The 56,092-nt window shown below is 60.0% G+C and carries 51 protein-coding genes, 4 tRNA genes and 4 pseudogenes; 23 read left to right on the top strand and 36 right to left on the bottom strand.

What is annotated here, in order from left to right:
• Positions 1-284: 284 nt before the first annotated feature.
• Genes F0169_RS11475 through F0169_RS11455 form a run of 5 tightly spaced genes read right to left on the bottom strand, consistent with a single transcriptional unit; the run spans position 285 to position 5,679 of the window.
• On the bottom strand, positions 285-1,502 hold the full coding sequence (locus F0169_RS11475) for a phospholipase D-like domain-containing protein (protein ID WP_152746590.1): 1,218 nt from the start codon (positions 1,500-1,502) through the stop codon (positions 285-287).
• A gap of 52 nt (positions 1,503-1,554) precedes the next feature.
• Positions 1,555-2,202 carry a MotA/TolQ/ExbB proton channel family protein gene (locus F0169_RS11470; RefSeq protein WP_122249574.1) on the bottom strand — a complete coding sequence of 216 codons (648 nt, stop codon included), beginning with the start codon at positions 2,200-2,202 and terminating at the stop codon, positions 1,555-1,557.
• 17 nt (positions 2,203-2,219) lie between these two features.
• On the bottom strand, positions 2,220-4,499 hold the full coding sequence (locus F0169_RS11465; RefSeq protein ID WP_152746589.1) for a TonB-dependent receptor: 2,280 nt from the start codon (positions 4,497-4,499) through the stop codon (positions 2,220-2,222).
• A 23-nt stretch (positions 4,500-4,522) separates the two neighbouring features.
• A complete protein-coding gene (locus F0169_RS11460; protein WP_152746588.1) occupies positions 4,523-5,269 on the bottom strand; it encodes an energy transducer TonB family protein in 747 nt (248 codons plus the stop codon).
• 2 nt (positions 5,270-5,271) lie between these two features.
• On the bottom strand, positions 5,272-5,679 hold the full coding sequence (locus F0169_RS11455) for an ExbD/TolR family protein (RefSeq protein ID WP_005786670.1): 408 nt from the start codon (positions 5,677-5,679) through the stop codon (positions 5,272-5,274).
• A gap of 190 nt (positions 5,680-5,869) precedes the next feature.
• On the opposite strand from F0169_RS11455, the gene F0169_RS11450 reads away from it, so the two are divergent.
• Together F0169_RS11450 and F0169_RS11445 are read left to right on the top strand one after the other, a co-directional pair.
• On the top strand, positions 5,870-6,424 hold the full coding sequence (locus F0169_RS11450) for a GNAT family N-acetyltransferase (protein WP_152746587.1): 555 nt from the start codon (positions 5,870-5,872) through the stop codon (positions 6,422-6,424).
• Positions 6,421-7,995 (top strand): alkaline phosphatase D family protein, encoded by a 1,575-nt coding sequence (locus tag F0169_RS11445; RefSeq protein WP_172979410.1) that lies wholly within the window; start codon positions 6,421-6,423, stop codon positions 7,993-7,995. Before F0169_RS11450 ends, F0169_RS11445 begins: the two co-directional genes overlap by 4 nt.
• 91 nt (positions 7,996-8,086) lie before the next feature.
• On the opposite strand, the gene F0169_RS11440 is transcribed toward F0169_RS11445, so the two are convergent.
• Positions 8,087-8,494 carry a PA2817 family protein gene (locus tag F0169_RS11440; protein WP_058413522.1) on the bottom strand — a complete coding sequence of 136 codons (408 nt, stop codon included), beginning with the start codon at positions 8,492-8,494 and terminating at the stop codon, positions 8,087-8,089.
• A gap of 75 nt (positions 8,495-8,569) precedes the next feature.
• A complete protein-coding gene (locus F0169_RS11435; protein WP_152746585.1) occupies positions 8,570-11,017 on the bottom strand; it encodes an acyl-CoA dehydrogenase in 2,448 nt (815 codons plus the stop codon).
• Positions 11,018-11,187: 170 nt separating this feature from the next.
• On the opposite strand from F0169_RS11435, the pseudogene F0169_RS27870 reads away from it, so the two are divergent.
• The 4 genes and pseudogenes from F0169_RS27870 to F0169_RS11415 all read left to right on the top strand — a co-directional run.
• Positions 11,188-11,346: pseudogene (locus F0169_RS27870) on the top strand (hypothetical protein); the annotation flags it as partial.
• A gap of 63 nt (positions 11,347-11,409) precedes the next feature.
• Positions 11,410-12,027, top strand: coding sequence for a glutathione S-transferase family protein (locus F0169_RS11425; RefSeq protein WP_152746584.1), 618 nt, complete (start codon positions 11,410-11,412; stop codon positions 12,025-12,027).
• A gap of 134 nt (positions 12,028-12,161) precedes the next feature.
• Complete coding sequence (locus F0169_RS11420) at positions 12,162-13,094, top strand: ABC transporter ATP-binding protein (protein ID WP_152746583.1); 933 nt, start codon at positions 12,162-12,164, stop codon at positions 13,092-13,094.
• Positions 13,091-13,870 (top strand): ABC transporter permease, encoded by a 780-nt coding sequence (locus F0169_RS11415; protein WP_099238269.1) that lies wholly within the window; start codon positions 13,091-13,093, stop codon positions 13,868-13,870. Before F0169_RS11420 ends, F0169_RS11415 begins: the two co-directional genes overlap by 4 nt.
• Positions 13,871-13,962: 92 nt before the next feature.
• Here the strand turns inward: F0169_RS11415 and F0169_RS11410 are convergent, their stop codons facing one another.
• Positions 13,963-14,508 (bottom strand): TetR/AcrR family transcriptional regulator, encoded by a 546-nt coding sequence (locus tag F0169_RS11410; RefSeq protein ID WP_152746582.1) that lies wholly within the window; start codon positions 14,506-14,508, stop codon positions 13,963-13,965.
• A gap of 91 nt (positions 14,509-14,599) precedes the next feature.
• On the opposite strand from F0169_RS11410, the pseudogene F0169_RS11405 reads away from it, so the two are divergent.
• From F0169_RS11405 to F0169_RS11395, 3 genes and pseudogenes are all read left to right on the top strand, one after another.
• Positions 14,600-15,786: pseudogene (locus F0169_RS11405) on the top strand (MFS transporter).
• A gap of 114 nt (positions 15,787-15,900) precedes the next feature.
• Positions 15,901-17,049, top strand: coding sequence for a TDT family transporter (locus F0169_RS11400; protein ID WP_152746581.1), 1,149 nt, complete (start codon positions 15,901-15,903; stop codon positions 17,047-17,049).
• Between the two features lie 82 nt (positions 17,050-17,131).
• Complete coding sequence (locus F0169_RS11395; protein WP_152746580.1) at positions 17,132-19,006, top strand: MFS transporter; 1,875 nt, start codon at positions 17,132-17,134, stop codon at positions 19,004-19,006.
• A 108-nt stretch (positions 19,007-19,114) separates the two neighbouring features.
• On the opposite strand, the gene sugE is transcribed toward F0169_RS11395, so the two are convergent.
• The 3 genes from sugE to rdgC all read right to left on the bottom strand — a co-directional run bounded on the left by sugE (position 19,115) and on the right by rdgC (position 21,505).
• Complete coding sequence (gene sugE, locus F0169_RS11390; protein WP_152746579.1) at positions 19,115-19,429, bottom strand: quaternary ammonium compound efflux SMR transporter SugE; 315 nt, start codon at positions 19,427-19,429, stop codon at positions 19,115-19,117.
• A gap of 106 nt (positions 19,430-19,535) precedes the next feature.
• Complete coding sequence (locus F0169_RS11385; RefSeq protein ID WP_152746578.1) at positions 19,536-20,501, bottom strand: bile acid:sodium symporter family protein; 966 nt, start codon at positions 20,499-20,501, stop codon at positions 19,536-19,538.
• An 83-nt stretch (positions 20,502-20,584) separates the two neighbouring features.
• On the bottom strand, positions 20,585-21,505 hold the full coding sequence (gene rdgC, locus F0169_RS11380) for a recombination-associated protein RdgC (protein ID WP_152746577.1): 921 nt from the start codon (positions 21,503-21,505) through the stop codon (positions 20,585-20,587).
• A gap of 159 nt (positions 21,506-21,664) precedes the next feature.
• Here rdgC and F0169_RS11375 point away from each other — a divergent pair.
• The 4 genes from F0169_RS11375 (at position 21,665) to F0169_RS11360 (ending at position 22,183) form a co-directional block, all read left to right on the top strand.
• Positions 21,665-21,740: transfer RNA gene (locus tag F0169_RS11375), tRNA-Val, on the top strand.
• A gap of 19 nt (positions 21,741-21,759) precedes the next feature.
• Positions 21,760-21,836: transfer RNA gene (locus tag F0169_RS11370), tRNA-Asp, on the top strand.
• Between the two features lie 175 nt (positions 21,837-22,011).
• A tRNA-Val gene (locus F0169_RS11365) sits at positions 22,012-22,087 on the top strand.
• 19 nt (positions 22,088-22,106) lie between these two features.
• Positions 22,107-22,183, top strand: a tRNA-Asp gene (locus F0169_RS11360).
• Between the two features lie 311 nt (positions 22,184-22,494).
• On the opposite strand, the gene F0169_RS11355 is transcribed toward F0169_RS11360, so the two are convergent.
• Positions 22,495-23,628: a catalase family protein gene (locus tag F0169_RS11355; protein WP_425274291.1), complete on the bottom strand. Its 1,134-nt coding sequence runs from the start codon at positions 23,626-23,628 to the stop codon at positions 22,495-22,497.
• A 29-nt stretch (positions 23,629-23,657) separates the two neighbouring features.
• Positions 23,658-25,465: pseudogene (locus F0169_RS11350) on the bottom strand (di-heme-cytochrome C peroxidase).
• A gap of 291 nt (positions 25,466-25,756) precedes the next feature.
• Between F0169_RS11350 and bamJ the strand changes: the two are divergent.
• From bamJ to F0169_RS11330, 4 genes are all read left to right on the top strand, one after another.
• Positions 25,757-26,497: a BamJ family beta-barrel-assembly machinery protein gene (bamJ, locus tag F0169_RS11345; protein ID WP_058413536.1), complete on the top strand. Its 741-nt coding sequence runs from the start codon at positions 25,757-25,759 to the stop codon at positions 26,495-26,497.
• Between the two features lie 358 nt (positions 26,498-26,855).
• A complete protein-coding gene (locus tag F0169_RS11340) occupies positions 26,856-27,314 on the top strand; it encodes a YkvA family protein (protein WP_152746575.1) in 459 nt (152 codons plus the stop codon).
• A 93-nt stretch (positions 27,315-27,407) separates the two neighbouring features.
• Entirely contained in the window at positions 27,408-27,746 is a 339-nt protein-coding gene (locus F0169_RS11335) for a helix-turn-helix domain-containing protein (protein WP_152746574.1), read from the top strand.
• On the top strand, positions 27,743-28,114 hold the full coding sequence (locus F0169_RS11330) for a hypothetical protein (protein ID WP_005786715.1): 372 nt from the start codon (positions 27,743-27,745) through the stop codon (positions 28,112-28,114). The genes F0169_RS11335 and F0169_RS11330 overlap by 4 nt, the downstream gene beginning before the upstream one ends.
• On the opposite strand, the gene F0169_RS11325 is transcribed toward F0169_RS11330, so the two are convergent.
• Positions 28,111-29,880, bottom strand: coding sequence for a bifunctional diguanylate cyclase/phosphodiesterase (locus tag F0169_RS11325; protein ID WP_152746573.1), 1,770 nt, complete (start codon positions 29,878-29,880; stop codon positions 28,111-28,113). The two genes, F0169_RS11330 and F0169_RS11325, sit on opposite strands and share 4 nt — an antisense overlap.
• A gap of 118 nt (positions 29,881-29,998) precedes the next feature.
• Complete coding sequence (locus F0169_RS11320; protein ID WP_172979409.1) at positions 29,999-32,080, bottom strand: carboxy terminal-processing peptidase; 2,082 nt, start codon at positions 32,078-32,080, stop codon at positions 29,999-30,001.
• A 138-nt stretch (positions 32,081-32,218) separates the two neighbouring features.
• Here F0169_RS11320 and F0169_RS11315 point away from each other — a divergent pair.
• Positions 32,219-32,329, top strand: a pseudogene (locus F0169_RS11315) (NAD(P)H-quinone oxidoreductase); the annotation flags it as partial.
• A gap of 118 nt (positions 32,330-32,447) precedes the next feature.
• On the opposite strand, the gene F0169_RS11310 reads toward F0169_RS11315, so the two are convergent.
• From F0169_RS11310 to F0169_RS11285, 6 genes are all read right to left on the bottom strand, one after another.
• Positions 32,448-33,101 carry an HAD family hydrolase gene (locus tag F0169_RS11310; protein ID WP_152746571.1) on the bottom strand — a complete coding sequence of 218 codons (654 nt, stop codon included), beginning with the start codon at positions 33,099-33,101 and terminating at the stop codon, positions 32,448-32,450.
• A 28-nt stretch (positions 33,102-33,129) separates the two neighbouring features.
• Positions 33,130-34,119: an ABC transporter ATP-binding protein gene (locus tag F0169_RS11305; RefSeq protein ID WP_152746570.1), complete on the bottom strand. Its 990-nt coding sequence runs from the start codon at positions 34,117-34,119 to the stop codon at positions 33,130-33,132.
• On the bottom strand, positions 34,116-34,916 hold the full coding sequence (locus F0169_RS11300) for an ABC transporter permease (RefSeq protein ID WP_152746569.1): 801 nt from the start codon (positions 34,914-34,916) through the stop codon (positions 34,116-34,118). Before F0169_RS11300 ends, F0169_RS11305 begins: the two co-directional genes overlap by 4 nt.
• Complete coding sequence (locus F0169_RS11295; protein WP_152746568.1) at positions 34,903-35,739, bottom strand: ABC transporter permease; 837 nt, start codon at positions 35,737-35,739, stop codon at positions 34,903-34,905. Before F0169_RS11295 ends, F0169_RS11300 begins: the two co-directional genes overlap by 14 nt.
• A 5-nt stretch (positions 35,740-35,744) precedes the next feature.
• Entirely contained in the window at positions 35,745-36,551 is an 807-nt protein-coding gene (locus tag F0169_RS11290) for an alkaline phosphatase family protein (protein WP_122252219.1), read from the bottom strand.
• A 144-nt stretch (positions 36,552-36,695) separates the two neighbouring features.
• Positions 36,696-37,763, bottom strand: coding sequence for an ABC transporter substrate-binding protein (locus F0169_RS11285; RefSeq protein WP_122252221.1), 1,068 nt, complete (start codon positions 37,761-37,763; stop codon positions 36,696-36,698).
• Between the two features lie 361 nt (positions 37,764-38,124).
• Here F0169_RS11285 and F0169_RS11280 point away from each other — a divergent pair, with 361 nt between their 5' ends.
• Entirely contained in the window at positions 38,125-38,838 is a 714-nt protein-coding gene (locus F0169_RS11280) for a UTRA domain-containing protein (RefSeq protein WP_058413566.1), read from the top strand.
• A 209-nt stretch (positions 38,839-39,047) separates the two neighbouring features.
• On the opposite strand, the gene F0169_RS11270 is transcribed toward F0169_RS11280, so the two are convergent.
• The 9 genes from F0169_RS11270 to soxR all read right to left on the bottom strand — a co-directional run bounded on the left by F0169_RS11270 (position 39,048) and on the right by soxR (position 45,915).
• The gene (locus F0169_RS11270; RefSeq protein ID WP_152746567.1) at positions 39,048-40,010 is read right to left on the bottom strand and encodes a metal ABC transporter solute-binding protein, Zn/Mn family; all 963 of its coding nucleotides are present in this window, start codon (positions 40,008-40,010) and stop codon (positions 39,048-39,050) included.
• Positions 40,010-40,909: a metal ABC transporter permease gene (locus F0169_RS11265; protein WP_152746566.1), complete on the bottom strand. Its 900-nt coding sequence runs from the start codon at positions 40,907-40,909 to the stop codon at positions 40,010-40,012. The genes F0169_RS11270 and F0169_RS11265 overlap by 1 nt, the downstream gene beginning before the upstream one ends.
• Complete coding sequence (locus F0169_RS11260; protein WP_152746565.1) at positions 40,906-41,652, bottom strand: metal ABC transporter ATP-binding protein; 747 nt, start codon at positions 41,650-41,652, stop codon at positions 40,906-40,908. The genes F0169_RS11265 and F0169_RS11260 overlap by 4 nt, the downstream gene beginning before the upstream one ends.
• Positions 41,649-42,569, bottom strand: a complete 921-nt coding sequence (locus F0169_RS11255) for a metal ABC transporter substrate-binding protein (RefSeq protein WP_058413550.1) — start codon at positions 42,567-42,569, stop codon at positions 41,649-41,651. Before F0169_RS11255 ends, F0169_RS11260 begins: the two co-directional genes overlap by 4 nt.
• A 19-nt stretch (positions 42,570-42,588) precedes the next feature.
• On the bottom strand, positions 42,589-43,149 hold the full coding sequence (locus F0169_RS11250; protein ID WP_152746564.1) for a DUF6162 family protein: 561 nt from the start codon (positions 43,147-43,149) through the stop codon (positions 42,589-42,591).
• Positions 43,146-43,481 (bottom strand): hypothetical protein, encoded by a 336-nt coding sequence (locus F0169_RS11245; RefSeq protein ID WP_058413552.1) that lies wholly within the window; start codon positions 43,479-43,481, stop codon positions 43,146-43,148. Before F0169_RS11245 ends, F0169_RS11250 begins: the two co-directional genes overlap by 4 nt.
• Positions 43,478-44,017: a thiamine pyrophosphate-binding protein gene (locus F0169_RS11240; protein WP_152746563.1), complete on the bottom strand. Its 540-nt coding sequence runs from the start codon at positions 44,015-44,017 to the stop codon at positions 43,478-43,480. The genes F0169_RS11245 and F0169_RS11240 overlap by 4 nt, the downstream gene beginning before the upstream one ends.
• The gene (locus tag F0169_RS11235) at positions 44,017-45,216 is read right to left on the bottom strand and encodes a PepSY-associated TM helix domain-containing protein (RefSeq protein ID WP_152746562.1); all 1,200 of its coding nucleotides are present in this window, start codon (positions 45,214-45,216) and stop codon (positions 44,017-44,019) included. The genes F0169_RS11240 and F0169_RS11235 overlap by 1 nt, the downstream gene beginning before the upstream one ends.
• 255 nt (positions 45,217-45,471) lie before the next feature.
• Positions 45,472-45,915: a redox-sensitive transcriptional activator SoxR gene (gene soxR / locus F0169_RS11230; RefSeq protein ID WP_058413555.1), complete on the bottom strand. Its 444-nt coding sequence runs from the start codon at positions 45,913-45,915 to the stop codon at positions 45,472-45,474.
• Between the two features lie 100 nt (positions 45,916-46,015).
• Here soxR and F0169_RS11225 point away from each other — a divergent pair, with 100 nt between their 5' ends.
• Positions 46,016-46,381 (top strand): antibiotic biosynthesis monooxygenase, encoded by a 366-nt coding sequence (locus F0169_RS11225; protein ID WP_152746561.1) that lies wholly within the window; start codon positions 46,016-46,018, stop codon positions 46,379-46,381.
• Here the strand turns inward: F0169_RS11225 and F0169_RS11220 are convergent.
• The 4 genes from F0169_RS11220 to msuE are packed head-to-tail and all read right to left on the bottom strand — an operon-like array spanning position 46,370 to position 50,427.
• Positions 46,370-47,473, bottom strand: coding sequence for a sigma-54 interaction domain-containing protein (locus F0169_RS11220; protein ID WP_152746560.1), 1,104 nt, complete (start codon positions 47,471-47,473; stop codon positions 46,370-46,372). The two genes, F0169_RS11225 and F0169_RS11220, sit on opposite strands and share 12 nt — an antisense overlap.
• A gap of 11 nt (positions 47,474-47,484) precedes the next feature.
• On the bottom strand, positions 47,485-48,672 hold the full coding sequence (locus F0169_RS11215; protein ID WP_172979408.1) for an acyl-CoA dehydrogenase family protein: 1,188 nt from the start codon (positions 48,670-48,672) through the stop codon (positions 47,485-47,487).
• Positions 48,673-48,708: 36 nt separating this feature from the next.
• A complete protein-coding gene (gene ssuD, locus F0169_RS11210; RefSeq protein WP_152746559.1) occupies positions 48,709-49,854 on the bottom strand; it encodes an FMNH2-dependent alkanesulfonate monooxygenase in 1,146 nt (381 codons plus the stop codon).
• Between the two features lie 9 nt (positions 49,855-49,863).
• A complete protein-coding gene (msuE, locus tag F0169_RS11205) occupies positions 49,864-50,427 on the bottom strand; it encodes an FMN reductase (RefSeq protein WP_122252249.1) in 564 nt (187 codons plus the stop codon).
• A 398-nt stretch (positions 50,428-50,825) separates the two neighbouring features.
• Between msuE and F0169_RS11195 the strand changes: the two genes are divergently transcribed.
• The 3 genes from F0169_RS11195 (at position 50,826) to F0169_RS11185 (ending at position 54,366) form a co-directional block, all read left to right on the top strand.
• A complete protein-coding gene (locus tag F0169_RS11195; RefSeq protein WP_152746558.1) occupies positions 50,826-51,095 on the top strand; it encodes a hypothetical protein in 270 nt (89 codons plus the stop codon).
• A gap of 232 nt (positions 51,096-51,327) precedes the next feature.
• A complete protein-coding gene (locus F0169_RS11190; RefSeq protein ID WP_152746557.1) occupies positions 51,328-52,500 on the top strand; it encodes a cysteine desulfurase family protein in 1,173 nt (390 codons plus the stop codon).
• A 57-nt stretch (positions 52,501-52,557) separates the two neighbouring features.
• On the top strand, positions 52,558-54,366 hold the full coding sequence (locus F0169_RS11185) for an aminopeptidase P family protein (protein ID WP_152746556.1): 1,809 nt from the start codon (positions 52,558-52,560) through the stop codon (positions 54,364-54,366).
• Between the two features lie 123 nt (positions 54,367-54,489).
• Here F0169_RS11185 and F0169_RS11180 read toward each other — a convergent pair whose 3' ends face one another.
• Both F0169_RS11180 and rhtA read right to left on the bottom strand, forming a co-directional pair.
• Positions 54,490-54,771, bottom strand: coding sequence for a hypothetical protein (locus tag F0169_RS11180; protein WP_058413564.1), 282 nt, complete (start codon positions 54,769-54,771; stop codon positions 54,490-54,492).
• Between the two features lie 164 nt (positions 54,772-54,935).
• Entirely contained in the window at positions 54,936-55,823 is an 888-nt protein-coding gene (gene rhtA / locus F0169_RS11175; protein WP_152746555.1) for a threonine/homoserine exporter RhtA, read from the bottom strand.
• Positions 55,824-56,092: the final 269 nt, after the last annotated feature.

Raw genomic sequence — 56,092 nt, 5'->3', positions numbered from 1 at the left:
AACGCAATTCGTCACTCATCCCCGTTTCCCTTTGCCTGATTATGGTTGTGCCTGAGTGGCCGCAAGTTTACACACAGAGTGTGGTTAAAACAGAGAGGGGTTAACGGGGATTAATCAGCGCGAATAGCCAAGCCACTCTCTCAAGCAGAATGCAGTCAACTGTGGGGCGCGGGCTTGCTCGCGATAGCGGTGTGTCAGTTGAACAATACTTATCTGACCCGACGCTATCGCGAGCAAGCCCGCTCCCACAAGAGAGGTTTGGTGTGTGGGGGAGCTGGTTTCGGTCAGGGCTTGCCAGGATGCGGCTCCGGGTAGTGCGCCATCACTTCCAGTGGTTTGGCATACGGCCCGTCCCACAATTGCTGATGCAGTTCGCCGATGCGCTTGGCCATCGCGTCGTCGTGCATCACCACTTCCAGGTTGCGTGAGTTATCCAGGTAACCGCCGAGCCAATTACTGGTGCCGACCCAGGCCACGTGCCCGTCGATCTCCATGGTTTTGCTGTGGATCACCCGCGCATACGGGATAAAACCTTGCCTGGCTTCGGGCAGCGTGACGATTTTGACCTCTACGTTGGGCAGCACGGCCAGGCTTTTGAGGTAAGGCAGTTCCAGCGCGTCGGTGTTCCAGTTGGACACCATCAGCTTGATCGACACCCCACGCGCTGCGGCCGCGCGCACGGCGTTGTCGATTACCGCGTAGTACGGGCGGGTTTTGTCCGGCCCGTAGGACAGCGGTGCGTAATCAAGCAATTGCACGCGCACCTCTTTTTTCGCTTCGCTCAGCAAGCGTGGCAGTTCCAGTTGTGAATCGCCCACGCCGGGCGGGTTGTAGCGCTGCGGGCTGGCGACCAAGTAGTTGCCGGTGCGCGCAGGCTCTTTGCCGGCCGCCGGTAAAGGCACGGGGGTGTGTTCGGCGAGCGCCTGTTGCGCTTGCCAGTCTTGATCGAAGATCGACTGGACCTGGCTCACCACCGTCTTGTCAGTGATCAGCAGACCGGTTTCGTGGATGTGTTCCAGCGAACGCCAGTCGAAATTCTGGCTGCCGATAAACGCCTGGTTGGCGTCCACTACCATGTATTTGGCGTGGATAATCCCGCCACTCAGTTGCGCGTACGCCAGCACACGGAAGGTCAAGTTGGGGATCGCGCGCAAGCGTTGCAGGGTGGCGGCGTCCGACAGCTTGATGCCTTTTTCTTCGAGCAAAAAGCGAATCTTCACGCCGCGTTTGCCGGCGGCTTCGAGGTGCTCGATGACCTTGTCCATCACCGAACCTGGCTGGTCGGCGGCGTAGAACTGGCCGATATCGATGCTGCTTTTGGCGCTGTCAAACAACGCGGTCCATACCGGCCCCGGTTGGCGCAAATCGGCGGTGCCCAGCGCGGTGTCCACCGGCACGGTGTGCACCAGTTCAAACCCCGCAATTGAAAAGTCCGCCTGGGCCAGCGGACTGAGCAGCAAGCCGGCAAGGCCTGCGATACGCAACTTCATCGAAAGGGGCATGGGCGTCTCATCGGGCAAAAAATGGCGGGCGCAGGCAGCGCGCAGGGGAGGGTCAAGCCGTGCGGCTGTGCAACACGGTCGGCACCAGGTGCGGTACTTCACCCTGTACACGTGCGCCGGTGGCGGCGCGAATCAGCAGGATTTTCAGCTGGTCGTTGATGCGCTCCAGGCTGTCCTGGAAGAAGTTGTGGAACACCACGCAGAACAACGCGATGGCGATACCCAAACCGGTCGCGAACAAGGCCGTGCCGATACCACCGGAGATCTGGCCCGGGTCGGACACGCCGGCACTGGCCAACGCCTTGAAGGTGTCGATGATGCCCAGAATGGTGCCCAGCAGGCCGAGCAATGGCGCGGCAGTGGTGATGGTTTCGATGATCCACAGGCTGCGCGACAACGGCGCGCGGGTCTTCAGGTACTGGGTTTCGATTTCGTCGTCCAGGTCCTTGCGTGAACCCTGCGACGCTTTCTGTGCCAGCACCGGCAGCACCATGTTCAGCGGCAGGCTGTCACGGCGCGTCAGGCTTTGCGGCAAGTCGCGCTCGCTGTGCACATTGGCGCCGAGCACGTCGGTCAAGGCCCGCGCTTGACGGCGTACGTAGGCGAAGTAAATACCGCGTTCGATGCTGATAAAGATCGCAATCGCCATCGCGGCGTACATCACATAAAAGGTGATGTCGTGAAGCAGGTTCATGTCCATGGTCTATTACCTCGCAGTTAGAAATTCGCTTCCAGGGAAACGGTTACGGTGCGGTCCAGGCCAACGATGTACGCCGGGTCGCCATCGCGAAAGCCGCTGTAGCTGGCCGCGTTGGTCTTGGTGGTGTACACGCCGTCGAGGTACTTCTTGTCGAACAGGTTGTCGACGTTCAGGCGCAGGGTCGCGTCCTTGACCACTTTCTTGTCCACCGGCAGGTAGATACCGGCGCCAAGGTTGAAAACGGTGCGGCCGGAAATGGCCTCGTCGTTGGTCAGGTCGCCGAACAGCTTGCTGGTGTATTTGCCGCCGAAGGTGCCGTAGAAGCGCCCGTCGTCATACCCGATGTTGGCCGCCAGCATGTTCTTCGGCACGTTGGCGAACTGCTTGCCGCTGGTTGGCAATACGATGGCTTGGCCCGCGTTGAACACGGTCAGGTCATCCTGTTGCTCAGCTTTGGTGTAGGTGTAAGAGGTGTAGTAGTTGAAGTGGTTGGGCAGCAGGCCGCTCCATTCCAGTTCCAGGCCGCTGTTGTTGACCGAGCCTGCGTTGATGTCGGCGAAGTCGCCGTTGATGTCGCGCGACGACACTTGACGATCCTTGAACTGCATGTAGAACAAGGTGGCCGCCAAGGTCATGTCTTCATCGGTATAGCGCCAGCCCAACTCGTGGTTCCAGCTGGTTTCCGGCTTGGCATCGATGGAGCCGGCGCCTTTGTCGTACAGCACGTAGTTTTGCGGAATGCGCATGTTGCGCGACAGGCTGTAGAACAACTGGTCACGTTCATCCAGTTGGTACTTGAGGCCCGCGTTGGGCAGCAGCTTGTTGTAGGACTGGTTACGTTTTTCCGGCTGCTCGGTGAGGCTGCCGTTATTGGTGCCGTCACGCTTGACGTTCATGTAGGCCAGGCCTGCCACCAGGGTCCAGTCCGGGTTGATGTACCAGGTGTCCTGCGCCCAGACTTTTTGCGCCGGAGTGACGGTGAAGCGATCGCGGCCCTGCACGGTGTTGCCGTTGGCGTCGACCACCGAGTCGCCGTCGGGCCAGGTGTCGCTCGGCTTGCCGTTGTTCTTCAAAGCAATGAACGGTTGGGTCTGGCTTTGGCGCGCACGCTCATACCAGTAGCCGAACTGCAGGCTGTGATCGCCCAAGTCCCAGTTCAATTTGGTGGTGATGCCCGGGCGCCACGTCTGGGTGCGCGAGGGGCGGTAGTAGACGCCGGTGGTCGAGGAACCGTCGGCGTTGTATTGGGCGGCGGTGGGCAGGTTGCCCAGGTCGAACACTCCGCCCTGGTTCGAGCCACGGTTCAGCGCGTAGCTTGAGGCCCCCACGCCGCTGCCGTTGCCCCAGTAGTAATACGGGATGACCGACAGGGCCAGGTTGTCGGCCAGTTTGAATTGGGTGTTGAGCACGCCGGTAAAGGTTTGAAATGGGTTCTGCGCCAAGGCGTAGTAGTTATTGACCTTGCCGTTGCTGCCCACCGCCGGTGTGGCCGGGTAGGGGTCGTACTTGCGACCGAACTGCTGAAACTGGTCCTTGGTCAACTGGCTGTAACTGTTGTTGTCTTGCTCGTGGTACTTGAGGATCAGGTTGGCAGTGTTGCCGTTGCCGGCATCGAAGAAGCTGTTCCATTCCACCTTGTCTGCGCGTACCGCACCCGAACCGCGCCACATATCGCCTTCGGTATGCGACACCGACAGCCAGTTGCTCAGGCCGTTGACTTCGCCGGTGTTGAGCCGTGCAAAGGTCTTGCGGGTGGCATTGCTGCCGACGATCTGTTTGACGAACGCCCCGGTTTCCTTGGTCGGGCGAGTGGTCACGATGCCGATGTTGCCACCGCTTGAGCCGATGTGCGGGCCGTCGGCTTCGGACGCGCCCTGGGTGACGAATATCTGGTCGATGTTTTCCGGGTCGCCAAGCAGGTTGGAGTACAGCGCATAGTTACCGGAGTCGTTGATCGGCATGCCGTCGATCGACATGCCCACCTGGTCGGAATTGAGCCCGCGCATGGTGAAGCGAAAGCCCGAAAGCCCGGTGTTGTCTTCGCTGGAGATGTTCAGGCCCGGCGTATATTTGAGCTTGTCGATCGCGTTGCCGGTGCCGGTCTGTTTATCCAGCGCTTCCTTGGTCACCGTGGAGCGGCCCTTGATGCTTTCTTCCTGCACCATATAGCCGCCACCCGCTGTGGCCTTGCCCTGAACGCCAATCGTACCGACATCACTTTCGCTGGTGTCTGCCATGGCCATGCCGTGGCCCATGCTCGCGGCAACGAGTGCCAGATGAATCCTTGTGAACCTCATCACTGTCGTCCTGGTGTGGGGTGCTATTGCACGCTGTAGTTGAAGGTGGCGGTGAAGCGCTGCTCGTTGCGCCCCCCGAAGGCTTGCTCGGGGAACGGCTTGACTTGCTTGATGCGACGCAGGCTGTTGGTGGCGGCTCGATTGAGCAGCATGCTTGAGGCCGGCGTTTGAATGCCGCTGTCGAGCACGCGGCCTTGCCGGTCCACCCTCATCCAGACCACCACCTCGCCGCTCGGCCGTTCAAGCGATGCCTGGCGCCCGGTGGGGTATTGCTTGTAAGTGTCCAGCTCGTTGCGCAAACCTTTGAGGTAGCCGCCTTCCAGCGCCTGGCCATCGACCTTGGGTGGCGCGGGAGGGGCGGGCGGCGCTGGGGTTGGGGCGACGGCGGCCTGTACCGGTTTGGCTGCCACTTGCGGTGTTGGTGTCGGCGCCGGTGCGGTTGTCGGCTTGGCGGCCACTGCTGGCTTGGGTTTGGGCACCGGCTTGGGCTCGGGCTTTGGCACCGGCTTTGGTGGAGGCGGCGGTGGCGGTGGCGGGGCGGGCTCGGCCTCTTCATCCTCGATTACCGGCGGTGGCGGCTCCTGTTCCACTACCACCGGTTGCGGCACTACTTCCGGCTCAGGCTCGACCAGTGCCAACTCGACCGCCGACTCGTCGTACACCGGCTCAACCTTCAACGTCTGTGACTGGATGCCCATTGCAATCAGCACCAGGGCGATCAGGGCCGGGACACTGCCGAGCAGCTGACGCGCACGAAACAGTACATACATGATCAGGACTTACGCGTGGCGATGGAGACGGAGGTAAAGCCACCCAGGCGCAGGGTGTCCATGACTTCCACCAGGCGCGAGACTTCCACACCCTTGTCACTGTTGACGATGATCGTCGACTTGGTATCAGGCTTTTCAGCCGCCTTCAGTGCCGGCACCAGGGCATCCACCGTGAGGTCCTTGCCGTCCAGTTGCAACTGGCCTTCGAGGCCCAGAGTCAGGATGAATTTGTTCTGCGGCTTGAGCTGTTGCGAGCTGCTGGCGCTGGGTAATTGCGTCTTCATGCCGAGTGCGGGAATCACGTTCAAACTCACCAGTACGAAAAACACCAGGAGGAACATCATCACGTCGATCATCGGGATCAGTTCGATGTGCGCCTTGCGTTTCTTGGGTTCGTCCCAGGTTCTCATTCCGTTACCCCATCATTGAATTAGGGGCGATACGCTATCAGCCGAAAATGACCGATTGGTTAACTTTAATTTACGTTTTGAAGGCTCTGGAACGCGTCTTTCAGGTGATTATTCTTGCAGTTTTATGACGTAATGTAATTGACACGAACGGCGTACATTGTTGAGAAATTTATCTTCAGAGCCGCTTCTTATGCCGACTGAACTGCCTCAGTTACTCACACCACGACTGCTGTTGCGCGCGCTGGAAATGCACCAGGCCGAGGTGCTTTGCGTACTCGGCAACGGGCCGAACATTGCTGACAACACCGCCAATATTCCCTCGCCTTACACCCTGGAAGTCGCGCAGAGCTTTATTAGCGCAAGCGCAGAAAAATACCGCGCGGGCGATTTGCTGAGCCTGGGTATGCACGTGCGAGCAACCGGCGAATTAATCGGTATCGTCAGCCTGCGTCTTAACGCGCGTCATCACTATGGGCACTTGGGAGGTTGGGTGGCGGCGCACGTTCGTGACCAGGGCTACGCGGCTGAGGCGGCGAGTGCGGTGATGGATTTTGGCTTTGCCGAACTGGGCTTGCAACGTGTCGGCAGCCAGTGTTTTGGGCGCAACAAAGAGTCGGCGCGGGTCATGCAGAAAATCGGCTTGAAGTACGAGGGGTGCCTGCGCGAGGCGTTTCTCAAAAATGGCGTGTATGAGGATTTGTTGAGCTTCGCCACGGTACGCGATGATTGGGAGCGCGCGTTGTGAGTGGGGCAGTCGACCCTGGACGACGTCGAGTCCTTGCGGGGCTGGCAGTGGCGACGGCGTTTTCGATTCTCAGCCCGTTTGCACGCAGCGCCGGGGTGGATTACCCGTTTACGCTTGGGGTGGCGTCCGGCGACCCGCTGCCGGATGGGTTTGTGATCTGGACGCGCCTGGCGCCACTGTTCAACGCAGCAGATGGGCGTGGTGGCTTGAGCCGCGCAGTGCCGGTGCGTTGGCGCGTGGCCAGCGATGCGGCGATGACGCGCATCGTCAAGCAAGGTGAAGTGACGGCGACTGAGCGTTTCGCGCATTCGGTGCATGTGGAGGTCGCGGGGCTGGAGGCGGGCAGGCCTTACTGGTATCAGTTCGAAGGGCTCGGCGCGCAGAGCCCGGTGGGCCGTGCAATCACAGCGCCGCTGCAGCATGCGCTGGCGGCAGCGCATTTTGGGTTTGTGTCGTGCTCGCACTGGGAGCGTGGTTACTTCAGCGCCTATCGCCACTTGGCGGCGGAGCAACCCGACCTGGTGTTTTTCCTTGGCGACTACATCTATGAAAACTCCTACGCGGCGGACTCGGGCAAGATCATTCGTGCGCATGGCAGCGGCAACGCGGTGAGCTTGAGCGACTATCGCAACCGCTATGCCCTGTACAAAACCGACCCGGACCTGCAAGCCCTGCACGCGGCGGCACCCAGCGTTGCGACGTGGGACGACCACGAGGTGCAGAACGACTACGCCAACCAATGGTCCGAGGACCCGAAAATCCCGGTGGCGCAATTTCTTCAGCGGCGCGCGGCGGCGTACCAGGCGTTTTACGAACATATGCCACTGCGCGCGAGCAGTGTGCCGAAGGGGCCGGATATGCGCATTTATCGGCGCCTCGACTACGGCCGACTCGCGCGTTTTCATGTGCTGGATGGCCGGCAGTACCGTTCCGAACAACCGTGTATCCAGGCTAACGGCAGTCGGCAGGGGCATATCGCAGACGCCAGTTGCGCAGACTTGCTCGACCCGCGTCGCAGCATGCTGGGCTGGCAGCAGGAAGCGTGGCTGGACCGAGGGTTTGCCGAGTCGACGGCGCAATGGAACGTGATCGCTCAGGATTTGCTCGTGGCGCCGTTGATTCATCGTGATCTGACTAGCCAACACATTGGGCATTGGACCGATGGTTGGGACGGCTACATGGCAAACCGCTCACGGATGCTGGCGTCCATCGAACGTCATCGGCCGAAGAACCCGGTGTTTTGGGGCGGCGATATTCATTCATTCTGGACCACCGACCTGCATGCGGATGCCAACAACCCTCAGTCGCGGGTTGTTGGCACCGAGTTTGTCGGCAGTTCAGTGACCTCCGATGGGCCGCCCTTTGAGGCGTTCTCGCAGATACTGCCGCTCAACCCGCACGTGAAGTTTTTCGACAGCCGCCAGCGTGGCTATGTGTCGGTGGCGTTGGAGGCGCAGAAGATGCTGACGAATTTTCGCGTGATCACCGACCCGCGTGACCCGCTGGCGACGGTGTCGACGCTCAAGTCATTTGTGGTGGAGTCGGGGAAGGCGGGGGCGATAGCGGTTTAATGTGTGGCCAGCCGGTGTGCATGGCTGCTGGGCTGGCATGGCGAACGGGCTTGTGTGGCGAGCCGCTCGCCACGCTGGCCCGCCTCTGCAATCAGTGCTTGCTCTGGTCTTGCGGCATGGCCAGCAGTTGCTTTTCCTGGTTCCAGTCGAACGGTTCGTCGTTCAGTTCGGCTTCATAGCGGCGTTCTTCCAGGGCCTGGTACAGGTCCAGTTCTTCGTCGGGCATAAAATGCAGGCAATCGCCGCCAAAGAACCACAGCAGGTCGCGCGGAACCAGGTGGGCGATTTGCGGGTAGCGCAGGATGACCTGGCTCATCAGGTCCTGGCCCAAATACTGGCTTTCGATCGGGTCGATCGGCAGCAGGGCGCGCAATTCGTCGAAACGCTCCAGAAACAGAACGTGGCTTTCCTCAGGCACCTGTTCGGCTTCGCCGACGGCAACCAGGATGCTGCGCAGATGGTCGAGCAAGACGAGATGATCGGCAACGACGTTGGACACGAGATAAGTCCTCTAAAGCAAAAACGGGCGCGAGAGTATATAGCTCAAGCGCCCGTAATTATATGGCCCAGCAGATCAGCGGACTTTACCCTCAGCCTGGGTCAGTTCTTCCTTGCTGAAATCATCCACGTCGATCACCTTGCGTCGCGCCGCTTCGGCGTCACGCAGGGTTTGCGCTTCGGCCGGTTGCAGCACGCCGGCCTTCAGCGCCGCGTCGATAGCGTGTTCGCCGGCAGCCGGTTTGACCTGACCGCTTTTGAGCGCGCCGTGCAGCGTTTTCTGCAACGCATGGCTCGCACCCAGCAGGTCGTAGGCATGTTGCAGCGCGCCCACCGGATCGTCCGCCGATTGCGGGCGATAGCAGCCAGCCAGCAGCTCCTCCAGGGTCGGGTCGCCTTTGGCGCGACCGATCACCGCGGCCACTTCGGCATCCAGCGCATCGGACGGCCCGGTATGGCGACGGCCGAACGGGAACACGATCACCCGCAGCAGGCAACCCAGTACCTTGTTCGGGAAGTTGCTGAGCAGCTCATCGAGGGCACGCTCCGACTCGCCGAGACTTTCTTCCATGGCCCACGCGAACAGCGGTTGCAGGTGGTCCGGTGAATCTAGGTCGTGATAACGCTTGAGCGCCGCCGACGCCAGGTACATGTGGCTCAGCACATCACCGAGGCGCGCCGACAGGCGTTCGCGACGTTTCAACTCGCCACCCAACAACATCATGCTCAGGTCGGCGAGCAAGGCGAACGCAGCCGCCTGACGGTTCAGTGCACGGAAATAGCCTTGGCTCAAGCGGTTGCCCGGTGCTTTTTCGAAGTGGCCAATGCCCAGGTTAAGCACCAGCGTGCTGGCGGCATTGCTCACGGCAAAACCGATATGTTGCATCAGCAGGCCGTCGAATTCCTTCAGCGCTTGATCATGGTCTTCACGGCCGGCCAGCGCCATTTCCTTGAGCACGAACGGGTGGCAGCGAATCGCGCCTTGACCAAAGATCATCAGGTTGCGCGACAGAATGTTCGCGCCTTCCACGGTGATAAAAATCGGCGCGCCTTGCCAGCTACGGCCCAGGTAGTTGTTCGGGCCCATGATGATGCCCTTGCCGCCGTGCACGTCCATGGCGTGGCTGATGCACTCGCGGCCGCGCTCGGTGAGGTGGTACTTGAGGATCGCCGACAGCACCGAAGGTTTTTCCCCCAGGTCGACGGCATTCGCGGTGAGCATGCGCGCGCTGTCCATCAGCCAGGCGTTGCCGCCGATGCGCGCCAGGGCTTCCTGAATACCTTCAAAGGCCGACAACGGCACGTTGAACTGCTCGCGCACCTGAGCGTACTGGCCCGTCACCAAACTGGTGTATTTGGCCGCGCCGGTGCCCACGGCAGGCAGCGAGATAGAGCGGCCGACCGACAGGCAGTTCATCAACATCATCCAGCCCTTGCCGAGCATTTCCTGGCCACCGATGAGGAATTCCAGGGGGATGAACACGTCTCTGCCTGAGTTGGGGCCGTTCATGAACGCAGCGCCCAAGGGCAGGTGGCGGCGGCCGATTTCCACACCGGGGGTGTCGGTCGGGATCAGCGCCAGGCTGATACCCAAATCTTCTTCTTCGCCGAGCAAGTGGTCCGGGTCATACGCCTTGAACGCCAGCCCCAACAGGGTCGCAACCGGGCCAAGGGTGATGTAGCGCTTTTCCCAATTCAGGCGCAGGCCGAGGGTTTCCTTGCCTTCCCACTCGCCTTTGCAGATCACGCCGGTGTCGGGCATGGCGCCAGCGTCGGAACCGGCCAGCGGGCCAGTCAGCGCAAAGCACGGAATATCATCGCCACGCGCCAGGCGCGGCAGGTAGTGATTGCGTTGTTCGTCGGTGCCGTAATGCAGCAGCAACTCGGCGGGGCCCAGGGAGTTGGGGACCATCACGGTGGAAGCAAGGTCGCCGCTGCGGGTGGCGAGTTTCATCGCGATCTGCGAGTGGGCATAGGCCGAGAAGCCTTTGCCGCCGAATTCCTTGGGAATAATCAGCGCAAAGAAACCGTGGGTCTTGATGTGCTCCCACGCGGCGGGCGGCAGGTCCATGGCCTGGCCGATTTCCCAGTCGCTGACCATCGCACAGAGTTCTTCAGTAGGGCCGTCGATAAACGCCTGTTCTTCTTCGGTCAGTTGCACCTTGGGGTAAGCCAGCAACTTGTCCCAGTCAGGGCGACCGCTGAACAGTTCGCCGTCCCACCACACGGTGCCCGCGTCAATTGCGTCGCGCTCGGTTTGTGACATCGGCGGCAGGACTTTCTGAAACCAGCTGAACAGCGGTTTGGTGAAGTATTCGCGGCGCAGGTCCGGCAGCAGTAACGGTGCGGCCACCACGGCGATCAACACCCAGAAGATCAGCAGCAGCCAACCCGGTGCGTGGCTCCAGGCACCCATCGCCAGCAGGTAAACAGCCACCACGCCCAGGGCGGGCAGGGGCGCGATACGGCGGTGTGCCAAGTAGGCAATGCCTACCACCAGCACCAGTATCCACAACAACAGCATATTCAATCCTCCGTGAAACCAGGGCGAAACCACCATGGAGCTTAGTCGGCATGCGAACAAGCGTGGTGGTCAGGGTGTAACCAGTTGTACTGGAGCGCGCAGCGGTGGCTGATCGCCATATGGAAGAACTGTCGTTATCTCCAAGGCAAATCTGTCGTTAAGCTTCAGGCCTGAGTCCCCGCCGCCTCATCGATAGTGACCACCCTGCGGTGGTGGAGTTCGCCGAAAAACATCGCGGTTCCAGTGCGCCTTCACGTGACCAGGCAGTCAGTATTTTTGAGCGTCGCAATGCCGGATCAACTGAGCGACAAGCACACCGATTCAAGCCGCGCGCAAACCGGCGTATGCTGCGTCGTTCATCAAGCCATGTTCATTAACGATAAGGCACGGTCATGCTGAAAATCTGGGGTCGTAAAAACTCATCTAACGTCAGGAAAGCCCTGTGGTGCGCCGAAGAACTCGGCCTCGACTACACGGCGATTGATGCAGGCGGAGCGTTTGGTGTGGTCGACACACCGCACTACCGCGTGATGAACCCCAATGGCCGCGTGCCCGTGATCGAAGATGGCGACTTTGTGTTGTGGGAGTCCAATACCATCGTGCGCTACCTCTGCGCCAAGCACGCGTCGAGCTGGTACCCGAGCGATCTGCAAGCGCGGGCGAATGCCGAAAAGTGGATGGACTGGACCACCTCAACCCTCGCCGAACCGTTCAAGGCGGTGTTCTGGGGTATTTTGCGCACCCCCGCGGAAAAGCAGAATTGGGACGCCATCAATGCCGGGCGCCAGGCCTGTATCGATGCCTTGAGCACCGTGGATAAAGCCCTGGCCGAGCAACCTTATCTGTCGGGCAGCGAGATCGGCATGGGCGACATTCCCTTGGGCAGCTTTATCTACGCCTGGTTTGAAATGCCTATCGAAAGGCCCGCAATGCCCCATCTGGAAGCCTGGTATCAACGCCTGCAACAACGCCCGGCCTACCGCAAAGCGGTGATGACCGCGTTGACTTAATACCGACTATTAATACGCGTGACTGTACTTGTGCGGCGCGGCCAAGCACCATGCTTGTCATGCGCCGCCGTTGAACTACGTGCGCTGCGCCCTCGTCTACTCTTTTCATTCCCTTCTTTGGTGCGTATTCCGATATGAGTTCCGCTCTGTCCATCCGGCAGTTAACCAAAACCTACGGCAACGGTTTCCAGGCCCTGAGTGGTATCGATCTGGATGTTGCCGAAGGTGACTTCTTCGCCTTGCTCGGCCCTAACGGTGCAGGCAAATCCACCACCATCGGCATCCTTTCCACGCTGGTCAACAAGACCAGCGGCACGGTCAATATCTTCGGTCATGACCTGGATAAATCCCCGGCGGCGCTGAAGCGTTCGATCGGCGTGGTGCCGCAGGAATTTAACTTCAACCAGTTCGAAAAGACCTTCGACATTGTGGTAACCCAAGCCGGTTACTACGGCATCCCGGCGAAAATCGCCAATGAGCGCGCCGAGCAGTACCTGACCCAATTGGGCCTGTGGGACAAGCGCGACGTGCCTTCGCGTTCGTTGTCGGGTGGCATGAAGCGCCGCCTGATGATCGCCCGCGCGCTGGTGCATGAACCGCGCCTGTTGATTCTCGATGAGCCCACCGCCGGCGTAGACATTGAACTGCGCCGCTCGATGTGGACCTTTCTCACCGAGCTGAACGAGAAGGGCATCACCATCATCCTCACCACCCATTACCTGGAAGAGGCTGAGCAGTTGTGCCGCAACATCGGCATCATCGACCACGGCACCATTGTCGAGAACACCAGCATGCGTAACCTGCTGGGCCAGTTGCACGTAGAAACCTTTTTGCTCGACCTGAAAAACAACCTGTCGGTGCCGCCGCAGTTGCTCGGCTACCCGAGCCGCCTGCTCGACAGCCACACGCTGGAAGTTCAGGTGGACAAAGCCATGGGCATCACCGCGTTGTTCAGCCAGTTGGCAACCCAGAACATTGAAGTGCTGAGCCTGCGTAACAAAACCAATCGCCTTGAGGAGTTGTTCGTGTCACTCGTGGAGAAAAATCTGGCGAAGGTGGCGGTATGAATTCCGAACTGCAACCCAACCTTGTCGCGCTGCAAACCATCGTCTATCGCGAAGTGAAACGCTTTACCCGGATCTGGCCGCAAACGTTGCTGCCGCCGGCGATCACCATGGTGTTGTACTTTGTGATCTTCGGTAACTTGATCGGTCGCCAAATCGGCGACATGGGTGGTTTCACCTATATGGAGTACATCGTGCCGGGCCTGATCATGATGTCGGTGATCACCAACTCCTACGGCAACGTGGTCTCCAGCTTCTTCGGCAGCAAATTTCAGCGTTCGATTGAAGAGCTGATGGTGTCGCCGGTATCGCCACACACGATATTGATCGGCTACACATTGGGCGGTGTGCTGCGTGGCTTGATGGTCGGCGTGATTGTGACCTTGCTGTCGCTGTTCTTCACCCACCTGCAAGTGCATCACCTTGGGGTCACGATTCTGGTGGTGGTACTGACCGCGACGATCTTTTCGTTGCTGGGTTTTATCAACGCCGTGTTTGCGCGCAACTTCGATGATATTTCGATCATCCCGACGTTTGTGCTGACGCCGCTGACGTACTTGGGCGGGGTGTTTTACTCGATCACCTTGTTGCCGCCGTTCTGGCAGACCGTGTCGTTGGCCAACCCGGTGTTGCACATGGTGAACGCGTTCCGCTACGGTATTTTGGGTGTGTCGGATATCAAGATCAGCGTGGCTATCACGTTCATGCTCGTGGCCACCGTGGTGCTGTATGTGGGATGCGCGCGGTTGCTGGTGAGTGGGCGCGGGATGCGCACTTAATCAGTCGTGTGTGCTGATGTGAAAAACGGCCTCTTTATGAGGCGTTTTTTTTTGGGGTACATATCCGTTACCCAAATAACGAATACGCACCTTCAGCCCCCAAGCGCCAACTCAATCAGCACGTCCAGCTCCTCAACCTTCAGTGGCACCGTCGAAAACAAAATACGAAACACCGTCGGCGCCGCGAGCAGATTGATCAAGTGGTCCACGCTCGGCGGTGGCGGCGTAGCGTGCGGGTAACGATCAACAATCGTCTGTAACTGCCCACTCAAAATGCTCACGCAATAGCCGGGCGTCTGGCTGCGTTGCACATCGCGCATCATGTTGCGACCCGGCTCCGAATTCATCTCATCCAGATACTGCTCCGCCCAGGCGCGCAAATCACCGTGCAAGCTGCCGGTGTTGGCCGGCTCACTGTCCGGGCGCAAACGTTGCAGGGCCACATCGGCGAGCAGGGCGGAAAGGTCGCCCCAGCGCCGGTAGATGGTCGACGGTGTGACGCCTGCGCGCGCAGCAATCATCGGCACGGTGACGCTGGAACGCTCGCAGGCTTCCAGTAATTCGCGCGTCGCGCTGTGGACTGATTCTTGAACCCGGGCACTACGGCCCCCCGGGCGGAGGCCTTCTTTAATCGCCATGCCTAAAACCTTAACACAAAGAATTTGCTTTAAGCGCTCGCCGGTAGCACACTGCGTAAAAGCAAAATATTAGCTTTAGTGGAGTGTGTGCATGTCTAGCGTAGCGTCTCAACGTTCCAATCTGGCATTTCTGGTGATCACGGTGTTGACCTTCCTCGCCGCGTCCAGTGCGCCGACGCCGCTGTATCAGGTGTATCAGGACCACCTGCAGTTTTCGGCGGCGATGCTGACGGTGATCTTTGGCGTGTATGCCGTGAGCTTGCTGGCCGCGCTGTTGACCGTGGGTTCGCTGTCGGATTACGTGGGGCGCAAGCCGGTGATTTTCGCCGCTTTGCTCCTGAATATGCTGGCGATGTTGCTGTTTATCAATGCCGACAGCAGCGCCTGCCTGATTGCCGCGCGCGCCCTGCAAGGTTTCGCGACAGGCATGGCCACGGCGGTGCTGAGTGCGACCTTGCTCGACACCGACCGCCTGCGCGGCCCGATGCTCAATAGCCTGGCGCCGTTGTTGGGCATGGCCAGTGGCGGCCTTGGCAGCGGATTGCTGGTGGAATTCGCGCCAAGGCGACTCAATTGATCTACTTGACGATGCTCGGGTTGATGCTGCTGCAAATGCTCTATATGTTTCGCCTGCCGGAAACCGTCAGCCGTATACCGGGTGCCTTGAAGTCGCTGGCGCCGACCCTGCATGTGCCCGCGCAAGCACGGCGTGCATTGTGGTTGGCGATGCCGTTGAATGTAGCGGTGTGGGCGCTGGGCGGGTTTTTTTCATCGCTGGCGCCTTCGCTGGTGCGGGCGGCCACCGGTTCGACCTCGCACCTGATCGGCGGCGGGCTGGTAGCGGTCGTGACCTTGAGTGGCGCGGTGATGATCTACAGCCTCCGCGACCGCCCGGCAGACAAGGTTATGCGCCTGTCGGCCGTCCTGTTGGCCGCAGGCGTGGCGTTGTTGTTGGTTGCCGTACAAAGTGCCAGCCTGTGGCTGTTCTTTGTCGCCAGTGTGATCGCCGGTTTGGGTTTCGGCGGCGGCTTCATGGGCAGTATTCGCAGCATCGTGGGGCTGGCGTTGCCGCATGAGCGGGCAGGTTTGATGTCGGCGTTTTATGTGTTCAGCTACTTGGCGTTCTGCTTGCCGGCGCTGCTGGCCGGGAACCTCAGCCGGGTGTTTGGCCTTATTGTCACGACCGATGCTTTTGGCGCCGTGCTGATCGTGCTGGCGCTCGCAGCCCTGGCCGGTTTACTGCGGCAAGGTTCGACGCGGAGCAGGGCGGCGGTGTAGCCACTGTTTGTATATTGGTAAAGTAGATAACAGTTAGAGATATTACCCGTTATATAGATATTCGATCGGGTTCTATGATGCTCCCAACCTCATGCGAGGAAGAGGATCGTCATCATGACCTGTATCAACAGCATCAGTTACAAACCCTTCAGTCACCTGACCCGTCCGCGGGAAGTGATTCGCCAGTTCACCCCCAACTGGTTTGCCGCGACCATGGGCACCGGCGTGCTGGCGCTGGCCCTGGCGCAGTTGCCGAACCGTCTGCCCGGTGTGCACGCCATTGCCGAAGGGTTGTGGCTGCTCGCCCTCGGCCTGTTTGTGTTGTTCAGTGTGCTGTATGCCGCGCGTTGGGTGATGTTCTTCGACGAGGCGCGACGCATTTTCGGCCATTCCACGGTGTCGATGTTTTTCGGCACGATCCCCATGGGTCTGGCGACAATTCTTAACGGCTTGCTGGTGTTTGGTCTGCCGCGTTGGGGCAGTGATGTGCTGCCGTTGGCTGAAGTTTTATGGTGGCTGGATGTGGCGATGGCCATGGCTTGCGGTGTGCTGATACCGTTCATGATGTTCACCCGCCAGGCGCACAGCATCGACCAGATGACCGCCGTGTGGTTGCTGCCGGTGGTCGCCGCTGAAGTCGCCGCTGCCAGCGGTGGCCTGCTCGCGCCACACCTGGCCGACGCCCATTCGCAACTGGTCATGCTGGTGACCAGCTACGTGCTGTGGGCGTTTTCGCTGCCGGTGGCGTTCAGCATCCTGACCATTCTGATGCTGCGCATGGCCTTGCATAAACTGCCGCACGCCAACATGGCCGCGTCGAGCTGGCTGGCCTTGGGGCCTATCGGCACCGGCGCGCTGGGCATGTTGCTGCTGGGTGGCGACGCACCGGCAATCTTTGCCGCCAACGGCTTGCCCGGCGTGGGTGAAATTGCCAATGGCCTGGGGCTGGTGGTGGGCATCGCCCTGTGGGGCTTCGGCTTGTGGTGGATGCTGATCGCGGTATTGATCACCCTGCGTTACCTGCGCGGCGGTATTCCGTTTAACTTGGGCTGGTGGGGTTTTACCTTCCCTTTGGGGGTTTACGCGTTGGCCACGTTAAAGCTCGCGAGCGTGTTGCACCTGAGTTTCTTCAGCCTGTTGGGCAGTGGGCTGGTGGTGGTGTTGGCGCTGATGTGGCTGATCGTTGCTACGCGCACCGTGCAGGGTGCGTACAAAGGCGAGCTTTTTGTATCGCCTTGTATTGCAGGACTAGGGAATAAGTAAGCGGGATTAGGTAAAGTCGCGGCTGACTTTCTATAACAGCCTAAAGGCAATAACAGTCTCGGGCCACCCAGGAACACGGACGATGAGCCACCCCTCGCAATTTACCTTGCTGCGTACACGGCGCTTCCTGCCGTTTTTCATCACCCAATTGCTCGGCGCCTTCAACGACAACATCTTCAAACAATCGCTGATCCTCGCGATTCTGTACAAGCTCACCATCGACGGCGATCGCTCGATCTGGGTCAACCTGTGCGCCTTGCTGTTTATCCTGCCGTTCTTTCTGTTCTCGGCGCTGGCCGGGCAATTCGGCGAGAAATTCAACAAGGACGCGTTGATCCGCGCGATCAAGGTCGGTGAGATCGTGATCATGAGCGTGGGCGCCGCAGGCTTCCTGTTCAATCATCTGGAATTGATGCTGCTGGCGTTGTTCGCCATGGGCACTCACTCGGCGCTGTTCGGCCCGGTGAAATACTCGATCATGCCGCAGGCGCTGCACGACGATGAGCTGGTGGGCGGCAACGGCCTGGTCGAGATGGGCACGTTTTTGGCGATTCTGGCCGGCACCATTGGCGCCGGCATCATGATGTCGACCACCGATTACGCGCCGGTGGTGGCGGTTGCGATTGTCGGCGTGGCGGTGTTGGGTTATGTGGCCAGCCGCAGTATTCCACGCGCGGCGGCGTCGACGCCGCAACTGCGTATCAACTGGAATATTTTCAGCGAATCCTGGGCCACTTTGCGCATGGGCCTTGGGCAGACGCCCGCCGTGTCGCGCTCGATTGTCGGCAACTCGTGGTTCTGGTTCGTTGGCGCGATCTACCTCACGCAGATCCCGGCGTACGCCAAGGAGTGGTTGTACGGCGACGAAACCGTGGTGACGCTGATCCTCACGGTGTTCTCGGTGGGCATCGCGCTGGGCTCGATGCTGTGCGAAAAGCTCTCCGGTCGCAAAGTGGAAATCGGCCTGGTGCCGTTCGGCTCGTTTGGCCTGACCGTGTTTGGCCTGTTGCTGTGGTGGCACTCCGGCGGCTTCCCACAGAATGTGCAGGCTAACGACTGGCTCGCGGTACTCGGCTACGGCGAGGCCTGGTGGGTGTTATTCGATATTCTTGGTTTGGGCGTGTTTGGCGGCTTCTACATTGTGCCGCTGTACGCGCTGATCCAGTCGCGCACCGCCGAGAACGAGCGTGCCCGCGTGATCGCCGCCAACAACATTCTCAACGCGCTGTTCATGGTGGTGTCGGCCATCGTGACGATCTTGCTGCTGAGCGTGGCCAAGCTGTCGATTCCCGAGCTGTTCCTGGTGGTGTCGCTGCTCAACATCGCGGTGAATACCTACATCTTCAAGATCGTCCCCGAGTTCAGCATGCGCTTCATGATCTGGCTGCTCAGCCATTCCATGTACCGCGTGGAGCATCGCAATTTGGCGCTGATTCCGGATGACGGCGCGGCGTTGCTGGTGTGCAACCACGTGTCGTTTGTGGATGCGCTGTTGATTGGCGGCGCGGTGCGGCGGCCGATTCGTTTTGTCACGTATTACAAAATCTACAATTTGCCGGTGCTCAACTTTATCTTCCGCACGGCTGGCGCGGTTCCGATTGCCGGGCGTCACGAAGATATTCAGATCTACGAAAAGGCCTTCACGCGAATCGCCCAGTACCTGAAAGACGGCGAGTTGGTGTGCATCTTCCCGGAAGGCAAGTTGACCACGAATGGCGAGATGAATGAGTTTCGCGCTGGCGTGACGCGCATTCTGGAAGAAACGCCGGTGCCGGTGATTCCGCTGGCGTTGCAAGGGTTGTGGGGCAGTTTTTTCAGCCGCGATCCGAACAAGGGCGTGTTTCGTCGTATCTGGTCTCACGTCACGTTGGTGGCGGGTGAACCGGTTGGGCCAGAGGCAGCGACGCCTGCGCACTTGCAGGAAAGGGTAGGGGCCTTGCGCGGGAGTGTCAGGTAGTTTTTTGCAGGCTGGCAGGGCCTCATCGGGAGCAAGCCCCCTCCCACTTTTGATGTGTGAATACATTCAAAATGTGGGAGGGGGCTTGCTCCCGATGACGGCAGTGGCCTAGGCGCTGATCTTGAGCCCGATAAGCCCGCAAATAATCAACGCCACACTCGCCAACCGAAACAACGCCATGGATTCGCCAAACAGGATAATCCCGGCGATCACGGTGCCCACGGCACCCACGCCGGTCCAGATGGCATAGGCGGTGCCCAGCGGCAGTTCCTTCATGGCCAGCCCCAACAGGCCGAGGCTGATGGCCATTGCGGCAATTGTCAGGGCGGTGGGCAGTGGTTTGCTGAAACCGTCGCTGTACTTCAAGCCAACGGCCCAGCCGACTTCAAACAACCCGGCAAAAAACAGAATGATCCAGGACATGATGACCTCCTATCGATAGGTGGGGTCGTCCCCTGAATAAACGGTTTAGAGCATCGCGGGGTCGTCCCCGCGACGCTCGGTAGAGTGCCGACTATTGATCAAACGATCAAGTTTCAGGCGTGTTCTGCAAAACGCGGCGGTCTTGTTTTTCGCTCATGCGGCGGAAATAAGTCGACAGCAAGGCGCCGGAAATATTGTGCCAAACGCTGAACAGCGCACTCGGCACCGCCGCTAACGGCGAAAAGTGCGCGCTGGCCAACGCGGCGCCCAGCCCGGAGTTCTGCATGCCAACTTCCAGCGCCAGCGACTTGCGCTGCGCCAATGGCAGCTTGAACACGCGGCCGGTGAAGTAGCCCAGCAGGTAGCCGAAGCTGTTGTGCAGTATCACCACGGCCATGATCAGCAGGCCAGACTCGGCAATCTTCGCCTGGCTGGCGGCAACCACCGCCGCAACGATAATCACGATGCTCACCACCGATACCAGCGGTAGCACGTCCACGGCATGGCGCACCCGCGCGCCGAGCACGCGTTGCGCCGCCACGCCGAGCACGATCGGCAGCAGCACCACTTGCAGGATCGACCAGAACAGGTCCAGGAACGACACCGGCAGCCAGGCCGACGCGAGCAGCCAAATCAATGCCGGCGTCAGCAGCGGGGCGAGCAAAGTAGTCACGGCGGCGATGGCCACCGACAGCGCGAGGTCGCCACGCGCGAGCCAGGTCATCACGTTGGAGGAAGTGCCGCTTGGGCAGCAGCCGACCAGGATCACGCCGACGGCAATTTCCGGCGGCAGGTGGAAGGCTTGGCAGAGCAGCCAGGCCACGCCCGGCATGATCACAAAATGCGCGACCACGCCGAGGGCCACGCGCCAGGGGTGGCGGGCGACCTCGGCGAAGTCTTCAAGTTTGAGGGTCAGCCCCATGCCGAACATCACCAAACCCAGCAGTGGCACGATGGCGCTTTTGAGGCCACTGAACCAGCCGGGTTCGAGGAAGGCCAGCACCGCGAAAATCAACACCCAGTAGGCGAAGGTATTGCCGACGAAGCGGCTCAGGGCGGCGAGTGCGCGCATGGGGATGTCCTTGTTATTGGTTAAGTTGCAAACCCAATCAACGGTGGGAGCAAGCTGCTCCCACCTGTTGAGCGTCACATGGCTTAGATGCCTTGCGGGGTTTCTTCGCCGCCCAGTGCTTCGATCAATGCCGGCAGGAACTCGCCGAACGTCAGCATCATCAGGGTAAAGCTCGCGTCCAGTTGGCCCAGCGCTTCTTCACCGCCGTCCTGTTCCGCCTGGTCTTGCAGCAGGTCTTCGAACTTCAGGCGCTTGACGGTCATTTTGTCGTCGAGCATGAAGGACAGCTTGTCCTGCCAGGCCAGCGACAATTGCGTCACGACTTTGCCGGTGGTCAGGTGCAGCTGGATTTCTTCGCCGGTCAGGTCCTGGCGTTTGCAGCGCACGATGCCGCCATCTTCGTGGGTGTCGCGCAGTTCGCACTCGTCGAGGACGAAAAAGTCATCGGCGGGTTTCTGGGTGGTGACCCAGTCGGTCATGATTGCGGTAGGTGCGGTTTTCACCGTGAGTGGGCGTACCGGCAGGGTGCCGATCACTTCACGCAGCGTCGACAGCAGGTCTTCGGCGCGCTTTGGGCTTGCCGAGTTGACCAGGATCAAGCCTTGTTTCGGCGCAATGGCGGCGAAGGTCGAGGAACGACGAATAAACGCGCGCGGCAGGAAGGCCTGGATGATTTCATCCTTGATCTGGTCACGCTCCTTCTTATAGACCTTGCGCATTTGCTCGGCCTCGATCTCTTCGATTTTCTCTTTCAGTGCGTCTCGCACCACGCTGCCCGGCAGAATGCGTTCTTCCTTGCGCGCGGCGATCAGCAGGAAGTCACCGCTGACGTGAACCAGGGGAGCGTCTTCACCTTTACCAAAAGGCGCGACAAAACCGTAAGTGGTCAACTCCTGGCTGGCACAAGGGCGCGCCAGTTTGGTGGCCATTGCCGCTTCCAACGCCTCGGCATCAACAGGCAGATCTTGGGTCAGGCGATAGATAAGCAGGTTCTTGAACCACATGGGGTGAGTCTCTCCTTTATACAAAGGGGGGCATTATTCTCTTGATAACGCCTGAGGCCAACCCTGCCTAAGCCATTGGAAGGGCTGAAAAAAAAGATTTAAGAAAGTGCTTGCCAGAGCTTGGGTCGCTCCGTAGAATGCGCGCCACACCGAAACGAAGGGTGATTAGCTCAGCTGGGAGAGCATCTGCCTTACAAGCAGAGGGTCGGCGGTTCGATCCCGTCATCACCCACCATTCGCTTCATGTGTTACGCGCAGCGGTAGTTCAGTCGGTTAGAATACCGGCCTGTCACGCCGGGGGTCGCGGGTTCGAGTCCCGTCCGCTGCGCCATATTCGGTCACCTGGAACGCTGAACGCCAGGTGACCACAGAAAGCCCGCTTAACCGCGGGCTTTTTTTTGTCCGAAATACGGCAAAAACTCGTGTTTTAATTTTTTTTGAATAAATTTCATTTAAATCAAGACATTACGATTTTTTGGTGTATGATGCGCCCACACCGAAACGAAGGGTGATTAGCTCAGCTGGGAGAGCATCTGCCTTACAAGCAGAGGGTCGGCGGTTCGATCCCGTCATCACCCACCATTCGCTTCATGTGTTACGCGCAGCGGTAGTTCAGTCGGTTAGAATACCGGCCTGTCACGCCGGGGGTCGCGGGTTCGAGTCCCGTCCGCTGCGCCATATTTGGTCACCTGGAACACTGAACGCCAGGTAACCTGAAAAAGCCCGCTCATTGAGCGGGCTTTTTTTCGTCTGCGATTTATCGATTGGGTTTTTTCCTGCGCGGCTGGCGCGTCGCAAGGTGTTCGAAGCAAAAGGACGCGGTGCCGAACACAGCGATAATGGTCAGTACGATCATGCCCAGGGTTGAGCTTTCCACGGTGGCTGCCTATACGGGTGATGGGGTAGGCCATCACCGTAGAGCCAGGCCCAGCGCGGCTCAATAGGCCCTACGCAATCCTTACTGCGCCGAGCCAATGCTTACGCACTCTTTACGGCGTATTGCGGCTGTGGCGGTAATCGCTGATGGCTTCATACACGGCTTTACGCAACCGGTTGATGCCGCCGATGGGGCGGTGTTCTTCGACCCCGAACCAGGGGTTGAACGACTGGTTGTCGCACGCGAGGTTCAAGGCCGGTGTGTCGAAGTCCTGCGCAGGGATTTTCACCGTGGCCACGGTTTCATACGGCGCGTCGCTCTCTTTCCACTCGATGCTGGTGTCTTCGATCGGCATGAATTTCTGTGGGTTCTGCCGCTGTATCTGCAGCACGAAACACGCCGGCACGCGGTCCGTCGACAGTTGCTGATTCAAAGCGCTGCGCAGAAAATTCGGCAAGTCCCGGTTCTGTTTGGGCAGTTGGTATTGCGGGCAGCTTTGCGGGTCAGGCGCGACGCGGAACTTGGCGTTGGCTGCGCCGAACTTGTACGGCGAAACCGAAAAGTAAGTGGCCTGCGTCGGGCTGGCTGGCGCCGGTGCCAGGGTCGCCAGGGCGATAAACAAGTGGCGCACCTGCCAACTGCGCGGGTCGGCCCTGGGGAAGAACGCCAGCACTTTACTGCCGTCGGCTTGAGCGCCGATGTTCTGCGCATACTCCGCCACATCGCTGACAAAAAAGTTCGCGTGACTGAACATCACGAAGTCCTGTTCCGTGCGCGTTTGCTGGTCGGCCATCAATTGTTTGCCGGGTACATCGAGCAGCTTCAGCGCCATGCCGCGCGCATCGCGGATGCTGTCGAATTGCGGGTAGGCGTTACCGTTGGACAGGCGTATCAACGCTTGCCAGGTCTTGCCAGGCTCGGCGAATACACCCTGGCGCAGCGCCGGGTCGAGGTTCGTCAGCACGCTGACTTCGGCCTTCACACAGCCATGTGCTTTGGCGTGGGCATCACGCAAATAGCGCGTGCCTTCGCGGTGCTGGTCGACGATACGCACCGCCGTTTGGATGATGCCCTGGGTCATGGCGGCTTCACCCGGCGGGACCTGCTCGTTGGCCGACACCGGGCCGCTGTGCTGCCAGGCAAACCAGGCCGTGGCGAGCAGCCAACCAAGCAACCCCAGGCCCACCAGCCACAGCAAGGTCTTGCCGAGAAACGCGCCGAGGCGCAGCCACAGACGAGCGAGCATTGAACCGTCCTTGTGTTGAGATCGGATAATCATGGCAACTGTTGCTCCAGCGGGCCGCCCAGCACTTTGAGGTATTCCAGCAACGCCCAGCGTTCCTGCGGCAGCAAGCCACGGCCGATCACGCCATTGCCACGCGGGCCGCACGAAATTCGTGGCCGCTGTTGTGGTTGCCGGTCAGGGTGGTGTCGAACAGGAACGCATTTTTGAACGCCTTGGTCTGGAAGCCCAAGTGCTGCGGGTCGTAGTCGAAGGTGCCTTTATAGAAGGTGACGCTGCGTTCGTCCTGGGGCGAGAGCAGTTGATAAATCGTCGGCACCGAGCCGTTGTGCAGGAACGGTGGGGTGGCCCACACGCCCGCCAGTGGTCGCGCCTTGTACGCGCGCAATTCGCGCACGCCAATGGGCAGGCCGTAGCCGTTCAGGCGCGGGCGTTCGGCCGGGGTTACACCGGCGGCGCGGTAAGCGTGGTCTTCGACGAAGGCGGTGACGTAGGCCAGACCCTGCGCCACCGAGAGTGCGCGCAGGTCCAGCGGTGCGGTCGGTGCCGGGTGCAGGTTGACGTTCAGCTCGGCCAATTGCGCCGGGTCCCATTGCAGGGCGCTGAGGTCATAGCGCTGATCGGCAATGTTGTTGGCGGCGCTGGGGTCGGTGCCGATGTACGCCACGGGCAGCATCTTCAGTTGCTGCACCGGGCGACCGTTGACCTGGCTGACGGGCGGCACATGGCAACCGGCGCAGTGCTCGGCAAACAGCGCGCGGCCTTGTGCGGCAAGGGGCTTGTCGACGGCGCCGAACAAGTCTTGCGGCCACGTGGGCGGCTTCAGGCGTTGCAGGGTTTCTTCGATCAGGTTGAGGTCGCGTACGCGCACGCTGGACGGGTAGCGTGCGTCGCCCTGAAGCGGCTGACCGGCGCTGTCGAAGAAGTCCAGTGTGGCGCCGACGCCGAGCGCTTCACCGATATTGCGGGCCATGGGTTGTTCGGCCGAGCCGTTCCATTGCACCCAGTCGAAGGTCCAGATGTCCCACAGTTGCGGGTAGTCCACTGGCGCATTGGCCACGCGATAATTTTCAGGCGAAATGGCGTCACCAAAGCTGGCGTTGGCGATGCGGCCAAACGCATCGGTGCGGCCCGGGCCTTCTTCGGTGGGGTAGAGGCCGCGGTGAGTGTCGTTCCAGGCGACTTTGAGGAACATGTTCAGTGACTGTTTGAAGTCCTCGCGCAACTGGCTGTGCTCAGCCTCGTAACGATCACCCAGCACCTTGCGGGCAAACCGTTCGAACTTCCATGGGCTGTAATAAGTACTGAACAGGCTGGCCACCAGGGCCTGGCCGAAGCTGCCGCCGCGCAACGTGGGCACGCTAGAGGGCAATACGTGCTGGGCCGAGCCGCCGTCGATGCGCAAGGCCTGGCCGTTGAGATGCAGCTCGCCGGTGTGGCAGGCGGCGCAGGTGATGTCCAGGTATTCAACCTTGCTGCCGGCATTAGCGTGGCGGGCGAAACCCACCGGCAGGTTGCCGGGGTTTTGCGCGGTGGGCGTTTGTTTGGGGTCGACCAGGAACCCGAAGCGTGCCAAGTACTCGGGCGCGGCAAAACGTTGTTGCGAAAACGGCAGTTCCAGGGCGGTGAACCAGTCGTAATGCAGGCCCTTGACCTGGGTGCCCTGGGGCGTGAAATAGTAGGTCTGGCGATCAGCCGCACTCCATTGGTCCTGGTAGTGCACCTGCTCTACAGGCAGGTAGTCCGGCAGTTTGGGGTTGACGATGTAGTAGAGCACCACGGCTACTGCCAGGCCCAGTGCGGCGAATATCAGGATCAAGATACGGGAAAAAATGCGCAAGATAACTATCCTTGTGTAGGCCTTGTGTAGGCCTTGTGCTGGCCTTGCCTTGGGCGTGTCGAGGCGTAGCGTTGTTATGCCACTGCGCCGCGAGTGCGGCAAGTGGCCATTAGTTCGGTTGCAAGTGGCCTCGCGATCCGTCGCGCAGGGCCGTGAACAATGAAAATGCTTTTAAACACGTGAACTTATCAGAAGTTTCCTGCTCAGATGCCGGTAGCCATTGGTCGTGGCCGCCTGATAAGCTCGCGACTTTATTCGAATGCCCTATTGGCGCATGAACAAGGAAATAGCATGAAACAGCATCGGTTGGCGGCGGCGGTGGCCCTGGTTAGCCTGGTACTTGCGGGTTGTGATTCGCAGACCAGCGTAGAGCTGAAAACCCCGGCGCAGAAAGCTTCCTACGGAATCGGCCTGAACATGGGCAAAAGCCTTGCTCAGGAAGGTATGGATGACCTGGACTCCAAAGCGGTAGCCCAAGGTATCGAAGATGCCGTCGGCAAGAAAGAACAGAAGCTGAAAGACGACGAACTGGTTGAAGCGTTTGCCGCACTGCAGAAACGTGCTGAAGAACGCATGACCAAAATGAGTGAAGAGTCGGCAACCGCCGGCAAAAAATTCCTCGAAGACAACGCCAAGAAAGACGGCGTAGTCACCACTGCTTCCGGTCTGCAGTACAAGATCGTGAAGAAGGCCGACGGCGCTCAGCCCAAGCCGACCGACGTGGTGACGGTTCACTACACCGGCAAACTCACCAACGGCACCACCTTTGACAGCTCCGTGGATCGCGGTAGCCCGATTGACCTGCCGGTCAGCGGCGTGATTCCGGGTTGGGTTGAAGGCCTGCAACTGATGCACGTTGGCGAGAAGGTCGAGTTGTACATCCCGTCCGACCTGGCTTACGGCGCACAGAGCCCGAGCCCGGCTATTCCAGCCAACTCGGTGCTGGTGTTCGACCTGGAACTGCTCGGCATCAAGGACCCGGCCAAGGCTGAAGCCCCTGACGCACCTGCTGCTCCAGCCGCCAAGCAGTAATCGGCGACTGAACCTGCAACGCCCCGTTTCGACGGGGCGTTGTTGTTTCTGGCGTCTGCATAATCCATCTGTCGATGGTTTACTCGCTAAAACGTTTCAGCCACCGCACTAAAGCCCCGGCAAATCCAAACGAACGTCCGTATTCTGAAACAGTCTGATATAAGACCTGAGCATGGCTAGCCGCACAGCGGTGCCAAGTCAATGATTTCTTGGGTTTTTTTGATGTGCACAAAAAACGCCCGATCTGACTGCAAGCCTTGTAACCCGTGGCTTTCAGACAATAAAACAGGCTCTGTTCACAAGGTTATCCACAATTTGTGTGGATAACCTTTTCTGTCGCCTGGAACTGGAGTGACGAATGAAACCACCCTTCAATTTCACCCGTTTCTTGCCGATGGCCGCCCGCTTGCTTGGCCGTGGGCGTCTGCCGACGTTGCTGTTTGCCGTCGCCGCCAAAGGCTCGAGCCAAGGCAATCGCTTGGGCAAGCTCAAGGATGACCTCAAGTTGCTTCAATCCCTGTGCCTGGCCTACTGGCGTGGCGAATACCGCGCGATCAGCCCCAAGGCGTTGCTCTCGGTGGTGGCGGGGCTGATGTACTTCCTCAGCCCGATTGACGCGATTCCGGATTTTATCCCGGTGTTCGGCATGCTCGATGACATTGCCGTGCTGGCGTGGGTCATGAAGACCCTGGAAGGTGAGCTGAGCGCGTTTCGTGCCTGGCGCGACGCCCAGCGCCCGGAAAGGCTCGCCGTGGTTGAGCGCCTTCCTGCGACGCCTGCGCTGCTGGAGCAGGAAAACCCGCAAAAAAAAGCCTGACGAGGCTATCGTCCTGCGACCTTTATGCCGGTTAGGATTACACTCCTAAGGAAAGGGCTTACTTAGTGAGTGGTGTAATCCTACGGGGCATTCATGGATATTCAGATAATTTCACGCGATGGCGAACCCGAGTACGCGGTGTTGCCATGGGATCAGTACCAGGCGCTACTAAAAGCTGCCGGTCAGCAACAACCTGCATCAAAGCCATCCACCACTGCCCAGGGCACTCCCGATCAGGTTTTGCGCCCGCTCGCAGACCTGCGCGGCCTGCGTGAAGCCAAGGGCCTGGCTATAGAAACACTGGCCCGCACCGTGGGTATCAGCCCTTCGTATCTGGGTTTGATTGAAAGTGGTGAACGCCAGCCGGATGCCGCCATTCGCCGCAGCCTGGCATGGGAATTGGGCGTTGCAGGTTGGAGGGATGAATCTTGAGCCTACGTATCAGCCGTCAACACTGGGATGGGTTGCTCAACGAACTGGATCAGGCGCGTCGCCAGCGCCATTTGCTGACCTACCGCGCGCTGCTGGAGCGTCTGCAATTTCCTACGCCGGCGATGCAAACCCTCGCTGCCGCGCTTGAACACCTGGCCGCGCTGGACGCCAAAGCCGAGCAGCCGCTGCGCAGCTCGCTGGTCATCAGCCAAGGCGCGAGCCGCCTGCCGCGCACCGGTTTCTTTGAATGTGTGGAGCGGCTGGGACGTTTCAGCGGGCCGTCCGATGGCGTGGCCGCAGCGTCCTGGCACGCCTCAGAGGTGGTACGGGTGTTCGAATACGAATACCCGGAGTCGGCCGAGGCCTAAAGCGTCTGCGGCAGCATGGCCAAGCTGTCGATCACGTGGATGCTGTAGCCAGCCACGTTCTTGGCATGGTGCTTGGCCTGCGATGCCAGCTCTGCTAACTGGCTGGCATCGAGTTGTCCACAGGCCTGTGGATATAAATGCACCACGCCGATCGACAGTGACAGCAACGCGAATTCCTGACGCACGCCCTGGCGGTTCAACGCGACAAAGCAGCCGGCGTCGAGGTGTTCAGCGCGGTAAAAGCGCCGGCATTGGGTGTGAAAGTCATCCAGCAGTTGGTTGAGCCGTTTGCGCCAATCCTGCGGGCCGAGCACCAGCAAAAAATCATCGCCACCGATATGCCCGACAAAGTCACGGCTGGGGTCGACCCGATCGTTAAGGCACTGTGCGAGGCACAGCAACACTTCATCCCCGCGCCCGTAGCCGTATATATCGTTAAACGGTTTGAAACTGTCTATATCCACGTAGCAGATCACCGACTCGCGTTGTTGCTGCAGCAGGCGCGTCAGGCATTGCTGAATCGGCACGTTGCCCGGAAGCAAGGTCAGCGGGTTGGCGTAACGCGCCTGCTGGATCTTCAGTTCGGTGATCAGCTTGAGCACGTCAATTACCCGGCCCAAGCCCAGGTAGTCACCGTTGAGCGTGATGATGAAGTCCTCTTCAATCCGTTGCCGCGCGCGGCTGGTCAACAGGCGGCTGACTTGTTGCAGGGATTGGCTCAACTCCACCGCCAGAAAATCAGCACTCATCAGGCGGCTGATGGGTTTGCGCGCGAACAGGTCGGTGCCGAACGGTTTGAGCAGCACATCCGATAACGAATGTCGGTGCACAATGCCGATCGGGTGGCCGCGTTTATCCAGGACTGCCAGCGAATTCAGGTTGGCTTGGCGCCGGAACGCTTCGAGCACTTGGGCGGTGGCGGTGTCCTGATCGACGGCCGGTTGTTCGTTGAGCAGCGCGCTGAGGTCAGTACCCTCGTCACTGAGCGCGAGGTTGGCGGTGTCGGGCTTGGGCAGCATCTGGCGCGCTTCCTGCGGCGGATGTTCCTGCGGACGACACAGCAAGTAACCCTGAACCAGGTCGACGCCCATCTCCGTCAAGACCGCCAATTCTTCGGGCAGCTCGATGCCTTCGGCAATCACTTGAGCGCGCGACGCCCGGGCAATCTGCAGGATGGAACCGACAAATTCGCGCTTGAGCGCATCCTGATGGATGCCGTCGATAAAATGCCGATCAATTTTCACGTAATCCGGGCGCAGCTCCGACCATAAACGCAGGCTGGAATAGCCGGCGCCCAAGTCATCCAGGGCAATCGCGAAGCCCATGTCGCGGTAATGATGCAAAGCGGTTTGCAGTAAGTCGAAATCGTCGGTGGGTGTTTGCTCGGTGAGTTCGATCACCACTTGGCTGGGCGCAATACCGAAGTCGCGCAGCAGTTGCAGGGTGCGCCCCGGTTGGTGCGCCGTCTCCATCAGTGACTCCGGCGAGATATTCAGGAACAGCTTGCCGGGTAATTTCTGTGCGCTGAAACGTCGACAGGCACTTTCGCGGCAGGCCATTTCCAGTTCGCTCAGGCGCCCGGCATGGCTGGCCACCGAGAACAACGCGACGGGGGAGTGCAGCGGGCTGTTGGACGGGCCACGGCTGAGGGCTTCGTAGCCGAGGATACTGCGGTCAGAAAGGCAGATGATCGGTTGGAACAGGCTGTACAAACTGCCTTGAGCCAAGATAGAGCCCAATGCATTCAGCTGTTCGGTCATGGTCATGGCGATCTCGATCGAAAAAAAAGGATCGCAGGCCTCAAGCCTGCGATCCTTTATTTCACGACAGAATGATGTCTATATGATGACACTCCGAGGAGCGATCACATTAAATCGCCATCATTTACTGCTTGGCCACCTGTTTACTGATTTTCAGGTAGTCCAGCAGTATCCGGCCAGTCTCGGCCAGGTAGGCGTCGTCTTCCGGCTTGGTTTTTTCCGCCTCGGTCGGCAGCGCATCTTCATCTTCTTTCTTCAGCTCTTTGAGCGGGTCTTCACCCTTGGCCTTGCGGCGGGTGTTTTCCAGCACCAGTTGCTGATTCTCGATGTCGGTGTGCTGTGCACGACGGTCCGCTTCGTTGAGGCTGACGGTTTTTTCTTCCATCAGCTTCTTGGCCAAGGCCAGTTTGTCGCGGATGAACACGAACTCGGCGTCCTTGGCGGAACGTGCGTCGTGGTCAGCTTTCAACTGCGTGATGAACGGCTTGAACGGGTCCGACGCCGGTTTGATCGCAGGGCGGATGGTGTCCCACGGCATGGCTTCGGGCAGGGCGCTTTCGCCGATTTCCTTGGTGTCGATGATCGACGGGAAGTCAACGTCCGGCAGCACGCCTTGATGCTGGGTGCTCTGCCCGGACACCCGGTAGAACTTGGCCAGCGTCAGTTTGAGCTCGCCATGGTTCAGCGGCTGAATGGTCTGCACGGTGCCTTTGCCGAAGGTCTGCCCGCCAATGATCAGCGCGCGGTGGTAGTCCTGCATGGCGCCGGCAAAAATCTCCGAGGCGGAGGCCGAAAGACGGTTGACCAACAACGCCATCGGGCCTTTGTAGAAGGCACCCGGGTTCTCGTCTTCGAGCACGTCGACACGGCCGTCAGCGTTGCGTACCAACACGGTCGGGCCTTTGTCGATAAACAGGCTGGTCAGCTCGGTGGCTTCCTGCAGGGAACCGCCGCCGTTGTTGCGCAGGTCGATGACCACGCCGTCGACTTTTTCCTTCTGCAGCTCAGTCAGGATTTTTTTAACGTCGCGGGTGGTGCTCTTGTAGTCCGGGTCGCCGGCACGGAATGCCTTGAAGTCCAGGTAGAACGCGGGAATTTCAATCACGCCCAGCTTGTAGTCCTTGCCATCCTGCTTGAGGTTGAGGACTTTCTTCTGCACGGCCTGGTCTTCGAGCTTCACCGCTTCACGGGTGATCGACACGATTTTGCTGGTCTGGTCGTTCGGTGCATTGGTGTGCGGAATCACTTCCAGGCGCACCACGCTGCCTTTCGGCCCACGGATCAGCTTGACCACTTCGTCGAGGCGCCAGCCGACCACATCGACCATCTCTTTGTCGGCCTGGGCCACGCCGATGATCTTGTCAGCCGGGGCAACCTGCTTGGTCTTGTCCGCCGGACCTGCCGGCACCAGACGCACGATTTTGACCTGGTCATTGTCGCTTTGCAGGACGGCACCGATGCCTTCCAGCGACAGACTCATGTTGATATCAAAATTTTCCGCGTTATCTGGCGACAGATAATTGGTGTGCGGGTCGTAGGACATCGCGAAGGTGTTGATGTACGCCTGGAAGATGTCTTCGGCACGGGTCTGGTCCAGACGTGCCAACTGATTCTTGTAGCGCTTGGTCAACAGCTCTTGAATCGCCTTGGGCTCTTTGCCGGCGATCTTCAATCGCAGCACTTCGTCCTTGACGCGTTTGCGCCACAGGTCATCAAGCGCGGCGGTGCTGGTCAGCCAAGGCGCGTCCTTGCGATCCACCAGAAGGGTTTCTTTCTGGGTGAAGTCGAGTTTGTCGACGCCTTTGTTCAGCTCAACCAAGGCGAAATCCAGACGCGCTTTCACGCGGTCCAGGTAGCGCTTGTAGATAGTGAAGGCGGGCTGCAGGTCGCCGCTTTTGAGGAAGTCGTCGAACTGGGTCCTCCACTTGTCGAACTCAGCGATGTCGCTGGCCAGAAAGTAGCTGCGCGACGGGTCCAGCAGCTTGAGGTAGCTGTCATAGATGATCACCGAGCGAGCGTCGTCCAGCGGCGGCTTGCTGTAGTGATGGCGCTTGAGCAACTCGACGACGTTAAGGCTCGCAATCACCTCATCGCGATCAGGCTGAAGGTTATCCCAGCTGTTGGCTGCGAACGTATTGGTCGACATCGACGCGAAGCCGAGACCAATGAAAAGAGCGAGGGCGGTACTGGGGAATAGATGCTTCATGCTGATTCGACGCGGGGGCAATTGATAACGCATATTAGGCCGTCTTTGAAGTCGCCGGTTCCATATGGGCCGGTCGCATAATGCAAAAAGCCCGATGCTACAGCGACGGGCTCAGTCCAGAGTCACTATGGAGGCACTGTGAAAGCATTGCAAGGCGTGGAAGGTCATGTGGCGTGGTTAGAAGCGCCCAGTCCTACCTGCGATGTAGGCCAAGTTCGCATTCATGTGGCGGCAGCGGGCCTTTGGCGTGTGGGAGGGGGCTTGCTCCCGATGGCAGAGTGTCGGATGAAATAGTCTTCACAGATCACCGCCATCGAGAGCAAGCCCCCTCCACATTTGCTTGGGTTTGCAGTTCAAAAGTGAGCTGTCAGGTCCACTGATGGATTGGCCAGCCGGCCTTCTCGGCGTGTTCGCGCAGCACCGGGTCCGGGTTCACTGCCTGCGGGTGATCGACCTTCAGCAGCAGCGGCAAATCATTGCGCGAGTCCGAGTAGAAGTACGCGCCGTCCAGCGTTTCGCCGGTTTGCTCCAACCATGCCAGCAACCGCGTTATCTTGCCTTCACGGTAACTCAGTACGCCCACGGTACGGCCGCTGTATACGCCATGGCTGACGTCCAGATCAATGCCCAGCACTTCATCAATACCGATGCGCGCCGCAATGGGTTTGACCAAGTGCGTGCCCGAAGCGGAAATCACCAAAACCCGGTCGCCATTGGCGCGGTGGCGGGCGATGGTCTTGGTGGCTTCGCTGTAGATCAGCGGCTCGATGATGTCCTCAACCCATGGCTCCACAAGGTGATCGATTTCTTCCGCCGTGCGGCCGATCATCGGCTCCAGGCTGAAGTCCATGAAATCTTCCATCAACAGCTTGCCTTGGCTGTAGGCGTCCATCAGCTCAACGTTCTTGCGCATGAACGACTCAGGGTCGACCCAGCCCAGGCGGCCCATTTGCTCGCTCCACAGGGTGGCGCAGTCGCCGTGGATCAGGGTGTCGTCCAGATCAAAAATTACCAATGCCATCCGTCATGCTCTCTCAATAAATCTTGCGTCAGGCTACTTCACACAACGCACTGGGGTCGATAGAAAGTGCCAGGCGCTGACCATCGGGGTGCAAATCGGCGGCCGAGCGGTTGAGCACATCGACCACCAGCTCTACGCCGCGTGCTTCGACGCGATAACGAATGACGTTACCCAACAGGCTATGGCTGCGCACCAATGCGTCGAGTTCGCCGCTGCGGCTCAATTCGATGGCTTCCGGGCGAATTGCGATGCGCCCGCTGATCGGCCGTTGCAGCAACCGGCTGGCCTTGGCGGCATCGAGCAGGTTGTAGTTGCCGATAAACCCGGCGGCGAATACGTCCACTGGCGCGGTGTAGAGGGTCTCGGCATCGCCGCTCTGCACGATCTTGCCCTGGTTCATCAGGAAGATTCGGTCCGACATGGTCAGCGCTTCCTCCTGGTCGTGGGTCACAAAAATCGTGGTCAGCCCCAGCTCGCGCTGGATCTGGCGGATTTGTTCGCGCAGGTGTTTGCGAATGCGTGCGTCCAGCGCCGACAGCGGCTCATCCAGCAGCAGCAGGCGCGGGCGCGTCACCAGGGAACGTGCGAGCGCCACGCGCTGGCATTGGCCGCCGGACAACTGGTGTGGGTAGCGGCTCGCGAATTCTTTGAGTTCCACCAGTTGCAGCACTTCCTGCACACGTGTGTGGCTGTCGTCGGCATTGACCTTTTGCATACGCAGGCCAAACGCGACGTTCTGCTCCACGGTCATGTTGGGAAACAGCGCATAGCTTTGGAAGACCATGCCGATGTGGCGTTTTTGCGGGCTCAGCGGGACGATGTCCTGGCCCTCCAGCAGAATTTTGCCGCTGTCTACCGGCGTCAGCCCGGCGATGCAACGCAGCAAGGTCGACTTGCCGCAACCGGATGGGCCGAGCAGGGTGACGAATTCGCCTTTGGCGACCTCGCAGTTGATGTCACTGAACACCGGTGTGCCGGTGTAGCCTTTTTGCAGGTGTTGGACGCTGACGAAGCTCATTGGCTTTTATCCTTGTTCAAGATGTTGGCGGCCCAGGTCAGCACCAGCACAAAGAAGAAATAGGAAATCACGATGGCGCTGGTGAAGTGGCCGCTGGTGTTGCGCATATTGTTCAAGTACACCTGCAGGGTTTCGTAGCGGGTGCCCACGAGGATGTTGGCGAACACGAACTCACCGAACAAAAACGAGAACGACAACAGCAGCGCGACCATCAAGCCTTTGCGCAGGTTCGGCAGCACCACCAGGATCGCCGCCTGCCAGGTGCTGGCGCCGAGCAGTTGCGAGGCGTCCATCAGGTCGCGCAGGTTGATCGCTTGCAGGTTGTTGGTGATCGCGCGGTACATGAACGGCAGCGCCACAGTGAAGTAGCAGCCGATCAGAATCCACGGCGTGCCGACCATCGCCAGCGGCCCGGAGCCATAGAGTTGCAGCAAGCCCACCGACGACACCACCGGCGGTATGGCGAAGGGCAGCAAGATGAGGATGTTCATCAGCGCATCGAGCTTGGGGAAGTGGTAATGCACCACGAACAGCAGCGGCAGAATCAGCACCACCGACAGCGCCAGCGCGCCTACGCACACCAGCAGTGACTGACCGAAGGCCATCAAAAAGCGTGGGTCACTCCACAGTTGCACATACCATTTCAGGGTAAAACCGGCCGGCAGAATGGTCGCCGACCAACTGCTCGCGATGGAGTAGACAAAGGTGCCCGCCAGCGGCAGAACCAGGATCGCAAACAACACATACACCACTACCCGATGGTAGAGGGCGGCGGGGCTGGCTTCAGCGCGAGACATGGTAGCTCCTCTTGAGCAGCAGTTGATGCACCACGGTGACCACCGTCATCAGCGCCACCAGCACCACGGCCAGGGCACTTGCCATGTTCGGGTCCAGCGAGATGTCGCCGGAGACCATCGCCGCGATGCGAATCGGCAGTACGTTGAAGTTGCCGGTCGTCAGCGCGTACACCGTGGCATAGGCGCCGAGGGCATTGGCCAGCAAGATGACGAAGGTGCCGAGCAGGGCCGGGGTCAGCACCGGCAGGCCGATATGCCGCCAGAACTGCCAGCCATTGGCGCCGAGCAGTGAGGCCGATTCACGCCAGTCTTCACGCAGCGCGTCAAAGGCCGGGTAGAGCAGCAGCACGCCCAGTGGAATCTGAAAGTAGGTGTACAGAATGATCAACCCGGTTTTGGAGTACAGGTTGAAATCCTGAATGATCCCGGCCTGCTTGAGCATGATCGTGATGCTGCCATTGAAGCCCAGCAAAATGATGAACGCGAAGGCCAGGGGCACGCCGGCAAAGTTACTGGTCATGTTGGCGAACGCGGTCACGAAGTTACGCAGCGGCCCATCTACACGGCGCAGCGAATAGCTGCCAAGCACCGAGATGATGATCCCGAACACGCTGGAGTAGAAGCTGATTTCCAGGCTGTACTGGATGGCTTGCAGGTAGAACTTCGAGCTGAAGATTTTAGTGAAGTTGGCGAGGCCCCAGCCGAACTCTTCCGATTCCAGGCTGTTGACCAACACCCACCCCAACGGGGCAATTTCAAACACGATAAAAAACAGCGCAAATGGCACCAGGCACAACAGCGCCAGCCATTTGCTTCGGGTCATTGCGCTCACTTCAACAGCTCCCGGCAGACAGGTTTGTCGTGGGGCACACCGAGCAGTTCGCAGACGGTGCCGCACAGTTCGGTTTGCTTGGGCAGTGCAGTCGGGTCGAAGTTGAACGCCGAGCCCACCACGAACAGCGGCACTTCGCGTTCTTCCGGCAGCAGGCCGTTGTGCGAGCGGTCATTGTTCATGCCATGGTCGGCGGTCACCAGCACCTGGTAGCCGGCATCCAGCCAGCCTTGCAAGTAGTCGGCAAGGATGATGTCGGCCGAGCGTGCGCTGTTGCGGTATTGCGCGGTGTCGAGGCCATGTTTGTGGCCGGCGTCATCAATGTTCATCGGGTGCACCAGCAAAAAGTTCGGCGCGTGTTGGCGGCGCAGGCTTTCGGCGTCGGCGAACAGGTGGGAGTCCGGGTAGTGGTCACTCCAATAGAAATACCCGTGCTGGATCGCCAGCGCCTTGTCGTCGGTATACCGGTCACGCGCGGCGATAAACGGCGTACGGTTGTACAGCTCGCTGATCCAGTGGTAAGCCGCCGCCGCAGTGCCAAGGCCTGCGTCGGTGGCGTAATGAAAGATGCTGCGCTGGTTGGACAGGCGCGAGACATGGTTGTGGACGATGCCGCTGTCGATCGGTGGCACGCCGGTGAGGATGCATTCATACAGCGGGCGGGATAAGGCCGGTAGCTCACATTCCAGTTTGTAAAGCGCTGCGCGTCCTGCGCCGATATAGGCCTGAAGGTGCCCCATTGCATGTCGGGCAACTTCGTAGTTCAGGCCGTCGAGCACCACCAGGATGACGTTGTGCTTCATAGGGGCTGGAGCTCCGCAACGAATGGTTAGCTGGATCAAGTGTGGGAGCAGGTGTTTGCGTGATCAGGCTTATGTGGGAGCGGGCTTTCGCTTACACACACACACAAGCCTGTTCCCACAAAGCCCGCTGCTACACCGACCGGCTTACTGCATATTGATGATGACTTCTTCCTGCCACTTCTGCGGCAGTGCCTTGGAGGTTTTTTCCCAAGCGTCGGCATCCTTGATCGGCATGGCTTTTTTGTACTGCTCGTTCGGCAACAGGTTGGCCTGTACGTCCGCAGGCAAGGTCAGGTGCTCGGCACGAATTGGACGGGCGTTACCGCGCGCAAAGTTGATTTGGCCAGCGTCGCTGAAGCTGTATTCACGCGTCAGTTTGGCGGCGTTCGGGTGCTTGGCGTATTTGTTGATGATGGTGGTGTAGCCGGAAATTACCGAGCCGTCCGATGGGATCAGCACTACATAGTCATCCGGGTTGGCCATTTTGGCTTTGTAGCTCAAGCCGTTGAAGTCCCAGACCACGCCCACTTCGACTTCGCCTTTTTCCATGGTGGCGATGGTCGGGTTGGCCAGTGACAGGCGACCTTGCTTGGCGATTTCGGCAAACATCAGCAGCGCAGGCTGGATGTTTTTCTCGTCGCCACCGCTGGCCAGGGCGGCCGCGAGTACGCCGTTGGCGGCTTGCGCGGCGGTGCCGACGTCACCGATGGAGACCTTGTATTTGCCGGTCTTCAGGTCAGCCCAGCTTTTTGGTGCTTCGGAGCCGTGCAGCAGTTTTTTGTTGACGATGAACGCGATAGTGCCGGTGTAGGCCAGTGCCCAGTTGCCGTCTTTATCTTTCGCCCAATCCGGTACTTGCGCCCAGGTGGTGGGTTTGTACGGCTGAGCCACGCCCTGTTTCACCGCAATCGGGCCGAAGGCTGCGCCGACGTCACCGATATCGGCGCTGGCGTTGTCTTTCTCTGCCGCAAACTTGGCGAGTTCCTGCGCCGAGCTCATGTCGGTGTCGGTGTGCTTGAGGCCGTAGATTTTGGTCAGGTCGTCCCACGTGCCTTTCCAGTTGGCCCAGTCATCGGGCATGCCGATGCTGTTGACGGCGCCTTCCGCTCGCGCGGCGGCTTCGAGCGTTTTTAGATCGGTATCAGCGGCCATGGCGGCGGTGCACATGGCAAGGGTCGAGCCTAACAGTGATGCCAGGAAAAGCTGTTTCATCCGAAGCTCCTTTGGGCGTGTTCAACGCTGCGTTTTTATCGACGTTTGCGGTGGTGTTGGTCTAGGTCAGCAATACCTGAGCCAATCTAGGCGCGATGGATGACAGTTTCATGTCGATGTCGTTTTTCAAACGCCTGTGTCGCTCAGTTCAGACTCAGCGTAGACCATGCTCAAGTGCCCGCCTGCCCTGGACTTGGCCGATGTATTGCAGGGTGTGCGCAGAGTACGCCGCAAGGCAGGGCAGGGGCTGTCATCTGTCGGTCATCTGTACTGCCTAGGCTGGCAGGCAACAGCAAAAGCCTGAATAACGAGTGGTTTACGCACCGGTAAGGTGCTGGTCTAGTCCAGATAGGGAATGTTGATGCGCGATGAGGCAATCAAGGCCGTGACCTCTATTGGCCTGGCGCTGCAAGAGCAGATCGACCACGGTCTGTTGCCGCCTGCGGGTAAATTGCCCGCCGAACGCAAGCTCAGCGAGTTGTTTGGTACCACTCGCATCACCGTGCGGGAAGCCTTGTTACAGCTTGAGGCCCAAGGCCAGATTTATCGCGAAGAGCGCCGTGGCTGGTTTGTCTCGCCGCCCCGGCTGGCCTACAACCTGTTACAGCGCAGCCACTTCCACGCGATGGTCAGCGACCAGGGGCGGGTGGCGTCGACCGAGGTGATCTCGGCGCGGCTGCAGCCGGCGTCGGCGGCGGTGTGTGCATGGTTGCAGTTGCCGGCGTTGTCGAGCGTGATTCAGATTTGCCGCTGTCGGCGGATTGATGGGCGCTTGGTGCTGTATGTGGAGCATTACCTGAACCCGCAGTATTTTCCGGGGATTCTGGCGTGCGACCTGACCCAGTCGATGACCGAGCTTTACGCACGCAAGTACGACTTGCACTACGGCCGTGTGCGTTTCGAGATTGTGCCGACGTCATTGCCGGTGGAAGCCGCCGCCGCCTTGCGCGTGTCGGTGGGCAGCCCGGGCTTGCGCATCGCCCGGGTTAATTATGACCAGCATCAGCGGTTGATCGACTGCGACCTGGAGTTCTGGCGGCATGATGCAATTCATGTCGGGGTGGACGTGGTTTAAGCCCTTGGCAAACGGCCTTGCTATGGCAAGCGGGCTGTTGTGGCGAGCGGGCTTGCTCGCGTTGGGCTGCGAAGCGGCCCCAAAACCAGCCAATGCGTTTTGTCTGGATAAACGCGGTGTCTGGATTAGGGCCGCTTCGCGCCCCAGCGCGAGCAAGCCCGCTCGCCACAGTAAGCCTGCACAACATGGCAACCCCGCTTCCACATCGCCTAGGGGCTGAGGGTGTTGATCACGTGGTCGACATTGGTTTCAAGCTCCGTCACCGGGTCCGCGCCGTCGACGTTCAATACCAATAGCTGTGCACCGCCCGCCGTTACTGCAGCTTTAACCGCGTCACTTGGCTGCCGGTGATGCAGCACAAGCACTACCTCGCTGTCCTTCAGGTTGGCGCTCAATTGCTGCAACGCCTCAGGCGTCCAATCAGCATCTGGCCGTGCATCGGTACTGACCACTTCCAGGTTCAAACTGCTGACCAAATACGCGAAGTGATCGCTCAGGCTGATCACGCTGAGGTTGTCCGCCTTGGCCAGCCGCGCTTCGCTGTCGGCGCTGAGTTTAAGCAAGCGCTGTTTGAGGGCGGCAAGGTTGGCGTCGATGGTCGGTTTGGCGGCAGGGGCGAGGCGGCTGAGGTCGGCGGCCATCACATCAGCCATGCGCCCCATATTGTTGCTCGACTGCCATGGCTGGCTGTTCAGGCCATCGGCACTGCCCGGTTGCACGGCGATACCCGGCAAACCGCCGTCCACCGGGCGCGCGGCGTCGACTTCGACGATGCGCACATTGCTGCGCCGTGCGACGGGGTACAGCGGGTCATCCGGCCACAGGGAGCGCAGGCCGATGGCGGCGTCGGCGTCCTGCGCCAGCGTGTGCAGAGCCGGGGCGCCACGGCCGGTAAAATAAGACACCTGGCGCGAGCCCGGCAGGTTCGCCGGGGCGGCGCGCTCAAGCTTCACGTCGGTGCCCTTTAGCAGCACCTCGGCCAGGCCGTAAGTGATCGGTAGCGAGGCCAGAACCTTCACCGGTTTTATCGATTTGGCTTTGGTCAGCGCGGCATTGCCAAGGCCGTGATGGGCGGTGAAGTCCCTGGGCTGGAAGCCATCCACCGCGGCCAGCGCCGAGGTACTGATCAAGCAAGCGATGGCCAAGGCCAGTGGGCGAAACACAGGGCGCATTATCCAAGATTCCCTTTGAGGCTGGGTACGGTGCCGCGCGCGATGGCGGCGAAAGCGAAGGCGATACCGGCCACCAGAATGATCGCGGCGCCGGACGGGATGGGCAGGTCGAAGATGATCGGCAGCAGAATGCCGCACAGCGTGCTCAGCGTGGCGATTACCACCGAGACCCAGAAAAAACCTTTGAGCGACTGGCTCAGCAGGCGCGCCGCAGCGGCAGGAATCACCAGCAGCGCGCCGACCAGAATCGCGCCGATCACCTTGACCGCCGCCACGGTGATCAACGTCACCAGAATCACAAACAGATAATCCAGGGTCTTCACCGCTACACCGCGAACGGCGGCCAGTTGCGGATTAAAGCTTGCCAGCATGATGCGGTTGTACAGCGGCAATGCCAGCGCCATCACCAGCGAACCAACGATGGCCAGCACCAGTAAATCGTTGCCGTTGACGGTCAGCACCGAACCGAACAACACATTCTCCAGAATGTGCACGTTGATCTTGCCCGCCAGAATCAGCAGCAGGCTCGCACCCAACGCCAGCGACACCGAGAGGAATACGCCGATGAGGGTGTCCGGCGCCAGGCCCGTGCGGTTGCGCAGATAATTGAGCAGGATGCCGAACAACAGGCAGTAGCCGAACAACGCGCCGTACGGTCCGGTGTACGGTTCACCGAGCAGAATGCCCACGGCCACGCCGGTCAGCGCGGCATGCCCGACCGCCTCGGAGAAAAACGCAAAGCGCTTGACCACCACCAGCGTGCCCAAGCCGCCCAGCACCGGGCCGATCAGCAAGCCCGCGAGCAAGGCGTTGACCACAAATCCATAGGCCAGCGCTTCCGGCAAATAGCCGGAAGAAGCCCAGCCCTGAACCATCAAACGAAACGCTTCATAACTCATTGCGCCGGGCTCCTGGGGTGAGTAGAGAACAGGGTCAGCAGGCGGTCCGGGGTCAGCGCCTGTTTTGGCGAGGCGTCGAACAGCACGCGGCGGTTCAGGCCGGTGACGCGATCTGCGAGGCGGCCAACCGCTTCCAGGTCGTGTTCGATCCACAGCACGGTGATCCCGGCCAGGCGCCAGTCACTCAACAGACGCTCAAACACCTGGATACCGGCTTCATCGAGGGCCGACATCGGTTCATCCAGCACCAGCAGTTTTGGCGCGGGGATCAGGCCTTGCGCCAGCAGCACGCGCTGGCGCTCGCCGCCCGATAACGCACCCATGCGGCGCTTGCGTTTTCCCTGCATGCCAACCCGTTCCAGCGCTTCGCCAATAGCGCCTGCGGTGTGTTTGGACAGGCCCAGAAATGCCGGGCGTCGCTGACACATGGCCGCCATGAAATCGTCGACGGTCATCGGCAAGCCGCGGTCGAATTCCAACGCCTGCGGCACATAACCGACGGTGCCGGGTGCAGTCGGCCAGTGCAGGCGCAATTGACCCTGGTGCGGGGTTTGCCCCAGCAGCGTTTTTATCAGCGAACTTTTGCCTCCTCCGTTCGGGCCTACCAGCGCGTGGATGCTGCCCGGTTGCACTTGAAAACTCACTGCATCCAGAATCACCGTGCGACCCAGGGTCAGCGACACGTTATCGAACTCAATCGTCGGGCCAGTGCTGGCCACCGTCAGTTGTTGCGCCGCCGTCATGCGCCCGACTCCTGAATCGCCCGCACCACCGTGTTGAGGTTGCCGGTCATTTCCACTTCGTACTTCTCAGCCGTGTATTCGCCGTAGGAAATGTGCGACAGCGGGTACAGCTTGACCCCGGATTCACGCTGGATCGTCTCGACGTAAGTGGAGGGGAAATCCATCTCCGAGAAGATCACCTTCACATCCAGCGCACGCAGTTCATCGATGGTCTTTTTCAACTGGCTGGGGCTTGGCTCGATACCGTGGGCCGGTTCAACCACGGCGGTGACTTCCAGGCCAAATTCGCGCAGCAGGTAGTCGTAGGCCGCGTGCACCGTGGCCACGCGCAAATCCGGGTTGGGCGCGCTGGTCAGCTTGGCCAGCGCGTCGGCACGCATCTGGCGCAGGCGTTTGCCGTAAGCGCGAGCGTTTTGCGTATAGGCCTTGGCGTTGTCCGGGTCCAGCTTGCCGAGTTCGCGAGCGATGTTATTGACTTGGGCAATCGATGCGCTGATCGACAGAAACGTGTGCGGGTTGACCACCTTGCCGGCGCCGCGTGCAGCATTCCCGGTCGCGGCCAGCAGTGGCACGTTAGCGTTGGCCTCGATCACCGCAATGTCCGGGCGCTCGCTGGTGGCGATCATGCGGTCGGCGAAATCGTCATGGCCAACGCCGTTGAGCACAATCACGTCCAGCGTGCCGATGCGCTTGATGTCTTCGGCACGTGGTTCGTAGGCGTGGGGGTTGAAGCCGGCCGGGATCAATGGAACCACTTCGGCCTTGTCACCGACGATATTGGCCACGTAGCTGTAATAAGGGTGCAGGGTGATGCCGATGCGCAGGCGTTTTGCGGCCTCGGCATTCGCCAGGGGCGCGAACATCAGGCTGAACAGGCTGAGCAGTAACAGGCGCAACAGGGGAGATGAAATAGACATGGGCACTCGGGCTTCTCGTTCAGTGACGCTGCTGGCGGGTGACGCCGGCATCGAATTGCGCGATGACCTGCTGCCAGCCAGCAGCGATCAGCGCCGGGTCAGTCAGGTCGGAGGGGGCCGCCGGGTTGGCTTGGCGGTTGAGCCAGATGTCCGGCTCGGCGCCGCGCACGCGCATCAGCAGCGAGCCGCTGGTGCCGGGCGCTTGGCTCAGGCCGAGGTAGGCCGCAGGCTCAAGCAACTGCCAGCGATGGTTGCCACGGCTGACCGAACTGGCGTCTTGGGCAAACGGTGCGAAACCCTCTTCGGCCAGTTGCTCAGGCGGCGGCAGGGCGCTTTGCTCCTGTTGCAACAGCTGGATTTCATCCAGCGTCACCCGCAGATCGGCGTAGATACCTTGCTCGGCGGCGCTCAGGTCGCGGCGCGCGTCCAACTGGTGGCTGGGCACGGCGACAACGGTTTGGGTTTCAGCGTGCAGCGCCACCACCGTGCCTGACACCGCGAGGATGATCAGGCATAACAACAGCACATAGAGGGTTTCGTGGCCGGCACCGGCGGGGCGTACAACCTGGGTGGTACTCATTGAGAAGGGATGTCCGCTTGGTCGATTTCAACGACATGACCGGGGCCTGCGTCAAACAGCACATAGAACTCGGCTGATGGTTTCTTGAAGGTCAGGGTCGAGTCCTGCCCGAGTTTGCCCGGCAGCAGGATGGTTTCGTCGTAGCCGATTACGTCCAGCGTCACCCCCGGCGCACCACTGCCGTCGGAGAAACCGCCGGTGCACTGGATCTGTTCGCCGGCGATTTCCTTGCATTCGCACATCGGGTTGTGGGCCAGCGCCGGGGTACTGAAACCGGCTGTGAGCAACAGCGCGGCGCAGACACGCGCGCGGGTCAGGCGCATTAACGTCATGGTTTGACTCCTTGCTTGTTCAACCAGTCAACGGTGGCGGGCGAGGCTTGGCTCAGCGGAATGGAACCCTGGTGCATGGTGCCGTCCCAGCCTTCCATGGTCACCCACAGTTCGGCATCCGCTGGCGTGCGTTCAGGCACCGGCAGCAACGCGCCCATGCGGTAGGGCGTACCAAAAAAGATCACCCCGGCGGCGCGCAGGCTGCGCGGTTTGCCGATACGCAAGTAGGTCGCCTTGACCTCCCCGGCGCAGGCGCTACACAGGGCCGCGTTGAAAAATTTCATCGGGCCGGCCGGGTCCGGGCGCGGGCCTTCGATGCGAAACTCGGCGAGGGTCAGGCTCCATGGCCCAACCTTCACCTCTCCAGCGACCCGCTCGCCGATGCCGGTGTCGCCGCGAAACAGCGCAGCGTCGGCAAAGTATTTGGGCATAAAACCCAGCGGCACCAGCAACAGCAGTACATTGATATGGAACCGCCATTTCAGCCAAAAGGCCCGCAGCGGCGACGGTGAGGGTGCAGCGGCGACCTTGCTCATCAGTTACCCTCCGTGGTTTCAGCGTGCATTGCAGGCATGGCTGCGGGTTGGCGCTGCATCTTATTGCTGCGCTTGAATGCATTAAGGGTGGCCAGCGCGGTGCGCTTGGTCCAGATCAGCAGGCCGCTCAACACCATCATGCTCAGCAGCAGGCCGAAAAATGCCCAGATCAGCTTGATCCACAGCCCACCAAAGTCGCCGGTGTGCAGCGGGCGCATGGATTCGGTGACGAACTCCAGCGTCGAACGGTCGGAGAGCAAATGCGACACAGCGATTTCGCCGCTATAGGGGTTGAGTTGCGCCGTCTGGAACATCAACGGGTACCAGCCGCGCCCGCCAATCTGCAGGTGGCTGTAGGCATTGAGGGGCAGGAACACAAAGCTGGCATCCAGCCCCGGGATGCGCTGGGTGGCAATTTTGATCGCTTCGTCCAGCGGGATCATCGGCGCAGGCACGCCGGGTGCAGACATTGGCACTTTCTCGCGCGCGATCACCGGCACCACAGGTTCGCTGGAGATGGAAATCTGGTTATCGCCGAGGATCGCCTGGATCAGGAACCAGGTGCCGGTGATCGAAATGACCGCGATAAACCAGATCGACCAGATACCGCTCAGGCGGTGGAAGTCGCCCCAGAAGATTCGCGCGCCGTGGCGGATACGCAGGGTTGGCCGCAGAAAACCCTTCCAGAAACGCTTGTACACCACCAGCCCGGTCACCAGCGACGCCAGCAGCGGCAAGCCAAGCGCCGAGACCAGATACCAGCCCCAACTGAAGCCATTGGTGAACGGCACCAACCACCAACCGTGCAGCGCGCGGGTAAATTGTTTGAAGTTGAAGGACGGGCTGATGCCCTGGATCGCGCCGGTGTAGGGGTTGACGTAGACCTCCACGGAACGCCCGTCCGGGTAGCTGAGGTCGACACTCAACGCGAAGTGCGTTTCATCCGGGCGCACAATCGACTGCACGATGACCTGGGGTTCGGCGCCTTTGATGGCAGCGATTACCTGGTCATAGCTGAGCAACTCGGCGTTATCCGACGGCTTGCTCGCGCGTATATCCGGGTTGGCCAGCCACACGATTTCCTGGCTGACCACCGCCAGCGTGCCGGTGACGCAGACGATCAGCACAAAAAACCAGATGGGCAATGCCAGCCAACTGTGTACGAGAAACCAAAGTTTTGAGCGTGACTTCTTCGACATGTGAATGCGGGTCTTGATCGGAGGGGGCAAGGTGGCCCGGAAAAGGCCGGTCGTAGCTTTTGCTGACGCGACTGGCTGTATCTAAGTTAAGACGGATGAGCAACGCAAAACCCCAAGGCAAACATGAAAGAAAATGTTTCAGGCTTGCCCGGCATCGATTTACCGTCCGCGTTGTGGCAACCCACCTCGCCACAAGGGGTGGATCAGACCTTGCCCACTGAGCGGGTGACTACCTCAAAGGGCTTGCACACTGAGTTATGCAGAGGGCTCCAACAACTGTGCCCCTGGCCCGTGTTCGCCAAGTTGATCATCCTGGTTACGCAGCGGGCAGGCTTGCAAAGACAAACACCCGCAGCCGATACAGCCGCTGAGCTTGTCGCGCAACAGCAACAATTTGTTGATGCGCTCATCCAGATCCTCTCGCCATTGCGCCGACAAGCGCTCCCAATCTTGCGTGGTGGGCGTGCGCCCGTCCGGCAGGGTTTGCAACGCCTCACCAATCGTCGCCAGCGGAATGCCCAAGCGCTGGGCAATTTTGATCACCACCACGCGGCGCAACACATCGCGTGGATAGCGTCGCTGATTGCCGGCATTACGATTGCTCTTGATCAGCCCCTTGGACTCGTAGAAGTGCAGGGCGGTAACCGCGACGCCACTGCGGGCGGCCAACTGGCCGACGGTAAGTTCTTTTTTCAGCATGCACGCCCCCGAATCAACACTTGACCTCGACTTAACTAGAGGTTTTACCCTGCGCTGCATTGGATCGCAAGATTTTGCCTACAGAGAAAGAGGAGTGTTCATGCAGATATTAGAGAAGAGTCGCGGTTTTACGCAGTTGATCGAGTTTCAGATCGAGCCTCGGCAGCAACTCGCTCTGGTGGCGGCCTTGTCCACCCAAAGCGAGCGCCTGGCGCATGGCAATCGCGGCTTTATTAACGCGAGCGTGCAGGTCAGCGATGACGGGCGACGGGTGCTCAATTACCTGCAATGGCGTTCGCGCGAGGACGGCGAGGCGGCCTTTAAGGGCTTTGAGCAGGGCGCGGAAGACTTCTGGAGGCTGATTCGCACGCACCAGGCCACAGCGGTGACCTTCGGTTCGTTCCAGGTGCTGCGCAGTTTTGAGCGCAGCCATGACAACGCGTTGCACTGCCGCCTAAATGGATAGGTGCAGCATCCGCTCGCCCTGCACATTTTCCCCGGGCCTGCGCTTGTTCACCGCCAACTCGCCGATTTTGATCAGCCGTGTGCGTGTGACGTTGCGGCTCAGGCCCAGCAGGTTGGCGGTGTGCACTTGGTTGTAATGGCTGAAACGGTAGGCTGCGCGCAATAGCGCGTCTTCAACCTTTTCATGCAGGGCGCCCGCCTGTTCCTCAAAGAGTTTTTGAAAGGCCCGCGCCAACAACGCTTCGGCGCTGTTGTCGATGCCGTGCTGGCTGTCGTCCTGACGCTCGATGCGCATGTTGGACAGGCGCAGGTCGTCGCGCTCAATCACGCCATTACGGCAGATCAGCAGCGTATGGTGAATCACGTTTTCCAGCTCGCGGATATTCCCCGGCCAACTGTAGCTTTTGAGTTTGTGCTCGGCCTCGCGGCTGATGGTGATCGCGCCGTAGCCCAGGCGCCGGCTATAGGCTTCAATAAAATGCCGGGTCAGTGGCAGGATGTCGCCGGGGCGCTCGCGCAGTGGGCTCAGCTCAAGGCTGACCACGTCGAGGCGGTAGTAGAGGTCTTCGCGAAAGTGCCCAGCGTTGATGGCCTTTTCCAGTTGCACATTGGTCGCGGCGAGTACGCGCACATCAATAGGAATGCTCTTGCGCGAACCCAGACGCACCACTTCGCGCTCCTGTAGGACGCGCAGCAATTTGACCTGAATCGCCATCGGCAAATCGCCGATTTCATCGAGGAACAAGGTGCCGCCGTCAGCTTCTTCAAACCACCCGGCCTTGGCGCTGAGGGCGCCGGTAAAGGCGCCTTTTTCATGGCCGAACAGTTCGGCTTCCACCAGCGATTCAGAAAACGCCCCGCAGTTGACCGCCACAAACGGCCGGTTACGCCGCGCGCTGAGGTTGTGAATATGGCGCGCCACCAGCTCTTTACCGGTGCCGGTTTCGCCGATAATCAGCACGCTGGCTTCGCTGGGTGCCACTTGCTGGATATGGTCGAGCAGCGCTTGGGATTTCGGGTCTTCGAAGACCTGCGCCGTGGCGCGTATCGAGGTCGCAAGGGCGGGCGAGGGCGGTAGGGTTAAAAGCTGCATGGGCACCTCTCTCAGGAGTAGAACGTCGGAATCGGCAGGGACTGGTTCAACGCCCAGTCCCCGAGTTCGTGGAGTTTGTAGTCCACCGGGTCGTGCAACGTTTGTGTGCGCAGGTTGCGCCAATAGCGGTCCAGGCGCAGCGAGGCGTGGGTTGAACGTGCGCCGGTGACTTCAAACAGGCGGCTGCACAGGTCGAGGCCTTGACGCGTGGCGGCGACTTTGGCCGTGGCAATCGCAATCGCCAGTTGGCCGCGTTCGTGTTCGCTGAGGTTGGCGCCTTTGGCCCACGCCTGATCGAGCAGCTCGCCAGCGCGCTCCACCAGCAGGCGCATGCCCTCCAAAGCCACCCAGAACTCGCCGTAGTGGTGCAATACGTAAGGGTCCTGGCGCACGTCGACGGCTGTGGATTTGTGCCACGAACGGGTTTCGGTCAGCGTGTAATTGCGCGCTTCTTCAAAGGCGCCTTCGGCAATCCCGAGAAACATGTTTGTGAAGGTCAACTGCGCGATCAGTGGCCGCAGGCAGGCGAAGGGTGTGCTCAAAGGGCCGGGGTCCAGCAGCAATTCCGATTCCTCGACGCGCACCCGTTCGAAGCTGGCGCTACCGCTGTCGGTCTGGCGTTGGCCGATGTTGTTCCAGTCGTTGTGCAAGGTGATGCCGCTGCGCCCGCTGGGGATGGCTGCGATCAACAGCTTGCCGCCGGCGTTTTCATCCACCGCCGAGGCGATGAGCATTTCTGAATCGCTGGCGCCGGAGCAGAAACTCTTTTTGCCGGAGAACTCGCGCCAGCCGCTGAAATCCTTGACCACCGTGCGCGTGTCCAACGGGTTGAGGGCGTTGCCCCAGAACCAGTTTTTGCGCGCGGTTTGTTCAAACCACGGCTGCCATTGGTCCGGGCGTGCAAACAGGCGCACGGTGGCGAGCATCAAGTGGTGAAAGCCGAAGACGTGGGCAATCGAGCTGTCGACCTTGGCGAATTCGCGCACGATGCCGAGGGTTTCGCTCCAGCGCGCGTCGAGCCCACCGTATTGGCGGGGAATGCTCAGGGCCAGCAGGCCACTTTGGCGCAAGGCCTCACGCTCGGCTTTGGGGGTGCCGCCGCGCTCGTCGCGTTCAACGGCGCTGACGGCGAACTCGGCGGCCAGCAATTTGGCGGTCTGCAAAGGCGATGGCAGGACGCTGTTGGGTTTGGCTGTCACGCGGTGTTCCTCACTATTGAGCGACTGTCAGTGTTCTCAGGCTTTATTCGTCGCGGGCAGTACATCGTTGGCAATCATTTCGCCGAACGGGCCAGTGAGGTTAGTGACGCCGCGCCCGGCAAGGCTCGCGTAGGGTTCGGGCAACAGCGGGAACACCAGTTCGGCAAAGCGATACGCCTCTTCCAGGTGCGGGTAGCCGGAGAAGATGAAGCTTTCGATGCCCAGGTCTGCGTATTCCTTGATGCGCTCGGCGACTTGTTGAGGGTTACCCACCAAGGCCGTACCAGCGCCGCCGCGTACCAGGCCGACGCCGGCCCACAGGTTTGGCGCGATTTGCAGGTTGTCGCGGCGCCCATCGTGCAAGGCCGCCATGCGTCGCTGGCCTTCGGAGTCAAAGCGCGAAAAAGACTTTTGTGCGGCGGCGATGGTTTCGTCGCTGATGTGCTCGATAAGTTTGTCGGCGGCCTTCCAGGCCTCTTCTTCGGTTTCGCGCACGATCACGTGCAGGCGAATGCCGAACTTTACGGAGCGCCCGTGGCGTGCGGCGCGTTCGCGTACATCGGCAAGTTTTTCCGCAACGGCGGCAGGCGGCTCGCCCCACGTGAGGTACACGTCCACCTGTTCGGCGGCGAGGTCATGGGCGGCGTCGGAGGAACCGCCGAAGTACAGCGGCGGATAAGGCTTTTGCACCGGTGGGTAAAGTGCCTTGGCGTTGTGCACACGCAGGTGTTTGCCTTCGAAATTTACCGATTCGCCCTGCAACACGCGGCGCCATATCTGCAGGAATTCGTCGGAGACTTCGTAGCGTTCGCTGTGGTCGAGGAAACTGCCGTCGCCGCGGTTCTCGTCGGGGTCGCCGCCGGTCACCACGTTGATCAGCAGGCGGCCGTTGGACAGACGGTCCAGTGTTGCGGCCATGCGCGCCGACACCGTAGGCGAGATGATGCCCGGGCGAATCGCCACTAGGTAGCGCAGGCGTTCTGTCAGCGGTACCAGCGCCGAGGCAATGACCCACGAGTCTTCGCACGAGCGTCCGGTGGGAATCAACACGCCGTAGTAACCGAGGCTGTCAGCGGCTTGCGCAACTTGCTTCAGATAATTAAGGGTGACCGAGCGTGCACCTTGGGTGGTGCCCAGGTAATGACCGTCGCCGTGGGTTGGCAGAAACCAGAAAACATCCATGACAAATCCTTAGGCTATTTTCAGCAGCGAAGGGGAGTGCGCGGCAAACAAAGGCGCTGCACGTTCTGCGGCCAGTTGAATACGGGCTTTTAGCAACTCGCTGGTTATTTGGTAGTCGGTGAAATCGGCTTCGGTGGCGTACACGCCGATTGGCAGGGTCAGTGCCTGGAAGAAGCTGAACAGCGGACGCAGTTGGTGATCAATCACCAGCGCATGGCGCTCGCTGCCACCGGTCGCCGCCAGCAGCACCGGCGTGTTGATCAATGCGTTTAGGCCGATCAGGTCGAACAGGTGTTTGAGCAGGCCAGGGTAAGAGCCGCGATACACCGGCGCGGCGACAATCAGCAAGTCCGCCTGTTCGATGGCCAACAGTTGCGCTTCGACCTCCGCTGGCAGCTCATCGCGCGACAGTGCGCCGCCTAAAGGTCGGGCAATATCGCCGAGTTCGATCAGCGTGGTCTGTATCGGCAGCACGTTGGCGAGTTCGGCCAACACCGCTTGGGTAAGTACCAGGGTTCGCGACGGGCGCCAGGTTCCGCCGGAGACGGCAACCACATTCAGGGGACGGGTCATAAACAGTTCCTTTTTCAACAGTGGTGCGTGACAAGTGAGGTGGAACCGATTGAGCAAGAGCTGTACCAACGGCTCAAAGCCCCGATTGGCGTGGGCTGCAGACTCACTGTTGAAAATTTAAGCTGTTGGGTGTCTGGTGTTTTGTTGAATGACTGTTGCCAGTGCAACAGTTGCGTGGCGAACAGTGTGGGTTCTGTGTCGCCAGTTATAGAGGGTTGCGTTTATTCCGTAAACGAACGTATTTCCATATTTATAGATCTAAATTGAATATAAGTGCTTCGGTATCGAAGAGGCCTGAACGGTTGATAGCGACTATCACGGGCGATGATTTTTCAGCGTGAAGCGGCGGGAGTAGCCTGTGCTCATTGACTTCAAACCTCCTTCGCAGGGCCTTCACGATGAACCGCTTTCTCGCTGTTTCGCTTTTAGTTGCCAGCTCCGTGCTCGCAGGGTGTGCGACTCACGCATCGCCTGAGCTGCGCCCGTACACCGCTGAAGAATCCACGCAATTGGCTCTGGAAGCCTTGAGCCGTCGAGGCTTGTCGTTTGATGAATATCAACAGCAGCGTGCTGTACTGACCCGCCCGCCACAGCAGCCGTTTGGTTTTGATCGCCAAGGCGAAATGAACGCCGAACGCAGCGTGGCTCTGCATGATCGTCCCAGTTGAGTCGGCGTTCAGCGGCAATCAGCCCGAGGTCTCCCTTAAGGAACCTCGGGCTTTTTGTTTGCCATTCAGCGACTTCAGCCTGTTAAGCTGAATTTCAGGAGCGTTCCTACGCACATTTGCCTAAAGTGGTCTTTTTTAATGGCATTCGATCGGTTAAACCTGACGACCTCTGTTCCGGTCGATGCCGCCTGAGGCGCTGCTCTCGGGAATATGCTCTGCGAGTCTAAACGTCATGAATAAACGTCCGCTGTATTTCGACTACGCCGCCACCACGCCGGTGGATGAGCGGGTCATCCAGGTGATGGTCGAGTGTTTGGGCTTCAATGCCAATTTCGGTAACCCTGCGTCCAGTTCCCATGCGTTCGGCCAGGCGGCCCGGCAAACGGTTGAACAGGCACGTCGGCAGGTGGCCGAGTTGGTCGGTGCCCAGCCCGAACAGATCGTCTGGACCTCCGGCGCCACCGAATCCAACAACCTCGCGATCAAGGGCGTCGCCCAGGCGCGCGGCCTTGAGAGTGGCGTGACGGGTGGGCACATCATCACCAGCCAGATCGAACACAAGGCCACGCTGGACACCGCGCGGCAGTTACAGGAAGCCGGGGTGGCCGTGACCTATTTGGTGCCGGACGCCGACGGGCTGATCAGCGCCGAGGCGGTGGCGCAAGCGCTGCGCGAGGACACCTTTCTGGTGTCGTTGATGCTGGTGAATAACGAGCTGGGCACCTTGAACGACATCCGCGGCATCGGCGCACGCGTACGTGAACACGGCGCGTTGCTGCATGTGGACGCGGCGCAAGGCGCGGGCAAGGTGGCCATCAATCTGGCTGAATGGCCAGTGGATTTGATGTCGTTTTCCGCGCACAAGCTGTACGGCCCCAAAGGTATCGGCGCGCTGTATGTCGGCCCTCGGGCGCAACACAAAGTGCTGGCGCAGATTCACGGCGGCGGCCACGAGGGCGGGTTGCGCTCCGGCACGCTGGCGACGCACCAGATTGCCGGTATGGGCACGGCGTTCGCGTTGGCAGCGCAGTCGTTTGCCGAAGAGAAAGCTGTGATCGTGGCGTTGCGCCAACGCTTGCTGGATCAGTTGGACACGCTTGGCGGTGTGCGCCTCAACGGCAGCCCTACGCAGCGTATTCCGCATACCTTGAGCCTGACGTTCAGCGAAGGCGAGTTCAATTCAGCCGCACTGAGCGCGGGTATGGCTTTTTCAGCGACCTCTGCCTGTAACTCGGCAAGCAACGCGCCGTCGCACGTGCTTTTGGCGCTGGGGCATGACGCGCGCAGCGCCGGTCGAACCATTCGCTTGAGCCTGGGCCGGTTTACCACCGAACAGGACATCGACCAGGCCGTGCAATTGATCAAAGCCGCGCTGGCCAGTGCACCGGCGTTCTGGGCCGTCTGATTCGCACCCTATTTGTTCGCAACCTATAACAACTATCAGTGGTTAGCAGGAGACACAATGAGTACGCAGCCTTTGCCCCATGGATCAGTTCCCCAGCGCCTGGCGAATACCCGTGAACTGATGAGCCGCGAGGGCATTCACGCCTTGCTGGTGCCGTCGGCCGACCCGCATTTGTCCGAGTACTTGCCGGGTTATTGGCAGGGGCGGCAATGGTTGTCGGGGTTTCATGGGTCGGTCGGGACGCTGATTGTCACCGCTGACTTCGCCGGCGTCTGGGCCGACAGTCGTTACTGGGAGCAGGCGACCAAGGAGCTCAAGGGCAGCGGTATCGAGCTGGTGAAATTGCAGCCAGGCCAACCTGGCCCGCTGGAATGGCTGGCCGAGCAAACGCCGGAGGGCGCCGTGGTCGCGGTGGACGGCGCGGTGATGGCCGTGGCGTCGGCGCGTACGCTGGGTAGCAAATTGGCCGAACGCGGCGCGCGTTTACGCACCGATATCGACCTGCTGAACGAGGTCTGGCACGACCGCCCAAGCTTGCCTAACCAGCCGATCTACGCGCATCTGCCCCCGCAAGCGACCGTCAGCCGTGGCGAGAAACTGGCGGCCTTGCGCGCAAGCTTGAAAGAGAAAGGCGCCGATTGGCACTTCATCGCCACCCTTGATGACATCGCCTGGTTGTTCAACCTGCGCGGCGGCGATGTGTCGTTTAATCCGGTGTTTGTGTCCTTTGCCCTGATCAACCAGCAACAGGCCACCTTGTTTGTGGCACTGAGCAAAGTCGACGCTGAACTGCGCGCGGTGCTGGAGCAGGATGGCGTAACCCTGCGCGACTACAGCGAAGTGGCGGATGCGCTGCGCAACGTGCCGTCGGGTGCCAGCGTGCAGGTTGATCCGGCACGCGTGACCGCCGGTTTGCTGGAAAACCTCGATTCGGGCGTCAGGCTTGTTGAAGGGCTGAACCCGACCACCCTCGCCAAATCCCGCAAGAGCCTGGCGGACGCCGAGCATATCCGCGAAGCCATGGAGCAGGACGGCGCCGCCTTGTGCGAATTCTTCGCTTGGCTGGAGAGTGCACTGGGCCGCGAACGCATTACCGAGCTGAGCATCGACGAACACCTGACCGCGGCGCGAGCACGCCGCCCCGATTATGTGTCGCTGAGTTTCAATACCATCGCCGCGTTTAACGCTAACGGTGCGATGCCGCACTACCATGCCACCGAAGAAGAACACGCGGTGATCGAAGGCGATGGCTTGCTGCTGATCGACTCCGGCGGCCAGTACTTGGGCGGCACCACGGATATTACGCGGATGGTGCCGATCGGTACGCCAACTGATGAGCAGAAGCGTGACTGCACGCGGGTGCTGAAGGGCGTGATTGCCTTGTCCCGTGCGCAATTCCCCAAAGGTATTCTGTCGCCACTGTTGGATGCCATTGCGCGTGCGCCGATCTGGGCCGAAGGCGTGGACTACGGCCATGGCACCGGCCACGGCGTAGGCTATTTCCTAAATGTGCATGAAGGCCCGCAGGTGATCGCGTATCAAGCCGCCGCGGCGCCGCAGACCGCGATGCAGCCAGGGATGATTACCTCGATTGAACCGGGCACTTATCGTCCGGGCCGTTGGGGTGTGCGCATCGAAAACCTGGTATTGAACCGTGAGGCGGGCAAGACCGAGTTTGGTGAGTTCCTCTCGTTTGAAACCCTCACCTTGTGCCCGATCGACACCCGTTGCCTGGAGTCGTCGTTGCTGACGGCGGACGAGCGCGAATGGTTTAACGCTTACCACGCCGAAGTGCGTACGCGTTTGAGCCCGTTGCTCAATGGCGCAGCGTTGGAATGGTTGCAGGTGCGTACTGCGGCTATTTGATCGGCTGCAGTTCAGGGGCTTGGGCCTGGGCTTCGGCGATACAGTCGCCGTACGCCTGGCCCCGGGCCGTTGTCATATACCTTCAAGAAGGGCGGAGCAGCCGGGAATGCACTGCTCGGGCGTTCACTTACAGATGACAATCATGCTGCGGCTGGTGTAGCCGGCAGGGTTGAGGCCGAAGGGGTACTCACCAGGCTCTTCCGAATTGTCACCCGACTTGGCGATAACCCGGTAACCCTTGGTACCACATGAGCTTGCTGCACTGGTGTAGCACTGGTCCCAGGAGGAGGACAGCCCGGAACAGTTGATGTGTAGTCCTTTTTTGCCCCGTTTCACTTCTGTCTTGGTGGTCGCAGCACAGCCAACAATGCTCACGACCATTAACAGTATCAAAATTTGCTTCATTACTATCCTTAATAGCCGCTTCGCAAAAAGGCTCGAAGCAGGCTCTACTCGCTCTCGGTTGTAGTTCAGCTGTCCCTGTCGAAATTCTCCATGCAGGACTTTCGTTTACGGCCTAAACATGGCCTAAAAGGGCGCCAAATACCAGCGCTACCTTTTAACCATCATCAGTCGGCCGGCACCAATGGTTTCGATTCATTACGCATCGTCAGGGTGGCACCGATGGAGGCCAGAATGATGCAGGTGATGGCCATCCATTGCGCGAGTGACAACTGTTCTTGCAGGAAGATCAGCCCGGAAAGCGCACCGAATGCAGGTTCGATACTCATCAGGGTGCCGAAGGTGCGCGCGGGAAGGCGCGTGAGCGCGACCATTTCCAGGGTATAGGGCAAGGCTGTGGAGAGTACCGCGACTGCGATTGCAACCGGGATCAATGCGGGCGTCAGCAGGGCGGTGCCGGCGTGAACGATGCCGATTGGCGCAACAAACAAGGCAGCGATCATTACGCCGAGGGCGGCGGTTTGGACGCCATTGTCGTTGCCGGCTTTTTGGCCAAACAGAATGTAGAGCGCCCAGCAAATGCCAGCGCCCAGGGCGTAGGCGGCACCGGTCAAGTCGATACCGCTGCTGGTACCTCCCGTTGGGATCAGCAGCAGAAGACCTGCGACCGCAAGCCCAATCCATAGAAAGTCCACCGCTCGGCGCGACGCGTAAAGGGCGACGGCGAGTGGCCCTGTGAATTCCAGCGCTACCGCGATGCCCAGGGGCACTGTGCGCAACGACATATAGAAGAGGAAGTTCATGCCGCCCAGGGCCATCCCATAGATGACCACGGTACGCAGCGACTTGGCCGTCAGCGTGGCGCGCCACGGGCGTAATACAAGCAGCATGATCACGCTGGCGAAAATCAGGCGAAGGGTGGTCGTGCCCTGTGCGCCGACGATGGGGAACATACTTTTGGCCAGAGAGGCACCGGACTGGATGGACGCCATGGCGATCAGCAGCAGGCCGACAGGAAACAATGCCGAGGCCAGGGCGCGGGGTGGGGTGGTCATTAAAGGCGTTCGTCCGAGGTTATATATAGAGAAGCAGAAGACGCTATGATGCTTAAGCGATCAGCAATGAGCAATATATTGCTCAACAATCTCTCGTGCAGTGACTATATAGGCGGGTTTTCTGGTTTTTTGGGCTTATTGCCAGAAAGTTCAAATTAACGGTTGACGGCAGATTCTGGACGTCTATAATTCGCCCCACTTCCGGCGCAGTCGAAACGGAAAACTCCTTGGTAAACAAAGAGTTATGTGAGATTCGACAGCGAGTTGCT

This window comes from Pseudomonas kitaguniensis, assembly GCF_009296165.1.
GTDB classification, from domain to species: Bacteria; Pseudomonadota; Gammaproteobacteria; order Pseudomonadales; family Pseudomonadaceae; genus Aquipseudomonas; species Aquipseudomonas kitaguniensis.
This window is presented reverse-complemented; position numbering and strand designations above follow the sequence as displayed.

Bases quoted from the DNA above. Each gene is read 5' to 3' on its own strand.
- F0169_RS11475 (WP_152746590.1), bottom strand. From the start codon at position 1,502: ATGCCCCTTTCGATGAAGTTGCGTATCGCAGGCCTTGCCGGCTTGCTG.
- F0169_RS11470 (WP_122249574.1), bottom strand. From the start codon at position 2,202: ATGGACATGAACCTGCTTCACGACATCACCTTTTATGTGATGTACGCC.
- F0169_RS11465 (WP_152746589.1), bottom strand. From the start codon at position 4,499: ATGAGGTTCACAAGGATTCATCTGGCACTCGTTGCCGCGAGCATGGGC.
- F0169_RS11460 (WP_152746588.1), bottom strand. From the start codon at position 5,269: ATGTATGTACTGTTTCGTGCGCGTCAGCTGCTCGGCAGTGTCCCGGCC.
- F0169_RS11455 (WP_005786670.1), bottom strand. From the start codon at position 5,679: ATGAGAACCTGGGACGAACCCAAGAAACGCAAGGCGCACATCGAACTG.
- F0169_RS11450 (WP_152746587.1), top strand. From the start codon at position 5,870: ATGCCGACTGAACTGCCTCAGTTACTCACACCACGACTGCTGTTGCGC.
- F0169_RS11435 (WP_152746585.1), bottom strand. From the start codon at position 11,017: ATGCTGTTGTTGTGGATACTGGTGCTGGTGGTAGGCATTGCCTACTTG.
- F0169_RS11425 (WP_152746584.1), top strand. From the start codon at position 11,410: ATGCTGAAAATCTGGGGTCGTAAAAACTCATCTAACGTCAGGAAAGCC.
- F0169_RS11420 (WP_152746583.1), top strand. From the start codon at position 12,162: ATGAGTTCCGCTCTGTCCATCCGGCAGTTAACCAAAACCTACGGCAAC.
- F0169_RS11415 (WP_099238269.1), top strand. From the start codon at position 13,091: ATGAATTCCGAACTGCAACCCAACCTTGTCGCGCTGCAAACCATCGTC.
- F0169_RS11410 (WP_152746582.1), bottom strand. From the start codon at position 14,508: ATGGCGATTAAAGAAGGCCTCCGCCCGGGGGGCCGTAGTGCCCGGGTT.
- F0169_RS11400 (WP_152746581.1), top strand. From the start codon at position 15,901: ATGACCTGTATCAACAGCATCAGTTACAAACCCTTCAGTCACCTGACC.
- F0169_RS11395 (WP_152746580.1), top strand. From the start codon at position 17,132: ATGAGCCACCCCTCGCAATTTACCTTGCTGCGTACACGGCGCTTCCTG.
- sugE (WP_152746579.1), bottom strand. From the start codon at position 19,429: ATGTCCTGGATCATTCTGTTTTTTGCCGGGTTGTTTGAAGTCGGCTGG.
- F0169_RS11385 (WP_152746578.1), bottom strand. From the start codon at position 20,501: ATGCGCGCACTCGCCGCCCTGAGCCGCTTCGTCGGCAATACCTTCGCC.
- rdgC (WP_152746577.1), bottom strand. From the start codon at position 21,505: ATGTGGTTCAAGAACCTGCTTATCTATCGCCTGACCCAAGATCTGCCT.
- F0169_RS11355 (WP_425274291.1), bottom strand. From the start codon at position 23,628: ATGCTCGCTCGTCTGTGGCTGCGCCTCGGCGCGTTTCTCGGCAAGACC.
- bamJ (WP_058413536.1), top strand. From the start codon at position 25,757: ATGAAACAGCATCGGTTGGCGGCGGCGGTGGCCCTGGTTAGCCTGGTA.
- F0169_RS11340 (WP_152746575.1), top strand. From the start codon at position 26,856: ATGAAACCACCCTTCAATTTCACCCGTTTCTTGCCGATGGCCGCCCGC.
- F0169_RS11335 (WP_152746574.1), top strand. From the start codon at position 27,408: ATGGATATTCAGATAATTTCACGCGATGGCGAACCCGAGTACGCGGTG.
- F0169_RS11325 (WP_152746573.1), bottom strand. From the start codon at position 29,880: ATGACCATGACCGAACAGCTGAATGCATTGGGCTCTATCTTGGCTCAA.
- F0169_RS11320 (WP_172979409.1), bottom strand. From the start codon at position 32,080: ATGAAGCATCTATTCCCCAGTACCGCCCTCGCTCTTTTCATTGGTCTC.
- F0169_RS11310 (WP_152746571.1), bottom strand. From the start codon at position 33,101: ATGGCATTGGTAATTTTTGATCTGGACGACACCCTGATCCACGGCGAC.
- F0169_RS11305 (WP_152746570.1), bottom strand. From the start codon at position 34,119: ATGAGCTTCGTCAGCGTCCAACACCTGCAAAAAGGCTACACCGGCACA.
- F0169_RS11300 (WP_152746569.1), bottom strand. From the start codon at position 34,916: ATGTCTCGCGCTGAAGCCAGCCCCGCCGCCCTCTACCATCGGGTAGTG.
- F0169_RS11295 (WP_152746568.1), bottom strand. From the start codon at position 35,739: ATGACCCGAAGCAAATGGCTGGCGCTGTTGTGCCTGGTGCCATTTGCG.
- F0169_RS11290 (WP_122252219.1), bottom strand. From the start codon at position 36,551: ATGAAGCACAACGTCATCCTGGTGGTGCTCGACGGCCTGAACTACGAA.
- F0169_RS11285 (WP_122252221.1), bottom strand. From the start codon at position 37,763: ATGAAACAGCTTTTCCTGGCATCACTGTTAGGCTCGACCCTTGCCATG.
- F0169_RS11280 (WP_058413566.1), top strand. From the start codon at position 38,125: ATGCGCGATGAGGCAATCAAGGCCGTGACCTCTATTGGCCTGGCGCTG.
- F0169_RS11270 (WP_152746567.1), bottom strand. From the start codon at position 40,010: ATGCGCCCTGTGTTTCGCCCACTGGCCTTGGCCATCGCTTGCTTGATC.
- F0169_RS11265 (WP_152746566.1), bottom strand. From the start codon at position 40,909: ATGAGTTATGAAGCGTTTCGTTTGATGGTTCAGGGCTGGGCTTCTTCC.
- F0169_RS11260 (WP_152746565.1), bottom strand. From the start codon at position 41,652: ATGACGGCGGCGCAACAACTGACGGTGGCCAGCACTGGCCCGACGATT.
- F0169_RS11255 (WP_058413550.1), bottom strand. From the start codon at position 42,569: ATGTCTATTTCATCTCCCCTGTTGCGCCTGTTACTGCTCAGCCTGTTC.
- F0169_RS11250 (WP_152746564.1), bottom strand. From the start codon at position 43,149: ATGAGTACCACCCAGGTTGTACGCCCCGCCGGTGCCGGCCACGAAACC.
- F0169_RS11245 (WP_058413552.1), bottom strand. From the start codon at position 43,481: ATGACGTTAATGCGCCTGACCCGCGCGCGTGTCTGCGCCGCGCTGTTG.
- F0169_RS11240 (WP_152746563.1), bottom strand. From the start codon at position 44,017: ATGAGCAAGGTCGCCGCTGCACCCTCACCGTCGCCGCTGCGGGCCTTT.
- F0169_RS11235 (WP_152746562.1), bottom strand. From the start codon at position 45,216: ATGTCGAAGAAGTCACGCTCAAAACTTTGGTTTCTCGTACACAGTTGG.
- soxR (WP_058413555.1), bottom strand. From the start codon at position 45,915: ATGCTGAAAAAAGAACTTACCGTCGGCCAGTTGGCCGCCCGCAGTGGC.
- F0169_RS11225 (WP_152746561.1), top strand. From the start codon at position 46,016: ATGCAGATATTAGAGAAGAGTCGCGGTTTTACGCAGTTGATCGAGTTT.
- F0169_RS11220 (WP_152746560.1), bottom strand. From the start codon at position 47,473: ATGCAGCTTTTAACCCTACCGCCCTCGCCCGCCCTTGCGACCTCGATA.
- ssuD (WP_152746559.1), bottom strand. From the start codon at position 49,854: ATGGATGTTTTCTGGTTTCTGCCAACCCACGGCGACGGTCATTACCTG.
- msuE (WP_122252249.1), bottom strand. From the start codon at position 50,427: ATGACCCGTCCCCTGAATGTGGTTGCCGTCTCCGGCGGAACCTGGCGC.
- F0169_RS11195 (WP_152746558.1), top strand. From the start codon at position 50,826: ATGAACCGCTTTCTCGCTGTTTCGCTTTTAGTTGCCAGCTCCGTGCTC.
- F0169_RS11190 (WP_152746557.1), top strand. From the start codon at position 51,328: ATGAATAAACGTCCGCTGTATTTCGACTACGCCGCCACCACGCCGGTG.
- F0169_RS11185 (WP_152746556.1), top strand. From the start codon at position 52,558: ATGAGTACGCAGCCTTTGCCCCATGGATCAGTTCCCCAGCGCCTGGCG.
- F0169_RS11180 (WP_058413564.1), bottom strand. From the start codon at position 54,771: ATGAAGCAAATTTTGATACTGTTAATGGTCGTGAGCATTGTTGGCTGT.
- rhtA (WP_152746555.1), bottom strand. From the start codon at position 55,823: ATGACCACCCCACCCCGCGCCCTGGCCTCGGCATTGTTTCCTGTCGGC.